The sequence below is a fragment of the Halomonas sp. 141 genome (assembly GCF_002810305.1).
Classification (GTDB): domain Bacteria; phylum Pseudomonadota; class Gammaproteobacteria; order Pseudomonadales; family Halomonadaceae; genus Vreelandella; species Vreelandella stevensii.
This window is the reverse complement of sequence record NZ_PINZ01000019.1, coordinates 1-55800: the sequence shown is the minus strand read 5'-3', so window position 1 is coordinate 55800 and position 55800 is coordinate 1. Positions and strand designations below refer to the sequence as shown.

52 protein-coding genes, 1 pseudogene and 1 riboswitch (1 of these 54 only partly in view) are annotated in these 55800 nt (G+C 61.1%); of the genes and pseudogenes, 30 read left to right on the top strand and 23 right to left on the bottom strand.

Annotated elements, in window-relative coordinates; translation table 11 throughout:
• Positions 1-96: the 3' end of a DUF3581 family protein gene (locus tag CWI66_RS10380; RefSeq protein WP_039175785.1), read on the top strand. It extends 612 nt beyond the left edge of the window; only the last 96 of its 708 coding nucleotides appear in the window; its start codon lies off the left edge, out of view; it ends in the stop codon at positions 94-96.
• Positions 97-147: 51 nt separating this feature from the next.
• On the opposite strand, the gene CWI66_RS10375 is transcribed toward CWI66_RS10380, so the two are convergent.
• Both CWI66_RS10375 and CWI66_RS10370 read right to left on the bottom strand, forming a co-directional pair.
• Positions 148-1872, bottom strand: coding sequence for a potassium/proton antiporter (locus CWI66_RS10375; protein WP_100731615.1), 1725 nt, complete (start codon positions 1870-1872; stop codon positions 148-150).
• 88 nt (positions 1873-1960) lie between these two features.
• On the bottom strand, positions 1961-2383 hold the full coding sequence (locus CWI66_RS10370) for a hypothetical protein (protein ID WP_096921295.1): 423 nt from the start codon (positions 2381-2383) through the stop codon (positions 1961-1963).
• Between the two features lie 167 nt (positions 2384-2550).
• Between CWI66_RS10370 and CWI66_RS10365 the strand changes: the two genes are divergently transcribed.
• From CWI66_RS10365 to CWI66_RS10355, 3 genes are read left to right on the top strand one after another with little or no spacing between them, the layout of a single operon-like run.
• On the top strand, positions 2551-3537 hold the full coding sequence (locus CWI66_RS10365; protein ID WP_081192342.1) for a TRAP transporter substrate-binding protein: 987 nt from the start codon (positions 2551-2553) through the stop codon (positions 3535-3537).
• A gap of 20 nt (positions 3538-3557) precedes the next feature.
• Positions 3558-4100 carry a TRAP transporter small permease gene (locus CWI66_RS10360; RefSeq protein WP_227407730.1) on the top strand — a complete coding sequence of 181 codons (543 nt, stop codon included), beginning with the start codon at positions 3558-3560 and terminating at the stop codon, positions 4098-4100.
• A complete protein-coding gene (locus tag CWI66_RS10355) occupies positions 4097-5362 on the top strand; it encodes a TRAP transporter large permease (protein WP_100731614.1) in 1266 nt (421 codons plus the stop codon). Before CWI66_RS10360 ends, CWI66_RS10355 begins: the two co-directional genes overlap by 4 nt.
• 74 nt (positions 5363-5436) lie before the next feature.
• Here the strand turns inward: CWI66_RS10355 and CWI66_RS10350 are convergent, their stop codons facing one another.
• The 3 genes from CWI66_RS10350 to CWI66_RS10340 all read right to left on the bottom strand — a co-directional run bounded on the left by CWI66_RS10350 (position 5437) and on the right by CWI66_RS10340 (position 12146).
• Positions 5437-6315, bottom strand: a complete 879-nt coding sequence (locus CWI66_RS10350; RefSeq protein ID WP_100731613.1) for a transglutaminase family protein — start codon at positions 6313-6315, stop codon at positions 5437-5439.
• Positions 6312-8720 (bottom strand): circularly permuted type 2 ATP-grasp protein, encoded by a 2409-nt coding sequence (locus tag CWI66_RS10345; protein ID WP_100731612.1) that lies wholly within the window; start codon positions 8718-8720, stop codon positions 6312-6314. Before CWI66_RS10345 ends, CWI66_RS10350 begins: the two co-directional genes overlap by 4 nt.
• Before the next feature lie 72 nt (positions 8721-8792).
• Positions 8793-12146, bottom strand: a complete 3354-nt coding sequence (locus CWI66_RS10340) for a transglutaminase family protein (RefSeq protein ID WP_100731611.1) — start codon at positions 12144-12146, stop codon at positions 8793-8795.
• Positions 12147-12575: 429 nt separating this feature from the next.
• On the opposite strand from CWI66_RS10340, the gene CWI66_RS10335 reads away from it, so the two are divergent.
• Positions 12576-14060, top strand: a complete 1485-nt coding sequence (locus CWI66_RS10335) for a circularly permuted type 2 ATP-grasp protein (protein ID WP_081135171.1) — start codon at positions 12576-12578, stop codon at positions 14058-14060.
• A gap of 4 nt (positions 14061-14064) precedes the next feature.
• The gene (locus CWI66_RS10330; protein WP_016916450.1) at positions 14065-15063 is read left to right on the top strand and encodes an alpha-E domain-containing protein; all 999 of its coding nucleotides are present in this window, start codon (positions 14065-14067) and stop codon (positions 15061-15063) included.
• Here the strand turns inward: CWI66_RS10330 and CWI66_RS10325 are convergent, their stop codons facing one another.
• On the bottom strand, positions 15064-16125 hold the full coding sequence (locus tag CWI66_RS10325) for a zinc-binding metallopeptidase family protein (RefSeq protein ID WP_081135172.1): 1062 nt from the start codon (positions 16123-16125) through the stop codon (positions 15064-15066).
• Positions 16126-16348: 223 nt separating this feature from the next.
• Between CWI66_RS10325 and CWI66_RS10320 the strand changes: the two genes are divergently transcribed.
• A complete protein-coding gene (locus tag CWI66_RS10320) occupies positions 16349-17845 on the top strand; it encodes a CoA-acylating methylmalonate-semialdehyde dehydrogenase (RefSeq protein WP_081135174.1) in 1497 nt (498 codons plus the stop codon).
• Positions 17846-17905: 60 nt separating this feature from the next.
• Here the strand turns inward: CWI66_RS10320 and CWI66_RS10315 are convergent, their stop codons facing one another.
• A complete protein-coding gene (locus CWI66_RS10315) occupies positions 17906-18595 on the bottom strand; it encodes a hypothetical protein (RefSeq protein WP_016916454.1) in 690 nt (229 codons plus the stop codon).
• A 174-nt stretch (positions 18596-18769) separates the two neighbouring features.
• Between CWI66_RS10315 and CWI66_RS10310 the strand changes: the two genes are divergently transcribed.
• The 4 genes from CWI66_RS10310 (at position 18770) to CWI66_RS10295 (ending at position 23411) form a co-directional block, all read left to right on the top strand.
• The gene (locus CWI66_RS10310; protein ID WP_081135175.1) at positions 18770-19357 is read left to right on the top strand and encodes a peroxidase-related enzyme; all 588 of its coding nucleotides are present in this window, start codon (positions 18770-18772) and stop codon (positions 19355-19357) included.
• 68 nt (positions 19358-19425) lie between these two features.
• Positions 19426-19529, top strand: a riboswitch (TPP riboswitch).
• Complete coding sequence (locus CWI66_RS10305) at positions 19519-20910, top strand: sodium:solute symporter (protein WP_016916456.1); 1392 nt, start codon at positions 19519-19521, stop codon at positions 20908-20910. (Overlaps the previous riboswitch by 11 nt.)
• An 84-nt stretch (positions 20911-20994) precedes the next feature.
• A complete protein-coding gene (locus tag CWI66_RS10300) occupies positions 20995-22446 on the top strand; it encodes a diguanylate cyclase domain-containing protein (RefSeq protein WP_081192332.1) in 1452 nt (483 codons plus the stop codon).
• Positions 22443-23411 carry a magnesium transporter CorA family protein gene (locus CWI66_RS10295; RefSeq protein WP_081135181.1) on the top strand — a complete coding sequence of 323 codons (969 nt, stop codon included), beginning with the start codon at positions 22443-22445 and terminating at the stop codon, positions 23409-23411. Before CWI66_RS10300 ends, CWI66_RS10295 begins: the two co-directional genes overlap by 4 nt.
• A gap of 37 nt (positions 23412-23448) precedes the next feature.
• Here CWI66_RS10295 and CWI66_RS10290 read toward each other — a convergent pair whose 3' ends face one another.
• A complete protein-coding gene (locus CWI66_RS10290; RefSeq protein WP_100731610.1) occupies positions 23449-24633 on the bottom strand; it encodes an MFS transporter in 1185 nt (394 codons plus the stop codon).
• A 305-nt stretch (positions 24634-24938) separates the two neighbouring features.
• Here CWI66_RS10290 and CWI66_RS10285 point away from each other — a divergent pair, with 305 nt between their 5' ends.
• Both CWI66_RS10285 and CWI66_RS10280 read left to right on the top strand, forming a co-directional pair.
• Positions 24939-26117, top strand: a complete 1179-nt coding sequence (locus CWI66_RS10285; protein WP_040461366.1) for an alcohol dehydrogenase catalytic domain-containing protein — start codon at positions 24939-24941, stop codon at positions 26115-26117.
• Entirely contained in the window at positions 26114-27175 is a 1062-nt protein-coding gene (locus CWI66_RS10280; RefSeq protein WP_016916461.1) for a proline racemase family protein, read from the top strand. Before CWI66_RS10285 ends, CWI66_RS10280 begins: the two co-directional genes overlap by 4 nt.
• On the opposite strand, the gene CWI66_RS10275 is transcribed toward CWI66_RS10280, so the two are convergent.
• Together CWI66_RS10275 and arfB are read right to left on the bottom strand one after the other, a co-directional pair.
• Positions 27165-27365, bottom strand: coding sequence for a DUF1289 domain-containing protein (locus CWI66_RS10275; protein WP_016916462.1), 201 nt, complete (start codon positions 27363-27365; stop codon positions 27165-27167). The two genes, CWI66_RS10280 and CWI66_RS10275, sit on opposite strands and share 11 nt — an antisense overlap.
• Before the next feature lie 48 nt (positions 27366-27413).
• Complete coding sequence (gene arfB, locus CWI66_RS10270) at positions 27414-27827, bottom strand: alternative ribosome rescue aminoacyl-tRNA hydrolase ArfB (protein ID WP_016916463.1); 414 nt, start codon at positions 27825-27827, stop codon at positions 27414-27416.
• A gap of 186 nt (positions 27828-28013) precedes the next feature.
• Between arfB and CWI66_RS10265 the strand changes: the two genes are divergently transcribed.
• From CWI66_RS10265 to CWI66_RS10250, 4 genes are all read left to right on the top strand, one after another.
• A complete protein-coding gene (locus CWI66_RS10265) occupies positions 28014-28625 on the top strand; it encodes a flavin reductase family protein (protein ID WP_100731609.1) in 612 nt (203 codons plus the stop codon).
• A gap of 78 nt (positions 28626-28703) precedes the next feature.
• On the top strand, positions 28704-29870 hold the full coding sequence (locus CWI66_RS10260) for an ABC transporter substrate-binding protein (RefSeq protein ID WP_081135189.1): 1167 nt from the start codon (positions 28704-28706) through the stop codon (positions 29868-29870).
• A gap of 56 nt (positions 29871-29926) precedes the next feature.
• On the top strand, positions 29927-32038 hold the full coding sequence (locus CWI66_RS10255) for a methyl-accepting chemotaxis protein (RefSeq protein ID WP_100731608.1): 2112 nt from the start codon (positions 29927-29929) through the stop codon (positions 32036-32038).
• A 461-nt stretch (positions 32039-32499) separates the two neighbouring features.
• Positions 32500-33126, top strand: coding sequence for an SDR family oxidoreductase (locus CWI66_RS10250; RefSeq protein ID WP_016916467.1), 627 nt, complete (start codon positions 32500-32502; stop codon positions 33124-33126).
• Here CWI66_RS10250 and CWI66_RS10245 read toward each other — a convergent pair.
• Positions 33121-33918, bottom strand: coding sequence for a DUF1499 domain-containing protein (locus CWI66_RS10245; protein WP_100731607.1), 798 nt, complete (start codon positions 33916-33918; stop codon positions 33121-33123). The genes CWI66_RS10250 and CWI66_RS10245 overlap by 6 nt on opposite strands.
• Positions 33919-34009: 91 nt before the next feature.
• Here CWI66_RS10245 and CWI66_RS10240 point away from each other — a divergent pair, with 91 nt between their 5' ends.
• Entirely contained in the window at positions 34010-34405 is a 396-nt protein-coding gene (locus CWI66_RS10240; protein WP_232710838.1) for a hypothetical protein, read from the top strand.
• 1 nt (position 34406) lies between these two features.
• On the opposite strand, the gene CWI66_RS10235 is transcribed toward CWI66_RS10240, so the two are convergent.
• Entirely contained in the window at positions 34407-34619 is a 213-nt protein-coding gene (locus CWI66_RS10235; RefSeq protein ID WP_016916469.1) for a DUF3820 family protein, read from the bottom strand.
• A gap of 149 nt (positions 34620-34768) precedes the next feature.
• On the opposite strand from CWI66_RS10235, the gene mqo reads away from it, so the two are divergent.
• Entirely contained in the window at positions 34769-36457 is a 1689-nt protein-coding gene (gene mqo / locus CWI66_RS10230; RefSeq protein WP_026002011.1) for a malate dehydrogenase (quinone), read from the top strand.
• A 61-nt stretch (positions 36458-36518) separates the two neighbouring features.
• Here the strand turns inward: mqo and CWI66_RS10225 are convergent, their stop codons facing one another.
• Positions 36519-37391 carry a LysR substrate-binding domain-containing protein gene (locus CWI66_RS10225; protein WP_016916471.1) on the bottom strand — a complete coding sequence of 291 codons (873 nt, stop codon included), beginning with the start codon at positions 37389-37391 and terminating at the stop codon, positions 36519-36521.
• Between the two features lie 135 nt (positions 37392-37526).
• Between CWI66_RS10225 and CWI66_RS10220 the strand changes: the two genes are divergently transcribed.
• Positions 37527-37952 carry a VOC family protein gene (locus tag CWI66_RS10220; protein ID WP_039175852.1) on the top strand — a complete coding sequence of 142 codons (426 nt, stop codon included), beginning with the start codon at positions 37527-37529 and terminating at the stop codon, positions 37950-37952.
• A gap of 29 nt (positions 37953-37981) precedes the next feature.
• Here the strand turns inward: CWI66_RS10220 and CWI66_RS10215 are convergent, their stop codons facing one another.
• Entirely contained in the window at positions 37982-38875 is an 894-nt protein-coding gene (locus CWI66_RS10215) for an AraC family transcriptional regulator (protein ID WP_100731605.1), read from the bottom strand.
• A 197-nt stretch (positions 38876-39072) separates the two neighbouring features.
• Here CWI66_RS10215 and CWI66_RS10210 point away from each other — a divergent pair, with 197 nt between their 5' ends.
• The gene (locus tag CWI66_RS10210; protein ID WP_100731604.1) at positions 39073-40134 is read left to right on the top strand and encodes an NAD(P)-dependent alcohol dehydrogenase; all 1062 of its coding nucleotides are present in this window, start codon (positions 39073-39075) and stop codon (positions 40132-40134) included.
• Positions 40135-40301: 167 nt separating this feature from the next.
• The gene (locus CWI66_RS10205) at positions 40302-41963 is read left to right on the top strand and encodes a methyl-accepting chemotaxis protein (RefSeq protein WP_100731603.1); all 1662 of its coding nucleotides are present in this window, start codon (positions 40302-40304) and stop codon (positions 41961-41963) included.
• Between the two features lie 58 nt (positions 41964-42021).
• Here CWI66_RS10205 and CWI66_RS10200 read toward each other — a convergent pair whose 3' ends face one another.
• Both CWI66_RS10200 and CWI66_RS10195 read right to left on the bottom strand, forming a co-directional pair.
• Positions 42022-42789, bottom strand: a complete 768-nt coding sequence (locus CWI66_RS10200; protein WP_100731602.1) for a class I SAM-dependent methyltransferase — start codon at positions 42787-42789, stop codon at positions 42022-42024.
• 138 nt (positions 42790-42927) lie between these two features.
• On the bottom strand, positions 42928-45369 hold the full coding sequence (locus tag CWI66_RS10195) for a membrane-bound PQQ-dependent dehydrogenase, glucose/quinate/shikimate family (RefSeq protein WP_100731601.1): 2442 nt from the start codon (positions 45367-45369) through the stop codon (positions 42928-42930).
• Between the two features lie 237 nt (positions 45370-45606).
• Here CWI66_RS10195 and nfsA point away from each other — a divergent pair, with 237 nt between their 5' ends.
• Together nfsA and CWI66_RS10185 are read left to right on the top strand one after the other, a co-directional pair.
• Positions 45607-46338, top strand: a complete 732-nt coding sequence (gene nfsA, locus CWI66_RS10190) for an oxygen-insensitive NADPH nitroreductase (RefSeq protein WP_016916478.1) — start codon at positions 45607-45609, stop codon at positions 46336-46338.
• 10 nt (positions 46339-46348) lie between these two features.
• Positions 46349-46993 carry a hypothetical protein gene (locus tag CWI66_RS10185; protein ID WP_100731600.1) on the top strand — a complete coding sequence of 215 codons (645 nt, stop codon included), beginning with the start codon at positions 46349-46351 and terminating at the stop codon, positions 46991-46993.
• On the opposite strand, the gene CWI66_RS18025 is transcribed toward CWI66_RS10185, so the two are convergent.
• The gene (locus CWI66_RS18025; RefSeq protein WP_157808965.1) at positions 46956-47153 is read right to left on the bottom strand and encodes a hypothetical protein; all 198 of its coding nucleotides are present in this window, start codon (positions 47151-47153) and stop codon (positions 46956-46958) included. The two genes, CWI66_RS10185 and CWI66_RS18025, sit on opposite strands and share 38 nt — an antisense overlap.
• Between CWI66_RS18025 and CWI66_RS18685 the strand changes: the two are divergent.
• A pseudogene (locus CWI66_RS18685) lies at positions 47073-47584 on the top strand (PQQ-dependent sugar dehydrogenase). The gene CWI66_RS18025 and the pseudogene CWI66_RS18685 overlap by 81 nt on opposite strands.
• A 4-nt stretch (positions 47585-47588) precedes the next feature.
• Here the strand turns inward: CWI66_RS18685 and CWI66_RS10170 are convergent.
• Complete coding sequence (locus CWI66_RS10170; protein ID WP_100731599.1) at positions 47589-48479, bottom strand: LysR family transcriptional regulator; 891 nt, start codon at positions 48477-48479, stop codon at positions 47589-47591.
• 121 nt (positions 48480-48600) lie between these two features.
• Between CWI66_RS10170 and trpB the strand changes: the two genes are divergently transcribed.
• Complete coding sequence (trpB, locus tag CWI66_RS10165) at positions 48601-49818, top strand: tryptophan synthase subunit beta (RefSeq protein WP_081192298.1); 1218 nt, start codon at positions 48601-48603, stop codon at positions 49816-49818.
• Positions 49819-49850: 32 nt separating this feature from the next.
• Positions 49851-50699, top strand: a complete 849-nt coding sequence (gene trpA / locus CWI66_RS10160) for a tryptophan synthase subunit alpha (RefSeq protein ID WP_100731617.1) — start codon at positions 49851-49853, stop codon at positions 50697-50699.
• A 79-nt stretch (positions 50700-50778) separates the two neighbouring features.
• On the opposite strand, the gene CWI66_RS10155 is transcribed toward trpA, so the two are convergent.
• Both CWI66_RS10155 and CWI66_RS10150 read right to left on the bottom strand, forming a co-directional pair.
• On the bottom strand, positions 50779-51081 hold the full coding sequence (locus tag CWI66_RS10155) for a helix-turn-helix domain-containing protein (RefSeq protein WP_100731598.1): 303 nt from the start codon (positions 51079-51081) through the stop codon (positions 50779-50781).
• Positions 51082-51091: 10 nt separating this feature from the next.
• Complete coding sequence (locus tag CWI66_RS10150) at positions 51092-51436, bottom strand: type II toxin-antitoxin system RelE/ParE family toxin (RefSeq protein WP_100731597.1); 345 nt, start codon at positions 51434-51436, stop codon at positions 51092-51094.
• Between the two features lie 192 nt (positions 51437-51628).
• On the opposite strand from CWI66_RS10150, the gene CWI66_RS10145 reads away from it, so the two are divergent.
• The gene (locus CWI66_RS10145; RefSeq protein WP_039175902.1) at positions 51629-51949 is read left to right on the top strand and encodes a hypothetical protein; all 321 of its coding nucleotides are present in this window, start codon (positions 51629-51631) and stop codon (positions 51947-51949) included.
• On the opposite strand, the gene CWI66_RS10140 is transcribed toward CWI66_RS10145, so the two are convergent.
• Both CWI66_RS10140 and CWI66_RS10135 read right to left on the bottom strand, forming a co-directional pair.
• Entirely contained in the window at positions 51933-52544 is a 612-nt protein-coding gene (locus CWI66_RS10140) for a LysE family translocator (protein ID WP_100731596.1), read from the bottom strand. The genes CWI66_RS10145 and CWI66_RS10140 overlap by 17 nt on opposite strands.
• A gap of 27 nt (positions 52545-52571) precedes the next feature.
• Positions 52572-53399 carry an AraC family transcriptional regulator gene (locus tag CWI66_RS10135; RefSeq protein ID WP_100731595.1) on the bottom strand — a complete coding sequence of 276 codons (828 nt, stop codon included), beginning with the start codon at positions 53397-53399 and terminating at the stop codon, positions 52572-52574.
• A gap of 175 nt (positions 53400-53574) precedes the next feature.
• Between CWI66_RS10135 and CWI66_RS10130 the strand changes: the two genes are divergently transcribed.
• A complete protein-coding gene (locus CWI66_RS10130; protein ID WP_081135232.1) occupies positions 53575-54327 on the top strand; it encodes an SDR family oxidoreductase in 753 nt (250 codons plus the stop codon).
• Positions 54328-54383: 56 nt separating this feature from the next.
• On the top strand, positions 54384-55277 hold the full coding sequence (locus CWI66_RS10125) for a dihydrodipicolinate synthase family protein (RefSeq protein WP_100731594.1): 894 nt from the start codon (positions 54384-54386) through the stop codon (positions 55275-55277).
• Between the two features lie 298 nt (positions 55278-55575).
• On the opposite strand, the gene CWI66_RS18340 is transcribed toward CWI66_RS10125, so the two are convergent.
• Positions 55576-55800, bottom strand: a 225-nt coding sequence (locus CWI66_RS18340) for a hypothetical protein (RefSeq protein WP_232710834.1), incomplete at its 5' end; no start/stop codon positions are given.

The following is a 55800-nucleotide window of genomic DNA, read 5'->3' as shown; positions in this document are numbered from 1 at the left end:
CTGGTGGTCAGCGGCCTGTGCAACTACGACGACAGCGAGATGGCGGCCATCGTGGCTGAGTTCTATCGTCTCAAGGCCGCTTACGAAGCCGCCTGAAGCGCGACGTCAAAGCCCCCACGGCGGTGTGACGCCATGGGGGCGCTGCTCTCAAGTTTCCGGTGGCTGCGTGGCCAGCTGTAGCGCCACGGTGGTAACGCGCTCCCCCAGAATCCCTTCGACGCTCAGCGTCATGCCGTCCAGATGCAGCGTGTCGCCGACTGCCAGCGGCATGTCGAGTTGGCTGCGCAACAGCGTGTCCAGTGTCGTCTCTTCAGGCCCGTTCAAGATGAAACCGTACGAGTGGCGCAGGTCGCCCAGCGTCGTGCTGCCCTTCAGTCGTAAAGGCTGGTCGGATAAGTCGCTGCTGACCTTGTCCGGCGCGTCGGAAAAGACGCAGTCCACGAAAGGGCGCGTTTCCGGGCGCAGCACCACGAACAAGTGGTCGCCGGGGTGAAGTTCGGTGGAGCCGCGCGGCGGAATGACCTCCTTGCCACGGGTGATCATCGCCACCACGGTGGTGTCGGGCAGGGCCATCTGGGAAAGCCGCCGCCCTGCGGCGCGTGGCTGCTCGCTCAAGGTGTATTCGACGATGTCGGCATCCACCTCTTCCAGGGCGGTGATCTCCAGACTGGCGGCGGGTACAGCCGGTGGCTTCTCGGTCAGCCGCAGTTTGCGCGCGACAATCGGCAGGGTGGTGCCCTGAATCGAAGCCGAAATCAGCACCACGAAGAACACCACGTTGAAGATCAGTTCGGCCCCCTCGAGCCCGAACATCAGCGGGAAAATTGCCAGGATGATCGGCACCGAGCCGCGCAAGCCAACCCAGGACACCAGGCTGATCTCACGGGCGTTGAAGCCAAACAGTCTCAGAATCGGCGCCACGGCCAATGGGCGAGCCACCAGAATCAGCACGGCGGCAATCACCAGACCTTCGAACCATACCTCCAGTAGAGAGAGCGGGTTGATCAGCAAACCCAGTACCACGAACATGACGATCTGGCTGAGCCAGGCGAGCCCGTCGTGGAACAGAAACGTACCGCGCTGGAAGGCAATGCGTCGGTTGCCGATGAAGACCCCAGTCAGGAAGATGGCCAGAAAACCGCTGCCACCCAGGTTGGCAGAGACGCCAAACGACAGGAAACCACAGGCAGCGACCAGCACCGGGTAGAGCCCTGACGCTGCCAGGTGGATACGGTTGATCAGTTTCACCGATAGCCAGCCGACGCCCAGGCCCACCAGCGCGCCGACCCCCATCTGCACCACGAACAGCTGCAGCAGCCCGATGCCAGGCTGCATGCCGTTGACCAGCACCTCGAGCAGGCCCACGGTCAGAAAGATCGCCATCGGGTCGTTAGAGGCGCTTTCGATCTCCAGCGTCGACTTCAAGCGCTTGTTGATGTGAATGCCCGCATTACGCAGCAGGGAAAAGACCGCTGCGGCATCCGTGGAACCCACAATGGCACCCAGCAGCATCCCTTCCAGTAACGGCAGGTCAAGAATGTAGGCCGCTGCCGCGCCGGTCAGCATGGCCGTGACCAGTACGCCCACGGTGGCCAGCAGCGACGCAGGCTTCCAGACGGCCTTGATCGACGACGTAGGGGTTTGCAAACCGCCATCGAACAAAATGATGGCCAGCGCCAGCGTGCCTAGCGTATGGGCACCCAGCGGGTTGTCGAAGGCAATGCCGCCAATGCCGCTTTCTCCCGCCAGCATGCCAATGACCAGAAACAGCACCAGTACCGGCAGGCCGATACGGGCAGAGAGCTTGCTTGATAAAATACCCACCAGCAGCAGGATGGCCGCCAGCAGAATGAGCTTGTCCACAGGAAACATGCGTTGTCCTTACAAGGGTCCCAACATGATCGGCAGGCGATGAGTGGAGCGCCTGCAGAGCTGAATATTGCAAAAAGGGAGTGACTGCCTAGGCAGCTTGCAGGGCAGGTGGGGCTCGGCCAGGGGGTAAGCTGTAACGTTGTGCTTGGCAAGCGGGCGTCAGGCCTGCGCTTGCCGTGTTGGAAAGTGACAGGTAGCCGGCCGCCAGAGGAAGTGCCTGAATGGCAAGTGGGTCATCGCCTTGGCCCAGTATGGCGAGCAGCGTCGCGTCATCGGACGCGAGCGCATGCAACTGGTGGCGAATACGCGGCAGCTCGGGCAGATACGCATAGTTGCGCTGCTCACCGTGGCCGACCCACTGGTGCTCGGTCGAGGCGACCCCGCCGGTGACGTGGGGAGGCGCCAGGCCTGATGCGCCCAGACACAGCACGAACAGGCAGCACAGTCCCATCAGCCGAGTCAGGCGGCTGGTGGAAAACGGTGGCGTGCGGTGTACGGAGTGGGTCGGCATGGCATTGTCCTGATAAGAGCGCCTATCATCCTGTCTTTTGCGCCGGAGCGTCAAGCGGGATACCAAAAGCACGGGTGTTATCAACGAAGTAGCTGGGGTATTCTCAAGGCGCTAACGAAAATAACGCAAGACGCTGGTCTTGCCGCTGGGATCCCGAGAGGCTTTGCATGAAACGACTCAAAACGCTGACACTGGCCTGTGCGGCGGCTGCTTTGGCCGTCACTTCCCTGAGCGCCCAGGCGCGGGACTTTCGCTTGGGGCTGATCACGCCCGCCCAGCACCTCTGGTCGACGGAAGCCGAAGCCTTTGCGCAAACCGTGCACGAACGCTCGAACGGCGAGCACAGCATAAGCGTTTTTCCTGCCCAGCAGCTAGGCAATGAAGCGCAAATGGTGCAGCAGCTGCAGACCGGTGCCCTGGACATGGCATTTTTGACTATCGCCGAAATCTCCAACCGGATACCGGATTTTGGTGCACTGTATGCGCCCTATCTGGTGGATGACGTCAACCATGCCGCGCGCCTGCTGCGCTCCGAGGCGGCCGCCGAGCTGCTCGAGCTGATGCCGGAAGGCGTGGGCCTGGTAGGGCTGGGGTATGGCATGGTCGGTATGCGTCAAGTACTCAGCCGCAGCCCCATCGAGAGCGCCGCTGATTTTCGCGGCCAGCGCCTGCGCATCACGCCCTTCGAGCCAATCCGTGATTTCTACACGGCCACCGGCGCCGCGCCTGCGCCCATGCCGCTGCTGGAAGTCTACGATGCCCTGGCCAACGGTCAGGTCGATGCCATCGACATGGATTTCGATTCCATCCTGATCCTGAAATTTCATGAGCAGGCGCAAAACCTGCTGATCTCCAACCATATGATGTTCCCCATGGTCGGCGTGGTATCGGGGCGTGTGTGGCGTGAGCTGTCGGAACAGGATCGCGAGCTGTTCGAAACCGCCATGGCCGAGCATCTCGACAATGTGCTGAGCGGCTTCGAAGCCATGGACGCCGCCCAGGAAGAGGAAATTCGCGCCCTGGATATCAACATCGTGGAAGCGGATGCCGAGTTCTTTGCCGATGCCATCGCCCAGTGGGAGGGCATCTGGGCGCCCAAGGCTCCGATGCTGGAAACCCTGCGGGCGGAAGCTGACCGCTTGCGCGACGAGTAGCGCTGAACCAGAGGCTTTCGATGATCATGCTGCAGCGCCTCTCCCTCAGGCTTGCCCGTTACGAAGAGATGACCGCCGCTGCCTTGGCAGCGGCGGTCACGTGTCTCATCCTCGCCAACATTGCCTTTCGGGCGCTGGGCAATCCGCTTTACTGGGTCAGTGAACTGGCTATCTACGCCATGATCTGGATGACGTTCCTGATTGCCGGGGCGGTCTTGAAGCGCCGCCAGGGCATTGCCGTGACGCTGCTCAGCGATCTGTTGCCCTCCACGGGGCAGCGTGCCATTACCTTGGCGGTGGACGCCATGGTGCTGCTGTTTGCGCTGCTGTTGGCGTGGCTCTGCTGGCGCTGGTATCAACCCTGGGCGTTGGCCCAGGCCGGGTTCGATGTGCGCGCCTTCCAGGGCCAGACCTTCAATTTCATCTACGCCGAAAACACCTCCACGCTGGGCATCAAGAAATTCTGGGCGTGGCTGATCGTGCCCTGGTTTGCGCTGTCGCTCAGCCTGCACGGCGTGGCCAACCTGCTGCAATCCGTTCAGGGGCTGAGGGAACGCACATGACCGTTGTGGTATTTCTGATTCTGCTGCTGGGGGCGGTGCCGATTGCGCTGGTGCTGGCGCTCACGGCCATGTGGTATATCCAGGCATCGGGCAATGCGGTGCTGTTCGATTCGTACCCTCAGCAGCTGTTCAGCGCCATCGAGAGTTACGGACTGCTGGCCATTCCGCTGTTCATGCTGGCGGGCGAGCTGATGAACGAAGGCGGCCTGACCAAACGGCTGATCGCCCTGGCGCGGCTGCTGGTGGGCGGGTTTCGCGGTGGGCTGGCGTATATCAACCTGGTGGCCAACATGATGATGGCGGCGATCATTGGTTCTGCAGCGTCGCAAATCGCCATCATGTCGCGGGCCATGGTGCCCGCCATGGAGCAGGAGGGGTATGACAAGCCCTACAGCGCCGCGATTACCGCCGCCGGTGGTTTGCTATCGCCGATCATTCCGCCCTCGATGCTGTTCGTACTGTTTGGCGTCATGGCGCAGGTGCCGATCGCCGAAATGTTCATTGCCGGACTGCTGCCCGGGCTGCTGTTAGGGGCCAGCTTTTTCGTGGTCATTGCGCTGGTGGGGCTGGTCCAGCAGTACCCCAAGGGGGAGTGGCCCAGCCGCCAGCAGGCGCTTCACGACGCGCTCTGGGGGCTGCCCGCGCTGCTGATTCCGGTGATCATCATTGGCGGCATTCTGCTGGGCATTGCGACGCCCACGGAGTCGGCTGCCCTGGCATCGCTGGCGGCCCTGCTGATGGGGCGCTGGGTGTATGGCGACCTGCGCCTGGCGCAGCTCCCGCAGGTGTTGGCACGTACGGCCATGAATGCAGGGCTGGTGATCATGCTGATTGCCGCCGCCGGGGTATTTGGCTGGGTGGTGGTGTATGAGCGCTTGCCGCAGATGGCCGCCGCGTGGATTGCTGCGCTGACCAGTGATCCTTTCGTGTTCCTGCTGCTGGTGATTGCGGCGCTGCTGCTGGTGGGCATGATCCTCGATGGCATTGCTGCACTGATCCTGGTGGTCCCCATTCTGATGCCCATTGCGCAGAGTCAGTTTGCGATCAGCCCTTACCAGTTTGGCGTGGTGGTGTGCCTGACGCTGGTGATGGGGCTACTGACCCCGCCAGTGGGAGCGGGGCTGTTCATCGCCTCCTCCATGACCGGCGCGCCGCCGCTGAAAATTTTCCGCGCCTTGCTGCCTTTCCTGCTGGCCACGCTGTTCACACTGGTGCTGCTGGCCTGGCTGCCGTGGCTGACCAACGGACTGATTCAGCGCTGAGCGGTTCTATCCCCTTGTCAGCAGGCCTTGAGATGTGCCCTGGTGAACGGATGCCAGGGCCCAGCGCAGGCCGGTCAGGCCGCGCTATGGTCGGTGAGCGGCATGACATCCACTTCCACTTCGAGCTGGTGCTCCCCGCCGCCGTTCATGACTCCTTTGAGCGGGGCCACATCGGCGTAGTCGCGACCCCAGGCCAGCACCGGATGCTGTTCACCGGCCAGGGTGCCGTTGGTGGGGTCCAGGGCTAGCCAGCCCCAGTCGGGGATCCACACGGCCAGCCAGGCGTGGGAGGCATCGGCGCCAATCAGGCGGGGCTGGCCGGGGGGAGGCTGGGTTTCCAGATAGCCGCTGACATAGCGGGCAGGCAGGCCCACTGAACGCAGCGCGCCAATGGCCAGGTGGGCAAAGTCCTGGCAGACGCCCCGGCGGTTGGCCAGTACATCACTCAAGGGGGTGGCCAGGGTGGTGAAACTGGGGTCGTATTCGAAGGTATCGTAGATGGTCTGGTTGAGGGCCATGGCGGCTTCTACCAGCGGGCGGCCAGGCGTGAAACAGGTGCGGGCAAAGTCGGCCAGCTCATCGTTGCGGCGAATGAATGGCGAATCCAGCCGATACAGCTGCATGTCGAAACGGCTGTCCTGGCGCAGTTGCGCTGCCACGTTTTCCCAGCTGGGCGAACTGGCAGGCAGCGGCCCCAGGGGTTGAGTGTTCAAAGGCGTGACGACCGTCACGTCCAGTGTCTGGTGCACCTCTTCCATGGCGAAGTAAAGTACCCGATTGCCAAACACGTCCCGCCGCTCTGCCTGCACGTGAGGCATGGGGCTGATGGTCAGCTCGGAGGCCCCGCACTGCTGGTGCTGCGTCTTGCGAGGCAGCACGCGCGCCTCGCTGTGGCACAGGGTCACGGGCGCGCTGTAGTGGTAGCGCGTGGTGTGCCGCAGGGTGTAATTCATTCGTCGGGCTCCATGCTGACAAGTTGGCGCGGTCGCTCTACATGGCTGAAATGACTGTGGCTGATGGCGTCCGAGAGGGCGCTGAGCGGCGCAATCAGCTCATCCAGCAGCTGTTCCAACGCGGCCTGGGCATCGGGCGTGTCGGCCAGGTGGCTCAGGCGGTCGATGTCGGCCAGGTGCAGGGCGGCATTGGCCTGGATCAGCAGCCGCCGTTCGGCGTTGCGGTAGGGCGACGAGCTGCCGGGTAGGCGGTCCATCTGCCGCTCCAGGCGCTTGAGCATGTAGCCCACCGAGCGAGGGTTGGTCTCGTCGAACAGCAGCAGGTCGAGAATGGCCTCGGGGTGCAGCTCGCTGCGGTAGCGGCGACGATAGGCGGTGAAGTTGTCCGTGGTGGCCAACACGACTTCCCAGAGCGCCAGCCCCGGCGAATGGGGCGCGTTCAGGGTCAGCTTGAGCAGCGATAGCAGCCCCAGCACGCGGTCCAGAAAGCGCCCGATGTCCATGAGCCGCCAGCCGTAGTGATGGGGCATGGTTTCGTTGCACAGCCCAAAGAAAGCGGCAATTTGCGCCGATAATCCTTCACAGGCGCGCCGCGCCGCGCTGGCGCCCAGGCTGGGGCTGAACGTATCCACCCGCTGGCGTAGCTGATGCACCACCCGCCAGGAGTCGTCGCCCAGATGGTCACGCACGCTTCGAGCGTTACGTAGCAAATGAGCAAACAGCGGCTTGAGGGCCTGAGCGTCTTGCTCGTCGAACTGGGCCAGCAGCGCCGTGCGTTTTTGGGCAAAGCCCACCAGCGGGGGTTTGGCGCCTTCGCCGTCGGCGTTTAAGGTGGTGATTTCCAGCGCCAGCAGCAGTTCGTCCAGTAGCTGGTCGGCAATTTCGTCCTGGTCGTACTCCATCAGACGCATCAAGGCTTCGCGTAGCAAACGGGCACGGGCATCCAGCCGTTCGCCGTAGCGACCCAGCCAGAACAGGCTTTCCGCTACCCGGCTGGGCAGGTCGGTGCCATCGCGGGTAGCCACCACGGGACCGCGTGCCTGACGCAGTTGACTGACGTGAGGCTGGGGCGTGTTGGCGGTCACCCAGACATCCTTGACGATGGGGCTGCTGAGCGACGGCGAGCCGGGGGTGCCCACCCAGGCAAGCCCCCCCGGCATGACGTGATAATCGCTGGGCTGTTGGCTGCGGGTCGCGACGCTGCCCGGGGCTCTGGAAACGAAACAGCGCAGGTTCAGGGTGGTGGGCGACAGCCGCTGCATGTGCGGATCGAACAGGGGGGCCGTGGCAGAAGGCGTCTGGGCATTGGCGCTGGGCAGTAGCAGCGCTTCCCCCAGCAGGTGCTGGCAGAGTGCTGGCAGGTAGTCAGCCAGCTCCGGCAGCTCCAGAGCGCCTACGCCCAGCGCATTCGACATCGCCACGCCGCTGGCGCGGGCGGCTTGCAAAAGCCCTGGTACGCCCAGGTGCGAATCACCGCGCAGTTCCAACGGGTCGCAGTAGGCGTCGTCGCAATGGCGCAGCACCACGTCCACCGGCTGCAGGCCGCCCAGGGTACGTAACCAGAGCTGACTGTCGCGCACGACCATGTCCTGGCCTTCTGCCAGGTCGATGTTCAGGTAGTTGGCCAGGTAGGCATGCTCGAAATAGCGCGGGCTGCCCGGCCCTGGGGTCAACAGCACCACGGTCGGGTTGTCGCGGTGCTGGTAGGCCAGTGCGGTCAGCGTGCGGTGGTATTTATCCAGGAAACCCGCCAGGCGCTTCAGCGGCGCGTTGCGGTACATTTCAGGCAGCGCGCGGGCCATGAGAATACGGTTTTCCAGCGTGAAGCCGGTGCCGGAAGGGGCCTGCAAGCGGTCGCCAATGACGCGCCATTGGCCTTCGGCATCCTGGATGACGTCGATGCCGTGAAAGCTGATCGCAGGACGGTCGCTGGGCTGAGAGCCGTGGCAGGGCAGCAGGAAGTGGGGCGAGGCCAGCAGCGCCTGGGTGGGCAGCAGGCCCGCATCGAATAGCGTGCGCGGGCCGTACAGGTCGTCATACAGCGCATTGAATAGCCGCGTACGCTGGGTCAGGCCGATTTCCAGCGCTTGCCACTGCGCCTGGTCGATGACCCAGGGAAGCGGGTCCAGCCGCCAAGCGCGTCCTTGGGTGTCATCGTGCATATTGAAGATGACGCCGTTCTCGGCCAGCAGGCGCTGAAGCTCTTCATGCTGCTGATAGCGGCCTTCGGCACCCAGGCTTTCCAGAGCGCCAAGCAGGCCCTGCCAGCCGGGGCGCAGTTGGCCCTGACGGTCGAGCATCGCATCAAACGTGCCGGGCTGTCCCTTGCCTAGCTGATTCAAGTAGTCCTCGATGAGCCCGGCAGCGCCGAGCTCAAGCAGTGAGGGAGAGACAGGGGCAGTCATGATCCTGAGAGTCCTGAGCGAGTAAGGGGCGGATTATCCTGCAGCTAGCGCCGATAGGAAAGCATTACTACCTCATCGGCGCGGGCTCCAGCGTAGGTCAAGGGTACACGGCAGTTCCTGACTGAGGGCTTCTGGCATGGGCGCCTGGTAGCCATGGCCGTGGCCACTGTCGCTAAAGCGACCCAGGCGTCTGGCTTCGGCTTCGAAGGCATTGACCGGGAACGTCTCGAAACTGCGCCCCGTGGGATGCACGACGTGATAGGTGCAGCCCGCCACCGAACGCTGGTTCCAGGTGTCGATGACATCGAATACCAGCGGAGCGTGAACGGGAATCTGGGGGTGCAGGGCCGACGGCGGCTGCCAGGCCCGGTAGCGCACGCCTGCGACGGCTTCGCCGTTGCGTCCGGTGGGGGAGAGCGGTACCTGGCGGCCATTGCAGGTCACCACGTAGCGGTCGCCGCTCATGCCGTTGACCTTCACTTCCAGGCGTTCCACCGAGGAGTCCACATAGCGGGCGGTACCGCCTGCCGTGGCTTCTTCACCCAGCACGTGCCAGGGCTCGATGGCCTGGCGCAGCTCTATGGAGAGCATGGGAGTATGCAAGCGGCCATGCACCGGGAAGCGGAACTCCCGGAATGGCGCAAACCACTCCAACTCGAAATCGAACCCATGGTGACGCAGATCGTGCAGCACATCGTTCAGGTCTTCCCACAGGTAGTGGGGCAGCATCCAGCGGTCCTGCAGGGCACTGCCCCAGCGTACCGGGCGCGCACGGTAGGGCGTCTTCCAGCAGCGCGCCACCAGGGCGCGAATGAGCAGCGTCTGCATCAGGCCCATACGCGCGTGGGGAGGCATTTCAAAGCCGCGCAGCTCCAGCAGCCCCAACCGGCCGCCGTCGCTGTCCGGTGAGTAGAGCTTGTCGATACAGAACTCGGCGCGGTGGGTGTTGCCGGTCAGGTCGGTGAGCAGGTGGCGCAGCAGTCGGTCCACCAGCCAGGGCTGAACGACCTCGCCTTCGGGCATCTGTTGCAGGGCGATTTCCAGCTCGTAGAGAGCTTCATGGCGGGCTTCATCCACCCGCGGGGCTTGGCTGGTCGGGCCAATGAACAGCCCGGAAAACAGATACGACAGGCTCGGGTGGTGCTGCCAGTAGGTTACCAGACTGGCCAGCAGGTCCGGCCGACGTAGAAACGGGGAGTCCTCCGGTGTCAGGCCGCCCAGCGTGACATGGTTGCCGCCGCCGGTGCCGGTATGGCGGCCATCGACCATGAATTTTTCGGTGCCCAGCCGCGCCTGGCGGGCTTCATCGTAGAGCCGTTCGGTCTGGGCGACCAGCGCTGGCCAGCTGTCGGCCGGCATGATGTTGACCTCGATGACGCCGGGGTCCGGGGTGATCTGGAAACTGGACAGACGCGGGTCCCGGGGCGGCGCGTAGCCTTCGATCATGACTGGGCAAGCCAGCGCCTGGGCGGTTTCCTCGATGCTGCTCAACAGGTCGAGGTAGTGCTCCAGGTGAGTCAGCGGTGGCAGGAAGACATGCAGGCGGCCCTCACGAGGCTCGACGCACAGGCTGGTATGGATCACCTTGTGTTCGCGGTCGTCGGCGGCGCTTGGCTGCTGCTGAACGGCTTCGCCTTCCGGGTGGCTATGGCTGGGATGCAGGCTCTGGCCATGGCGCTCGGCGCTGGTGAAGCGATGCTGTTCGGCATTGCGGCGCGCCACTTCCCCGTGAATGTCGCCCAGCGCAGGTCGCGGTGCAAACAGCGACTGGGGCTGCGGCTGCTCTTCCGGGTCGGCCCAGGGGAGCGCCGACAGCGGCAGACGCAGGCCCATGGGGGAGTCGCCTGGCACCAGGAACAGGTGATCGCGTTTGAGCGGCCAACGGCCGCTTTCCCAGCGATGAGACTGGGAAATCGAGTGACGCAACGGGAGCGCATAGCCCACGACGGCGCCCAGGTCCTGCTCCAGCAGCCGTGCCAGGCGGCGGCGTTCGGCATCGTCTTTCAGGTCGGCATTACGCGGGTCGACGCTGACCGGTAGGGTCTGCTCTTTCCAAAGGTAGTAGTAGGCATCTTCGTAGGCGGGAATCCAGTGGCGCTGCGCCACGCCCAGGCGTTCGCCCAGCGTATGGATGAAGCGCTCTACCATGGCGTTGTCGAGCTTGGCGTGGGGCGCGCCTTCGGTGCTGGCCAGCCACTTGGGGTCGCGCCACAGGGGCGCGCCATCCTTGCGCCAGTAACAGGCCAGCGCCCAGCGAGGCAGCGGTTCGCCAGGGTACCACTTGCCCTGTTGCTGCTGAATGACGCTACCGGCCGCGTAGGCTTCCTGCAGTCGGGTCAGCAGCGCCTCGGCGCGCTCACGCTTGTGCTCGCCCAGCGCTTCGGTGTTCCACTGGGGGCTCTCCATGTCGTCGATGGAAACGAAGGTCGGCTCGCCCCCCATGGTCAGGCGAACATCCTGCTGCTGGAGGACTTCATCCACCTGGTCGCCCAGCGCCAGAATGGCCTGCCACTGCTGATCGCTGTAGGGGCGGGTGACGCGCGGGTCTTCATGGATGCGCTCCACGCGCATCTCGACATCGAACTCCACTTCGCACTTGTCGGAAAAACCGGTAATGGCCGCGGCGCTGCCGGTGGTGGGGGTGGCGGCCAGCGGAATATGCCCTTCACCAGCGAACAGGCCGGAGGTGGGGTCCAGGCCCACCCAGCCTGCGCCCGGCAGGAAGACTTCGGTCCAGGCATGCAGGTCGGTAAAGTCCACCTCGGTACCGCTGGGGCCATCCAGCGCTTTGACGTCCGGGGCCAGCTGAATCAGATAGCCGGATACAAAGCGAGCCGCCAGCCCCAAATGGCGTAGGATCTGTACCAGTAACCAGGCGCTGTCGCGGCAGGAACCACTGGCCAGAGTTAGGGTTTCTTCACAGCTTTGTACGCCGGGCTCCATACGCACCAGATAGCTGATGTCCTGTTGCAGACGCTGGTTGAGCGCCACCAGAAAATCGACGCTGGTGGTGGGCTCCCGAGGTACTTCCTCAAGCCATGCTTTTAGGCGCGGCCCTGCTTCGGTGACTTCCAGATAGGGGCCTAGCTCCTTGAGAAGCTCATCGGAATAATGGAACGGAATTTTTTGCGCGGCATCGTCGAGAAAAAAGTCGAAAGGGTTGATGACCGTCATGGGGGCCACCAGCTCGACGGCAATGGTGAGTTCCTTGCGTGGCTCTGGAAACACGATACGCGCATTAAAGTTGCCAAAGGGGTCTTGCTGCCAATTCAGAAAGTGGTCATCCCCTGAAATATTCAGCGAGTAGGCATCGATATGAGTACGGCAGTGGGGGGCCGGGCGCAGGCGGACGACATGGGGTGACAGTTTGACGGGGCGGTCAAATCGATAGGTTGTGCGGTGATGCAAGGCAACGCGAATGGTCATGAGCCACCCTCAAATAAAAGCGTAAATTCTCGCAGCTACTGATGAACTGCGACGCAACAAGACATTTACCCAAGAGTATCGTTGGAGTTGAACTTTTTTGCAGCTGCAATATGCCCAAGGGCGTTTAAGAAGTGTGGAAAATTGTGATCGCATCGCTTTTAATTAAATCTTGCACCAAATTGGTGCTTTTTTTCGAGAGTTTTTTTGTCAAGGCACAAGTTTGGTTCAGTGAGGGGGTGGGAAGGTATCGCGGCATTACAAAGTGGCCGCGTTTTATCAAACGTGGATGCCATAGCGTTGAAATATCGGGAAAGGTGGTACGAGTATTGCGTGGTTATATAGCTCAATAAATACGTCGATTGCACGCGGCAGGCCTACACTATTGTTCAAGGAAGTTGCCGCTTCCACCCCAGCGCCAGGAGAGCGCCCATGAGCCAAGTCAATTGGAACAACTATGCGTGCCGTGATTTTTACGATGAGTTGCTAGAAGCGCCAGGTAAACCCAGAGCTTCTGCCGATGAGCTTTGTAATATGCTGGCTCGGTTTAGCGCCGAAGAGTTAGCGGAAAGAAAAACCGCTGCGGAAATCGCCATTCGTACCATGGGGATTACGTTTACCGTGTATTCCGAAGGGGCAATGATCGACCGCGCCTGGCCATTCGATATTGTGCCCCGGATCATACCGGCCCATGAGTGGCGCAAGACGGAAGCCGGTTTAAAACAGCGCGTCCAAGCACTCAATCTCTTTATCGACGATCTTTATCACGATCAGAAAGTGGTCAAGGACAAAGTGCTGCCTGCGGAAGTGCTTGCTCAGTCGGCTAATTTTCGCCCGCAGTGTGTGGGCATTAACCCGCCCCATGGTATCTGGGCGCATATTTGTGGCTCTGATTTGGTACGCGGCGGCGATGGCACACTCTACGTGCTGGAGGATAATCTGCGGATTCCTTCCGGGGTCTCCTACATGCTGGAAAACCGCAACGTCACCAAACGGGTGCTACCTGAGCTGTTTGCGTCGGGCAAAATCCTGCCAGTAGACGACTACGTGGCGCAGCTGTATGACATGCTGGCGGCCATGTCTCCCCGTCCCGGCGATGACCCTCAGGTCGTGGTATTGACCCCCGGCATCTACAACTCGGCCTATTTCGAACACGCCTATCTTGCCCAGCAGATGGGGGTCGAGCTGGTGCAGGGTAGCGACATGCTGGTGGACGACGATGACGTGGTCTACATGCGTACGGTGGAGGGGCTGCGACGGGTGGATGTCATTTATCGTCGTGTGGATGACGAGTTTCTGGACCCTGAAGCCTTCAATCCGCATTCGATGCTGGGCGTGCCTGGGCTGATGCGCGCCTGGCGGGCGGGCAAGGTGGCGTTGGCCAATGCGCCAGGGGCAGGCGTGGCAGACGACAAGGTGGTCTACGCCTTCGTGCCCGAGTTGATTCGCTACTATCTGGATCAGGAGCCGCTGCTGCCCAACGTGCCCAGCTACCTGTGCATGTTCGATGACGACCGCAAGTACGTACTGGATCACCTCGACGAGCTGGTGGTGAAGCCTGCCAATGAGTCCGGGGGCTACGGCATGCTGATCGGGCCTCGCTCCACCAGGGAAACCCGCGACGAGTTTGCCCGCCTGATCAAGGAGAACCCGCGCAACTACATGGCCCAGCCTACGCTGGCGCTCTCCACCACGCCCACCCTGGCCAACGGCTTGCCGCAGCCGCGTCATGTGGACCTGCGCCCGTTCATTCTCTCCGGCCCCGAAACCCATGTCACCACGGGTGGTTTGACCCGCGTGGCACTGGTGGAGGGGTCGCTGGTGGTCAACTCGTCCCAGGGGGGCGGCAGCAAGGATACCTGGATCGTCGAGGTCGATGAGAACGCGGCTGATGCCGCCGAGCAGGAAGGAGTCTAACGCCATGCTGTCACGCGTAGCTGAAAACCTGTACTGGATGGCGCGCTACATCGAGCGGGCCGAAGACACCGCGCGGCTGCTGAGCGTCAATAGCCACCTGATGCTCGACCTGCCGCGCCACCTGCCGTTGGGCTGGGCGCCACTGATCGAAATGACCGGTACTCTGGATGCGTTTAACGAGCGCCATTCCAGCTTTGACGAGCGTAGCGTAGTGCATTTTTTGTGTGCCGATGCGCAGAATGGCAGTTCGATTCTTTCGGCGCTGGCCAGTGCTCGGGAAAACCTGCGCACTACCCGAGACGTGGTGCCCAGGGAGATCTGGGAGGAGGTCAACCAGCTCTATTTGAGCGTGGCCGACCATGCGGAAAACGGTGTCAGCCCGCGCCGTCGCGATGCCTTCCTGAAGAACGTGATTCGCGGCTGCCAGACGCTGACTGGCCTGATCGAAGGCACCTTGAGCCATGGGCCGGCCCGTACCTTCATCCAGTTGGGCAGACATCTGGAGCGGGCCGACATGACCACGCGTATTGTGGACGTACGTTCCGCGAGCCTGCTGCCCCAGAACCCCGAAGAGCTATTGCCGTTCGAAAACCTTCAGTGGATGAGCGTGCTCAAGTCGCTGACGGCCTATCAAATGTACCGTCAGGAAGTGCGGCTGAGAGTGCGGGGCCCCGATGTGCTGCGCTATCTGCTGCAGGACCCGAACCTGCCGCGCTCGATTGCCTGTAGCCTGGAAACGCTGGGCCATGAGCTACAGCTACTGCCCAGGCAGGACCGGGTGGCCGCCACGGTGTCGCTGGTGCGTGCCGATGTGGTCGATGCCGATATCCAGGCGTTGGCTCACTCCCCCAGCAAGTTGCATGCGTTCGTGGATGAGCTACAGATTGGCTTTGCCGCGATCCATGACACGCTCAGGGCAACGTACTTCGTGAATAGCGACAACGTGCCCAAGGTGACCCAGCGACAAAGTCAGGGCCACCTGGGGGATCATGATAACGATTGATCAAGTAGATCGAGCGTTAGCGCTGGCGCTGTGTACTAACTCATGAAGGTACGCCAGCTTGTCACGCACCGGGGGAGGCAGTACCCCCGGTGCCAGGTCCAGTAGCCCCATATCACGGTTGAGCTCATTGACGACCATCCCCACCTGATGAAACGCTCTTAACATGCTGTCCAGCGTGCCGTCATATTCGGCCCGTGAAATCCCCATGTGTAGAGCGGTGTCCAGCACGGCCACCATGTCCAGATAAAACGCAAAGGTTTCGGCGAAGTCCTCCCACGGGTGCATGGCGGCATAGGCAGAAATGAACCGTGTTGGCCAGTCGGCCGGCGCGCCTTGCTGATAGTAGGTTTCCAGCGCATCACCGTAGGTGGGGGCGTTATGGTCGCCAAACACTCGGACGCTGGCGGCCTCATCCTGATCCTTGACCAACAAGTCCCAGTAGTAATGCCCCACCTCATGGCGAAAATGACCGATCAGGGTGCGGTGGGACTCGTTCATGTCCACCCGCAGTCGCTCACGCTCGACGTCGTCGGCTTCCTTGACGTTGATGGTGATATGGCCGTTGGCATGGCCGGTATAGACCTTCTCCTGATTCGCCGTGGAGCGCCAGAGCCCTTTGTCAGGGAGGGCGTCGGCCATGAACGAGAAGCTCAAGGGGACGCGAATATCATCGCCCTGGGTTCCGTGGGGGAGCTTGAGAATCTCCAGGGTGTGGAACAGACGACGCTTGGCAGCTTCCAGTGCGGCCCAGCGCTCGCGGTGACCCTCTACGTTCAGGTCGGGAATCACATCGTTGTAGCGGCAGCAGTCGCACAGCGTGTCGGCTTCGCCTTCGGTCATGATCACCATGCGGTTGCATACGTTCTCTACCGCGTAATTATGGCACTTCATCAAGAGGGTGCCGCAGCCTTCGTGGGTGCAGCGGTATCCGCCGCCTTCCAAAGGGGCCAAGGCAACGATATTGCTGCAGGCCGGGCACCAGCCGACTTCCGACTCACAGGCAACACAATGGGTGTTCTCGAAGAACAGCGGGTTGCCGCACTGGCAATTGAACGCTTGCATGGATACCTCCTTGTGGAAAGCCACGTTATGCATCGTCGATAGGCAGGTTGAGAAGGCGCCCTGACAGCATAGCGAGGCTCTTTCCTTGAGGGAAAGGCTATTTCCCCAGTGCGGTGAATTTAGCTTTATCGAGTGGCTAATTGACGTTTACGTCAACTTGCTGATATACCCTAGGGGCTCCTTATTCAACCCCATAACAAACACAACCACGAGGAACGTCTGTATGTCCGTTCGCCAGATACCCATGTATATCGATGGCCAGCCGGTCGAGTCGCAAAGCCAGGAGTGGCGCGATGTCGTCAATCCGGCGACCCAGCAGGTCGTGGCCCGGGTGCCTTTCTGTACCCCTGACGAGGTAGAGCGTGCCATTGCCAGTGCCAAAACCGCGTTCAAGGAGTGGCGCAAGGTGCCGCTGGGCAAGCGCATGCGCATCATGCTGAAACTTCAGGCCCTGATTCGTGAGCATACCGCGGAACTCGCCGCGCTGATCACCGAAGAGCATGGCAAGACGCTGCCTGACGCAGAAGGCGAAGTAGGCCGCGGGCTGGAAGTGGTCGAGCACGCCTGCTCGATTGCGTCTCTGCAACTGGGTGAACTCGCCGAAAACGCGGCCAATGAGGTCGATGTGTATACCATGCATCAGCCGCTGGGCGTGGGCGCCGGGATCACGGCGTTCAACTTCCCCATCATGCTGCCTTGCTTCATGTTTCCGCTGGCCATTGCCACGGGCAATACGTTCGTTCTGAAGCCTTCCGAGCAGGACCCCAGCTCGACCATGCGGCTGGTGGAACTGGCCCATGAGGCGGGTATTCCGGCGGGCGTGCTCAACGTGGTGCATGGCGGGCCCGAAGTTGCCAACCAGATTGCCGACCATCAGGACATCAAGGCGCTGTCGTTCATTGGCTCTACCCATGTGGGATCGCTGCTGTATGGCCGTGCGGCGGCGGCAGGTAAGCGTATGCAGTCCATGATGGGGGCCAAGAACCACTGTGTGGTGATGCCGGATGCCAACCGTAGTCAGGCCATCGACAGCCTGCTGGGGTCGGCCTTTGGGGCAGCGGGTCAGCGCTGTATGGCCAACTCGGTGGTGGTGCTGGTAGGCGAGGCGCAGGAGTGGCTGAGCGATATCGAAGCAGGCGCCCGTAGCATGAAGGTCGGCCCCGGTACCCAGCGGGATGCCGACCTGGGGCCGCTGGTGTCTCCTCAGGCCAAGGAGCGTGTCGAGCGCTTGATCACCGCCGGTGAAAAAGAGGGGGCCACGCTGCTGGTGGATGGCCGAGGCTACACAGTAGAAGGGTATCCGGAGGGCAACTTCGTGGGGCCGACGCTGTTTGCCAACGTCACGCCGGAGATGACCATTTACCGGGAAGAAATATTCGGTCCGGTGCTATGCGTGGTGGGGGTCGAGACGCTGGATGATGCCATCGACTTCATCAACGCCAACCCGAACGGCAACGGCACGTCGATTTTCACCAACTCGGGCTGGGTGGCGCGCCGATTCGAAACCGATATCGACGTTGGTCAGATCGGTATCAACGTGCCGATTCCGGTGCCGGTGGCCTATTTCAGCTTCACCGGCTCTCGGGCTTCCAAACTGGGGGATTTGGGCCCCAACGGCAAGCAGGCCATCGCGTTCTGGACGCAAACCAAAACGGTGACCGCACGCTGGTTCGAGCCCGAAAACGTCTCCAGCGGCATCAATAGCACCATTGCGCTCTAGATATTTGGCGAACCGCTGACGCATCAGGGGCCCTCTGCCACGGCAGAGGGCCCCTGGGGATCAGACGGGTTCGAAAAGTGGCAGGCTGTCGCGCAGGAGCTGTTCTATAGGCTCCAGTTGGCTTTCATGCAGCACCAGCAGGTAAGGAGCATCCTGTTCATCGTTGAGTGGCGCAAGGAGTGCAAACTCGCCCTCTTCAAGATGGAACTCATGGATTTCTCGCAGCCCGTGGGGAGTTTCGCACTGAGAGCAGCGATAGGTGTCGTCTTCGCCGTACACCAGGCGGTGATACATCTTGAACAGCGTGTACAGCGCTAACCCCCCTTCGAACGCTTGCCAGCGAGCGGGTGTTTCTCGAATGTCTTCGTTCAAGACCAGACCTTCGGCCTCGGCATCGGCAATGGCGTCGGCCAGCGGTTCTGCCAGAATGGCGCTGCCATCGGCGGGCAGCGGTGCATTTTGCTGATTCGCCGCCGTAAAGCGCGCAGCAGCAGCATGAAAATCTGCCAGGCTGTTGAGATGGAAGTCCGCATGTTGCAGGTCGGCTGGCTCGAAACCGCCGTTCTCCCAGCCGTGAATGACACGTAGCGTAATTTGACCCCGGGCGATGGGGCGGGCCAATAAGGCATGAAGCATGATACGGATATGCAGCTGGCGTTCATCCGTGTCGTTTTCGAACGCACGGTAAGGGTCGGCGAACAATGCATGCAAACGCCCCGGCGTGTGCTCTCTTGCTTCAGAATAAGACATGGTGGTTTCCCTGTTACAGACGCCGTTTGCTCAACGCTGCCTTTTTTATGAAATACAGTCGATAAGAGTATGGCGAGCCTCAAGGTGTAATGAAAGTCTAATCCGTTAGCATTTTGTTAACCATGACCCCGTATCGCGCAAGGCGTTTATCAACACGACAAAAAAGAGGTAAGCATGTCTGCGTCATTAAGCCGTTTTAAAATTCCCGAAACCCTGGACGACCTGCCTGACGACATTCGCACGGCCATATTGGCGGTTCAGGAAAAAGCCGGGTTCGTGCCCAATGTGTTCCTCATGTTGGCCCACCGTCCAGCGGAGTTTCGCGCCTTCTTTGCCTACCACGACGCCTTGATGGAGCGGGAGTCCGACACTCTGAGCAAGGCCGAAAAGGAAATGATTGTGGTCACTACCAGCGCGCGCAATCGCTGCCTTTACTGCGTTGTGGCACATGGCGCGCTGGTACGTATTTACACCAAAGACCCTCTGTTGGCCGATAACGTTGCCATCAACCACCAGGCGGCGGGGTTGAGCGAGCGGCATCGGCGCATGCTCGATTTTGCGCTACACAGCGCCATCGAGCTGGGCGAGCTGACGCCCGAATGGCAAACCCGGCTGGCGGAAGTGGGCTTTACGCTGGAGGATTGCTGGGACATCGGTGCCGTGGCCGCCTTCTTTGGCATGTCGAATCGTCTGGTCACCCTGGCAGGCACGCCGCCCAACCCGGAGTTCTACCTGATGGGGCGCGTGCCCAAACCTGCCTAGGCCAGAGCGCAGTACGCACGGCAGCGCTTTACCGGGGCGCTCCTTTCAGTGAAGATACCGCCTTCATTCACTGTCGCCAGGGGAGCCCTTCGTGGGCTGAGAATGCACGCCATGCAGACCCTGGAACCTGATCCGGATAGTACCGGCGGAGGAAGCGCGACATGCCGTACCTGACGTCTGCAGTGCTGGGCGCAGCGCTGTGCTGCTTTGCATTTTTAGGCCTTCGGGCGCGTTTTGGGGGAAGCTCGCTGGATGACTACGTCACGGCGCGCAACTCGCAAACGGCAACGACCCTGGGGTTCTCTTTTCTGGCCTCGGGAATGGGGGCCTGGATTCTCTTTGCGCCGCCTGAAATTGGCGCCTTCGTGGGGCCGGTGGCGCTGCTGGGCTATGCCGTGGGCTCGGCGCTGCCCTTCCTGGTGCTGGGGCTTTATGGCCCCAGAATACGTCGTGCGCTACCCGCCGGGCGCAGTATCGCCGAGTTTGCCGAAGCGTGTTATGGCAAGGGGGTCCGTCACTATGTCACGCTTGCCTCCGTGGCGTATATGGGGTGCTTTCTGGCAGCTGAGCTGACGGCCATCGGCGCCATTACCGCGCTACTGTCAGACGTTCCGCCTGCCTGGGTCATCATTGGTGTGGCGCTGACGACCCTCATCTATACCGTGCTCGGTGGCCTGCGCGCCAGTTTGGCCACCGACCGCTGGCAGGCCTGGCTGCTCTTGATACTGTTATGCGCCGTGGCGGGCGTCACGTTATGGCGCCTGCCTTCCATGCCCAGCGATGCGGCGCTACCGGACGTCCCCCTCGGGGCGTCGCTGAGCGTGGCGCTGACGCTGATCATTGCCGTGACCGCGGCCAATTTGTTTCACCAGGGCTACTGGCAGCGGCTCTGGGCGGCTCAGGATAGCGCCAGTCTTGGCCGTGGCGCGTGGCTGGGGGCCGTCATGACGGTGCTGGTGGTCATGGTGATTGGTGGTGTCGGCATGATGGCGGCACTCAGTGGGGTGAGCCTGGGCGAGCCACCGATGCCCTTTTTTGCCCTGTTGGCAGAGGCTCCTGTCTGGATCACACTCCCGGCTCTGGTGCTGGCCGTCACGCTGGTGACTTCCAGCGTGGATACGTTGCAAAACGGCATTGCCTCGCTGTGGGCAACGGGAGATCAACCAAAAGCGTTGCATGCAGCGCGCTGGATCACGGTGCTGCTGATGGTGCCGGTGATCCTCATCGCCTTGCAAGGGCTATCGGTACTGAGGCTGTTTTTGATAGCCGACTTGCTGTGTGCGGCCATCGTGGTGCCAGTGCTGCTGGGCCTGTGGCAACGCATGTCGCCGCTGGCGGCCATCAGCGGTGGCGTGGCGGGGCTGGTGGGGGCGGTATTGCCGGGCTGGCTGGGGCAAGGCTCCTTGATGGCGGGCATCATGGCCGCCACGTTTCCTGGCAGTATTCCTACTCTTGGTCCCTTCGTGGGGGCGCTGATGCTCTCGAGCCTGGTGAGTATCCTCGTGGCGTGGTGGCTCCCTTCGGGCAAGGTGTTAAAAAAATCAACGCGTTAGGCAGACTGTGTAGTTTCGCGCTATGATGTCGAAAGGGTTTGAAATACACAAAGGAGTGTTAACTATATATCGGGTGTAACCACCATGAGCCACCTGTTGCCATCCAATGAAGCGTCGCGCATTGCTGCTTTGCAAGAGCTGGCGTTACTGGACACCCCCAATGAGCCGGTATTCGACCGAGTGACTCGGTTGGTCACCGTGCTGTTGGGGGTACCACTTTCCACGGTGACGCTCGTGGATACCGACCGACAGTGGTTCAAGTCTCAGGTGGGGCTGGAGCTTTCGGAAACTCCTCGCGACGTGGCGTTTTGTGCCTATACCGTGCTGGCGGAAGCGCCGTTGGTCGTCAACGATGCACGCCTGGACCCCCGCTTTGCCAATAATCCTTACGTCGATAAGCCCGACGGCATCCGCTTCTACGTCGGCATCCCTCTGAAAACCACCCAGGGGCTGGTGTTGGGGTCACTGTGTGCCATGGATACCCGGCCCCGCGAACTAACCCCCCAGGAGTTCACCGCGCTACAGGACCTGGCCGATGTGGTGTCCGGTGAAATTCATTTGCGCGAGCGCTTGATTCAGCAAGAGAAGCGCAATGCCAGCTTCAAACGCGACCTTGCGGCGCTGCATCGTAGTCTGGAGCAGCAGATCGAGCGACGTACCCGCGAGCTCAACCTGGTCATCGAGTCGGCTTACGATGCCTACCTGAGTATCGATGATCGTGGTCGGGTGCTGGACTGGAATCGCGCCGCACAAGCCATGTTCGGCTGGTCGCGCAAGGAGGCGTTGGCCCGCCCCATTACCGACCTGATGTTTCCCGTAGGCGTGCCCGGGCAGGACGATCCTTCACCCATCGAATGGGAAGCCCGGCGTCGAGATGGTGGGCGCTTGCCGGTAGAGATTCGCCACCAGCGCTACGAACTCAGTGGGCGATGGCGGCGCAGCCTGTTTATCCACGACATTACCGAGCGCCAGCAGTTGGCGCGCCTGCGAGACCAGGAGGCCAGACAAGATGTCTTGACGGAGCTGCCTAACCGCCGCGCCCTCGACGAACGCTTGCCAGAGGCCATGGCGCGTACTCGGCGGAGTCTCGTACCGCTGGCGGTCATGTTTCTCGACCTGGATGGGTTCAAACGAATCAATGACCTGTATGGACATGCCATGGGCGATGAGCTGCTGCGCGACATCGCCAGACGCTTGCAAGCTGCGCTGCGTGAAACGGACTTCGTGGCCCGTTGGGCGGGGGATGAGTTTGTGCTGATACTGGAGAACATGGACAGCGACGCTATCGAACCGCTGGCGCAGAAGCTGATCCGCACCATTGAAGATCCGCTGACCATGGGCGACATAGTGCTCGAGGTCAGCACCAGTATCGGCGTGGCCGAGTATGTGCCTGGCGGAGAAGAAACCCCGCAAGAGTTGTTGAAGCGAGCCGATGTGGCGATGTATGAAGCCAAGCGGGCAGGCAAGGCGCAGGCGCGGCTAGCAAGCCCTGTGCTGCCGTCAACCAACGCCAGCGAAGTCAAGGAATGCACATGATTCGATGCCTGATGACCACCCCCGAGGGAGAAGTGCGCGAAGGCGACCTTTCGCTGATCGATGTCTGGAAACGCCTGGAGGGCGCGCATATCTGGGTGGACATGCAGGGTGAAAGCGAAGCCAGCGAGCGTGAGGTGCTCGAAGGGTTTGCGTGCCACCCCATGGCGATTCAGGATGCCCACAAGGTGCGTCATCCTCCCAAGATCGAGGAATTCGAAAACCATACGCTGATTATCTACCGAGGCATTTCCTCCTTCGATGCTCAGCTCAACTTCGTGCCTCAACCGATGTGCTTTTTCGTGGGCGAACGCTTTCTGGTCACGCTGCATCCTGGCCTTGCGCTGAGCATCGAACGGTTACTCAACGATCAGGGCGCGCGGCTGCTGTCGCGCTCTCCCGAGCAGGTTGCCTTGCGTGTCATGTATACCTCGGCGGGCTTTTATATCGACAGCCTGCTGGAGTTCGAGACCGAGCTGAGCGACCTGGAAGACGAGTTGTTGGAGAACGGCAATGACGTATTGATGCGCCGGATTACTGCGTATCGCTCGCGGTTGGTCAAGATGCGTCGGGTATTCAACTATCACAAGGGCATCACTCAAGAGCTGACGGCGTATGACTACGCACATCTCCCTCGCTGGGAGAGTGAAACGCTGCATGCCATCACCGATGTGGAAGAGCGTTTCGAGCGCCTGCATTCGCTGACCCAGATGTATTACGACATTTGTGGCGACTTGATAAATGGTTACATCTCGATTTCATCGCATCAGCTGAATATCACCATGCGTGTGTTGACCGTCATTACCGCCATTTTCGTGCCGCTGACCTTTATTGCCGGTATTTATGGCATGAACTTCGAATACATGCCCGAGCTTGCCTACCCGTATGGTTATTTCTTCGTACTGGGGTTCATGCTGGGCATTGGCGTTGTGCTGATCTGGTGGTTCAAACGTAAAGCCTGGTTCTAGACGTTGTCCGAAAATGGGCTGCGTTCGGCCTACGGCGTTAAGGATCGGCAGTAGACTGAGCCAGGATACGCAGGCGTAGCGTCAACAGACAAAGCCCAAGGCCAATCAACAGCCATAGCGAGGCTAGCAGCACGGGAAACGCGCCGGGCCCGGCGGTGTCCAGTAGTGGACCCGTCAGCGAAGGAATGATCAGTGCCCCGCAGCCCGCGGCCGTAAAGATGGCGCCGGTGGTGCGGCCCCGCATCACCATGGTGTGGTTGCACAGCGCAAACAGGGTGGGGAAAAAAGCCGAGGCGGAGAGGCCAAACAGCAGCGCGCCTGGGGCCAATGAAAGCACCCCTGCATGCCAGCCGCCAGCGGCGCTGAGCCCAATGGCCAGGCAGCCGACCAGTACTTGCCAGGGCGCGCACCTGCGCAGTAGCGGAATGGCCAGCAAGCGTCCTGCCGAGAGCGCCAGCCAGAACAGTGTCGCCAGCAGCGTGGCCTGCTCGCCGGACACTCCTGATAGCGCGCCATAGGCCGTCACCCAGCCAGCAAAGGTCACCTCGATGCCCACGTAGAGGGCGAACAGCAGCAGAAAAATCCCCAGCAGAAGAGGGTCGCGATGCTTGCGTGGGGCGGGCGTTTCGCTCACCACGCAGGTCGCCCCGGGCATGGTGGGGCTGGCAAAGCGTGATAGTGGCCACAGCATGCCCGCGACGCAAAGTCCCACTACCCAGAAGGTCCAGTGAAACTGGCCGGTCAATGACAGCGCTGCCACCATCACCAGCGGGGTCAGCATATTGCCAACGCTGAAGCAGAAGTGCAGCGCGCTCACGTTGGGGCCTGCGGCGTCTCGGTGCAGCCACAGCAATAGCGTATTGCCCCCGGCGTTCAGCGACACTTCAGAAAAGCCTAGCAGCATGAACAGCAGCGCCAGCAACACGAGTAGTGGGCTCAAGGGCGCCAGCGCCAACCCGGCCACGGTGAGTACGCCCATGATGAGCAGCACGCGATGCCCGTTGAAGCGGTCCATCAGCGCTCCGGTGACCAAAGCGCCGCTCATGTTACCTACAGCACGCGCCGTGAACAGCACGGCAATCTGGCTCATGGAAGAGCCGCTGGCGCTGGCCAGGTGGGGCAGGGCAGGCCCCAGCAGCCCGCCAGTCATACCGATAGCGATGAACAGTCCAAAATAGGTCCAGGTCAGGCGGCGATGATAGGCAGAGCTGAAATGAAGCATACCGTTCCTTGGCGGGGGCTGGGAGGTGCCCATGAGGGATGAGCTTGAACCTTTTGGGGGCTGATCACCATTGGCGAAAAGTTGACGCTGCGAGGCAAAGCAAGAGATTGGAGTGGTATGTAAGCGATCCCTCCGCACTGTTGAATCCCGTCGCAACAGGATATCTTGAACCTGGCCCGGCGTTTGTTATTGTCGTGGTATATGCACCGATCAGGAGCCAGCCCATGGCCAATACGGACCGCAGAACCTCACGTGTCACCAACGCTGCCAATGATTCCACCACTTCCTTTTCTATCCCCTCCAGCATGTCGGCCATGCTGCTGACCGGTCATGGCGATGTGGACATGTTGCACTACCGGCAGGACGTGCCCACGCCGCAGCCTGGGGCCGGTCAGGTGCTGGTGCGCGTCACGGCGACCGCGAAGAACAACACTGACCGCAAGGCCCGCGAAGGGCTTTACCCCACCAGGGGCAAGGAGGAGGTCACCTCGTTCGCCATGGGCGGTGCCCCCACCTTGAGCTTTCCGCGTATCCAGGGGGCCGATGTGGTGGGGCACATCGTGGCGGTGGGCGAGGGTGTCGATGCGCAGCGAGTGGGTGAGCGGGGGCTATTGGATTTCAATCTCTACCCGGATGATCGTCGCGACATCAATCTGGTGCCGGATTACTACGGACATGGTGCCGATGGGGGCTTCGCGGAATATATCGTGGTGCCTGCCGACCAGTTTCATCACATCGCCAACCCTGAATTACCAGATGCCCCTCTGGCGGCCATGGGAATGTGCTCCTATCAGACCGCCTACCACATGATGACGGCGGCCAACGTGCGGGCTGGCGAGCGGGTGCTGGTCAGTGGAGCCAGCGGCGGGGTAGGAACGGCGCTGATTCAGCTGTGCCGGATCATCGGCGCCATTCCTTATGCCGTCAGCCAGCCCAGCAAAGCCGATGCCCTATGCGGGCTGGGCGCGCAGGCGGTGATCGACCGAGGCGATTTGCCTACGTTCGTCGAGCGCGTGCTGCAGGCCACCGAAGGGCGGCCCATCGATGCGGTCATGGACCTGGTGGGGGGCGACATGACCGACTTGTTCATCGACACCATGATCAGTGATATGTCGCAGCGCGCCACGTACCCGCGGCTGGCCATCGCTGGTGCCAGCGGTGGCAATCTCAGCGAAGTCATGTGGACACGCATCTACCTGTATCAGGTGCAAATCGTCGGGGTCTCCCATGGCACCCGTGAAGAAGCCGAACAGCTGGTCGCCTGGATTCGCAGCGGCGAGCTGAAGCCGGTGCTGCACGGGACGTTCAAGCTGTCGCAGCTGCACGCGGCGGAGCGCTACTTCGTCAATCGCGGCAGCGACTATCTGGGCAAGATCGTGATCGTGCCCGATGCCCAGTGGGAGGCCCATGGGGAGCCGTTCGCGCTTCAGTCGGCTGATCTTCAATCTGCCGCTCTTCAATCGGAACGGGAGGCTCGCCAGTGAATACCGTGCATACCATCAAGCTGCTGGACACCCACGCGGGGGGCGACGTGAGCCGTATCGTCACCGCCGGGATCGATACGCTGCCGGGCAGCACGGTGCGTCAGCAAATGGAGTATCTGCGTGACGACGCCGATGGCCTCCGGCAGCTACTGCTGGGCGAGCCCTATGGCATTCCGGAAATGTCGGTCGACCTGCTGGTGCCTGCCACCCATCCTGAAGCGGTGGCGGGGTACATCATCATGGAAGTGATGGGCTACCCGATCTACTCAGGCTCCAACACCTTGTGCACGGCCACGGCCGTTCTGGAAATGGGTATCGTGCCCAAGCAGGAGGGGCTTCAGCGCTTCAAGCTGGAAGCCCCGGCAGGCCTGGTGCAGATCGAAGCGCGGGTGCGCAACGGGGTCGTGGAGTCGGTGACCTGTGAAGGCTTGCCCAGCTATATCGACAGCTATCGCGATACTCTTCTGGTGCCGGGCATTGGCGACGTCACCTACTCGGTTGCCTACAGCGGCGGCTTCTATGCGCTGGTCGATGCCGAGGCGCTGGGCTTCAAGCTGGTACGGGACGAAGAGGCCGCGCTGGCGGCCTGTGCCCACAAGATCATCGAGGCCATCCAGGCTCACCGAGGGTTTTCCCACTACACCCTGGGCGATGTGGGGCCGCTGCCCTTTCTACACTTCATGGGGCCTGAAGAGCCGGTGGCGCAGGGCTATGTGCGTTCGCGCTCTGCCACCTACGTGCACCCAGGGGTGATTTGCCGCAGCACCACCGGCACCGGCACCTCGGCACGCTTGGCGCTGATGCATCATGAAGGGCGGCTGGCGCCGGGCGACAAGCTGGAAACCGTCTCGTTGAGAGAAACCGGGTTTATCGGCACCTTTACAGGCACCCACCAGGAAGGTGCCTATCAGGTGGTGGAAAATACCATTACCGGGCGCAGCTATGTGCTGGCCGATTCCACCATCGTGATCAACTGCGACGACCCGATGGTCGCCTGTGGTGAGCTGCACCATATCTTGAGTGATCGGCACGCCCAGCCTGCGCCGGTCAAGGAGTAGCGTCATCGCCGATGTCCAGGTAGCCGGCCTGTTCGATACGCGCCCAAACGGGCGCTTTCTCGGCGTCGCTCATGCTTCCCCAGCAGGCAATCTCATCCAGAGTGCGCCCACAGCCGCTGCACAGGGCCGTCTCGGGGTTCATCTGGCAAATATGGCGGCAGGGTGACACAGGGCGAGGCTGGTTGGGCATGGGCGTCGTGGTATCCAGTTCGAAATGGGGGAGGGTTCGCGGCGGGCGTCACAGCGGCACTTTACCACGCAGCGACTTGATCTTGCCCTTGCGGGTCTTGTGGTCCACCCGCCGCCGCTGGGAGCCTTTGGTGGGCTTGGTGGGGCGGCGCGTTTTCGGCGTGCGGGCCACGCTTTGAATCAACGCCTGCAAGCGGTTCAAGGCGTCTTCCTTGTTCAGCTCCAGCGTGCGAAAGCTCTGCGCCTTGATGATGACCACGCCCTCCTTGCTGATCCGCTGGTCGGACAGCGCCATCAGCCGCTCCTTGTAGGTAGGGGGCAGCGTCGAGCGCGCAATGTCGAAGCGCAGATGCACGGCAGAGGCGACTTTATTGACGTTCTGGCCGCCCGCTCCCTGGGCTCGAATCTGGCTGATATCGATTTCCCAATCGGCCAGCGTGACGCTATTGGAAATAGTGAGCATTCAATTCTCTGGTAACTTATGAACTTACAAGGCTAGCACACTTGACAGCCGCAAGGCTCCACGGCCTGGTAACAGGCGTTCCCTACGACAATGAATACCTCTTATGCAAAGAGAGGTGATTTTTTCTGATGAGTGAGTGGCTTTATGGGCAGCAACGCTGGTCCCATGGCCTGATAAGGAGTTTGCATGGATACCCTGCTGGACACCTCGCCACTGAGTGCCGGAACACTGTATCGCCTGCTGTCGGGCAGCATTTGCCCAAGGCCCATTGCCTGGGTGGCCACCCAGGATGGCCAGGGCAACGCCAACCTGGCGCCGTTTTCGTTTTTCAACGTGGCCAGTATCGACCCTCCCATTCTGGCTTTTGCGCCGCTGCTGGATGGCAGCGCCCAGCCCAAGGACACCCTGCGCAACCTGGAAGACGTCGGCGAGTGCGTGGTGCATGTGGGCACCGAAGGCTTGATCGAAGCGCTCAATACCACCAGCGCCAGCCTGCCGCCCCAGGAAGACGAGTTTGCCCTGGCAGGACTGGAAAAGACGGCCATGCCCGGTGTGTGCGTGCCGCGTATTGCGGCGGCGCCCATCGCCTTTGGCTGCCAGCGAGTACAGGTGATCCGCTTCGGAGATCAGCCGCTGGCAGGCAGCCTGATTCTGGTCAAAGTGGTATCGATCCACGCCGATGAGTCCGTCTGGGATGGCCGCCACGTTCACTTGGATGTGCTGCAGCCGGTAGGCCGCCTGGCAGGCAGTGACTATGTCAGAGTCAGCGACCGGTTTGCCCTGAGCCGTCCTGATTAGAAACATCAGTATCTTTAGGCTGTGACTAAAGTCTTAGGCGTTTTGGCCGATGAAAGGCTAAACCCTGAGGATAAAAAAATGAAAATATCACGAGTATTGGTATTGCTGGCCTGGGTGCTGGTGTCGCCCGTGGCGGCAGCGGAGTTGAAAGTAGGTATCGTCGCGCCGCTGAGTGGTGCAGCCGCTCCCTTGGGGGTCGGCATGCAGCAGGGTATCGAGGCCTACTTTGCCAAGGTAAATGCCGAAGGAGGCGTCAACGGACAGTCGCTGGTACTGCAAGCCTTCGACGATCAATACTCGCCGCTACCCGCCGCCGCGCATACCCGGCAGCTGATCAGTGACAGCTCCCTGCTGGCGGCCATCGGTAACGTCGGCACGCCCACTGCTGCCGTGACCATCCCCATCCATAACCAGCACAGCACGCTGCTGTACGGCGCCTTTACCGGCGCGGGTATCTTGCGTCGTTCGCCCCCCGACCGCTATGTGATCAACTACCGAGCAAGCTATGTGCAGGAAACGGCCGCCATGGTGGCGGGGCTACTGGAAGCGGGTATCCAGCCCGAAGAGATCGCCTTTTTCACGCAGAACGACAGCTTTGGTGATGCAGGTTACAATGGCGCGCTGCGCGCCTTGCACGAAGAGGGCTTTACCGACACCTCACAGCTGGCCCACGGCCGTTTTACACGCGGTACCCGCAATGTTCACCAAGGGCTGGCAACCATTCTTCAGGCACCTGTCGTGCCTCGTGCGGTGATCATTGTCGGCACCTTTGGTCCCGCTGCCGATTTTATCCGTGAAGCGCGTCAGGACCTGCCGGATAGCGTGTTTCTGAACGTCTCTTTCGTAGGCAGCCAGGCCCTGCTGGAGGCGCTGGGGCCATTGGCCGAAGGCGTGATCGTGACCCAGGTCGTGCCACCACTGGATGCTGACCTGCCAGCGGTAGAAGAGTACCGCCAGGTGTTGGCAGCGCATGTGCCCGGCAGCGAGCCGGATTTCATCTCGCTGGAGGGATATCTAGCCGCCAAGCTGTTCGTGGAAGGGGTGAAAGCCGCCGGTGAAAACCCGGATAGGCAAGCCATCGTGGAAGGCTTGCTGGGCTTGGGTACCATCGATATTGGCGTGGGTGAGCCGCTGACCTTAGGGCAAGGAGACCATCAGGCCAGTGATGCCGTGTGGGCCACCGTCATTCGTAACGGCCAGTTCGAGCCGGTCGATTGGGCGAGCGTCGCAGCATCCTTTGAATAGCATAACCTCTGACACAGCGAATACTCCTGATGAAAAAGACGATAAGCATACGAGCCATGCTCATTAGCCTATTCGCGGCCGCCGTTTTGGGCGCGGTGGTACTGGCAGGCACTGGCTGGATGACCAATCAGCGGTTGATCAACGTCCAGCACCTCATCACCAGCGATGTACTTCCTTTGCAGGATGCCAGCCGCAGCATGGTGCTGACCATGGGCGCGTTTGGTCAGCGCCATGCCGACCTGCTGGCGGCCGACAGCGTGGAAGAGCTGGACAGCGTGACGTCGCGTAGTGCGTTGAACGAACGCTTTGCCAGCGCCCGAGATGGATTGGAGCGCAGTAGCCAATCGGCGCTATCGAGCCAGCTGAGTGCGCTGGATACCCACTATCAGAGTTTGCTGGCGGGTGATGAAACACTGGAAGGGGTACGGCGTGACGTCTTGAGCCTGTCTGCACAAATGGCGGAGCAGCTGCAGCGGATGCAGACCGCCATCACCACGGTGATGCACAGCGCTGAAGACATTGCCGGCCGCACGGCGCTGGCGCAGGTTCGTGAAGAGCGTCGTCAGCGTGAGCTGATGGAAGCCTGGCGTGAAGAGGGCACGACCACGCTACCCACGCAGCTGCTGGATACCATGTTCGCCTCTAGGGTGGACATTGGTCGCTTGAGCGGTAATGCGCGTATGGCGCTGGCCACCTTGTCAGATCTGGGGCGCCAGATGAGGCAGGTGGAGAGTGTGGATGCGCTGGTCAATTTGCGTACCAATGAAATCGCCCAGCAGGTGACGCTGGCGCGCCAGTCGCTGGCCGCCGTCGCGGAGGCGCCGAGCACTACCGTCGAACAGCGTGCGCTGATCGGTGAGCTGGACTCGGTGATTGCTGACCTGAACGCGCTGATGGTGGAAGATGCCAGCTCCGTTTACGCATTGCGTCAACAGCAGCTTGCCCAACGGGAGCAGGTACAGACGGCTCTCACGAGCGTTGCGCAGGCGTCCAGCGAGATGCGCGACGTGCTGAACGATATCGAATCCTACACCGTCGAGCGTGCCGCCAGTGCCAGCAGCGAAGCGGAAACGTTGGCCAACGCTGGCCGTACGCTGCTAGTGATGGTCACGTTGGCCGTCATCAGCGTGCTGGCCATTTTTGGTTGGCGCACGCTGGTGCGGGTACTAGGTCCGTTGGTCGCCATGCGCCGTCAAATGGAAAACATCAGTGGCGCTGCGGGTGAAAATGCCGATCTCTCCATGCGCCTGGCGCTGGCCCACAATGATGAAGCCGGGCAAACCGCCCAGGCGTTCAATCAGATGATGGACACCTTCGAAGCCATGGTGGCGCAGATTCGTGAAAGTGCCGAAGCCATTGCTGCCAGTAGCCGCCAGATTGCTGCTGGCAACGAGAACCTGTCCCAGCGTACCGACCAGCAGGCGTCCTCGTTGGCAGAAACCGCGTCCAGCCTCGAACAGATTACCGCCACGGTCAAACAGACGGCGGACTACGCCGATCAGGCCAAGGATGCCAGCACCAACGTCGATGGGCGGGCACGCTCGGCGGGGGATGTTGCCCAGCGTACCACTGCTGCCATGAGCGACATTCGCCAGGCCAGCGAGAAAATCACCTCGATCATCAAGGCCATCGACGATATCGCCTTCCAGACCAACCTGCTGGCCCTGAATGCGTCGGTCGAGGCTGCCCGCGCGGGAGAACAAGGGCGTGGGTTTGCGGTGGTCGCCCAGGAAGTTCGCAAGCTGGCGGGGCGCAGCGCTGAAGAGGCCGCCCAGATTCGCCATCTGGTCGACGACAGCGTGCAAAAAGTCAGTGAAGGCGAGCAGCTGGTGACGGCCTCCAGTCAGCACCTGCAAGAGATCATCGACAGCCTCACCGAGGTCACTCGTTATGTGACCGAGATCGCCGATGCCACCAAAGAGCAGTCAGCCGGCATCGATCAGATCAATCAGGCGATTTCGCAGCTGGATCAGGTGACTCACCAGAACGCGCGCCTGGTTCAGGAGGCCACCACGGCAAGCCACACGCTGGATGAGCGTGCGGGTGACATGCACTCCCTGGTCAGCCGCTTTCAGGTGAGCCACGATGCCGGGCGTCCGCCTGTAGCGCTGCCCTCGCAGTCTCGGTCTCAACTACAGCCACAGCCACAGCCCGCCCGCTTGAAATAGCCGGTTCTCCACGGCCCCTTCCTCGACAGCGAACGCCCCAGCGTTCGCTGTTTGCATGTCAAACGGTTGAACTTTAACGCGCTTGCCTACACTGATCAAATTGCGCGTCAAACCTCGGCCTTTTAGGCCGGGGAAGGATAGCGCGGCATCTCCTGGATGCCTTTGCTGACGTTTTGTACAGTGCTATACTACTCATGTCGACACGACCTACCGAGGGGCACTCGGAAAGTTACGTCTGTGGAGACGGCGTGAGACCTGGGGGATAGGCGTTGGTTCGTCACCGTAAAAATCCCCACCGGGACGTTACGGCGATAACCAAGCCATTCCCTCGGGCAGCTGTCCTTGAAGCAGAAACCAGGAAGGTAACAACCTGGGAATCCCCTTCCTTTCCGCCGTAGGCGGCAGCGCAAGTTGAGGGAGGGGAGGATGTCAAAAGGAGTGACCAAAGACGAGGAGGCAAGATGACGACGCTAGTGATAGGTGCCAATGGCCAAATTGGTCAACAGTTTTGTGCTCTGGCCAAACAGGCAGGCACGCCCATCAAGGCGATGATCCGTCATCAGGAGCAGGCGGCATGGTTTGAAGAGCGCGGCATTCCCACCGTTATCGCCGACCTGGAAGGTGAGCTGGAGCATGCCTTCGAAGGGTGCGACCAGGTCGTTTTCACCGCAGGATCCGGGCCGCATACCGGGCCGGACAAAACCCTGTTGATCGACCTGTTCGGCGCCATCCGCGCGGCGGATATCGCCAGCCAGCGCGGGCTGTCACGCTATATCATGGTCAGTGCGCTGCGCGCTGAAAAACCTCTGGAAGCCCCGCAGAACATGCGCCCCTATATGGCGGCCAAGTTCGCTGCCGATGCGCACCTGCGCCGTAGCAATATCTCCTACGTGATTCTCAAGCCGGGGCGGCTCACCGATGATGCCCCCAGCCACAAGTTTGCCAGTAGTGTCGAAGAAGCCGGTGATAATCGCATCTCGCGTGCCAATGTCGCCCATGCCCTGCTGAGAGTCGTGCAGACTCCCTCGATCATTGACCGCGACATCACCCTGCTGGATGGCAAGCGGCCCATCGATGCGTTGCTATAGCGTGCCACCCAAGCGTTCACGCAGGTCGGCCATGAAGGTCTCGATGCGCAGTGCGTTGGTGCCCACGTCGCTGGCGCCCAGGCGAGAGGCCGAACGCATGTCCACTTGCGTGCCCGAAGCCAGTTCGGTCAAGCGAATCACCACATCGTCCTCGAAGCCAAACCAGCGAGTAGTGGCCGTGGCCTCCAGCTGGTCTGAGGAGATGTCGGCAATCTGCCAGCCCGCAGCCTCGACTTCCGCCTGTACCGCCGCCAGCACAGTAGTGGCGTCAGCCTCCACCTGCAGCGGCTGAATCTGAGGGTAGGCGGCCTGCTGCTGCCGTGCCGTGGCTTTGCCCGGGTAGTCGACAGCATTGGGGGCAGCCTCGCGGGCTTCACGAAGGGCCACAAAAGCCGGTGGGTTCTGTGTATCGGTGGTGATGTCATGTATGACAGGTGCCTGCTGGGCACGTTGCCACTGCTGCCAAGGTAAATAAAGCAGTGCCGCCGTGGCCAGCAGGACGAGCAGTGCCGCGCTGGCGGTGCCTGCCCGTCTAGTGACGGCACTGATGAGCAGCGCCAGCACGCTCAAGGCCAGCGCGGCCATGGCCGTGAACACGCCATTGCGCAGCAACGTAAATGCCTCGCCCAGCCCTGCCCATTGCCAGCGATATGCCGGGCCAGCGACGGCCATCATGGCCACGGCCGCCAACAGCGCCACCAGGCTCAGCCAGACCAGCGCGCTGGGCCAGCGGCTTTTGTTGCGTGTACGGTTGAATGATCTGGTGGATGTTCTTGTGAATGTTCTGGTCATCCCTTTCCCCTTGGCAACATGACGTGTCTGCCCAGCATAGCCAGCGATGTGGTAGCGTGGCTACTTTTTCCGCCTGACCCAGGATGCCGCCATGAGGGACGCTGACATGCACTCACCCAGACACTCTCCATCGGAGGTGACCGCCACGCAGGCAACGGCTTTGCTCGCCTGCCGAGTGCGCGCGCTGCTCGAGCAAGCGCCTCGGCAGGCCCTGCCCATGACCTACCAGCAAGTGGCGGCTGCCCTGGGGCTCACCCCGCCGGGCACCATTGCGCAAGTGGCCAATGCGCTTGAATGGCTCATGGAGGAGGACGTGGCGGCAGGGCGGCCTCTGGTCGCGGCGTTGGTCATCAGTCGGCGTGGCGAGGATCGTCCGGCCCGTGGATTTTTCGAAAAAGCCGTGGCGCTGGGTCGCTTTCCGCAGGACCCCGCGACCCATGCACAGCACTACCTGGCCGAGCGCGAGGAGGCCATGAATCGCCGTTGACTCACGCCTTGCGCAGCGGGTCGAGCAGGCCACTCAGGCCGTTATGGTCGATTTCATGCATCAAGTGCAGCAAGTGGCCAATCTCCCCGGTGGGAAAGCCCTCCCGGGCAAACCAGTTGAGGTAGGGGCCCGGTAAATCAGCTATCAGCCATCCTTCGTACTTACCAAAGGGCATTTTGCGTGAGACCAGCTTTTCGAGGTCTTCGGGTTTCATACGTTAATTCCTTTCATTCTCATTTAAGCGTTCTTTTATGTTTCCGCGCCCGCGGTTTTTTGTTAGACTTTCGTCGACAATATACCCCCCCCTCGACGCTGGGCGCTCACTGCTCCGGCACGTCATTTCTGTATCGTCAGGGACATGACATGCAAAAACGTTTAAGTCTTTTACTCTGCTCGCCGCTGCTGGCGCTTGCAGCAATGCCCGTGTCGGCCGATGAACCGGTCGATGTCCTGCTGATTGGTGGCGGCATCATGAGCGCTACGCTGGGCACCTATCTCCAGGAGCTGGAGCCGGAGTGGAGCATACACCTCTACGAACGGCTGGACGAAGTCGCCGCTGAAAGCTCCAACGGCTGGAACAACGCCGGTACCGGGCACTCGGCTTTTTGCGAAATGAACTATACCCCCGAGCAACCTGACGGCAGCGTGGCCATCGAGCGTGCGGTCAACGTGACCGAACAGTTCGAGGTGTCTCGCCAGTTCTGGGCGCACCAGGTGGACCGTGGCATGCTGGGCGAGCCAGGCTCGTTCATCAACACCTCTCCCCATTTGAGCCTGGTATGGGGTGAAGACGACGTGGCGTTCCTGCGCGAGCGTCACGCCACCATGGTACAGAACCCGCTCTACGCCGGGATGGAATACTCCGAAGATTGGCAGGAGCTGGCCGAGTGGATGCCGCTGGTCATGGCGGGTCGCGAGAACGACGGCACCCCGGTGGCAGCAACGCGCATGCAGATGGGCACCGAGGTGAACTACGGTGCACAAACGCGCCAGATGATCGAATCTCTGGCCCAAGGCGACAACTTCACGCTGGGTCTGAACAGCGAAGTGCGCGGCTTCGAGCGCAATGACGACGATACCTGGCAAGTTCGTATCGCCGATTTGGCCAGCGGTGATGAGTTCACCGTCGATGCGCGTTTCGTCTTCATCGGTGCGGGCGGTGCGGCGCTGCCGCTGCTGCAGGAAACCGGCATTCCTGAAGTGGAAGGCTACGGCGGCTTCCCGGTGGGCGGCCAGTTCCTCTACACCACCAACCCGGACGTTGTGTCTCAGCACTTGGTGAAAGTGTATGGCAAGGCCGGTGAAGGCTCACCGCCCATGTCGGTGCCTCACCTGGACATCCGCTATCTGGACGGTGAACCCGCGCTGTTCTTTGGCCCGTTTGCCACGTTCTCCAGCAAGTTCCTGAAAGAGGGCTCCTGGACCGACCTGTTCGGCTCCATGACGCTGAACAACACCTGGCCGATGATGCAGGTCGGGGTCGATAACTTTGATCTCGTGCGCTATCTGGTCAGCCAGGTGATGATGTCGGAAGAAGATCGTTTCGAAGCCCTGCAGGACTTCTACCCGGAAGCCAACCCCGATGACTGGTCGCTGTGGACAGCGGGCCAACGCGTGCAGATCATTCGTGACGATGAAGAGCAGGGCGGTGTGCTGCAGTTTGGTACCGAAATCATCAGCTCTGCCGATGGCAGCATGTCGGCGCTGCTGGGTGCCTCGCCTGGCGCTTCCACCGCTCCGTCGATCATGCTGAACCTGCTGGGGCGTGTGTTCCCCGAACAGGTAGCTAGCGAGGAGTGGCAGTCTACCCTGACCGCTATCGTGCCGTCCTACGGCCAGAAACTGGCGGAAAATCCGGAGCTGCTGCGTGACGTGCGTGCCTATACGGCACAAACCCTGCAGCTTGACGAGCCCATGAACCTGCAGGCGGGTGATGCCGTCGAGGCCAGTGACGTCGAAGAGGCCGCTGACGAGGCGGAGCAGGAAGCCGAGCCCGCTGACGAAGCGGAAGCTCAGGACAGCGAGCAGGAAGAAGAGGTAACGCAGGCGTAAGTACAACGCCTGTCGTTGGTCGATACAACGCCAGCCTTCGGGCTGGCGTTGTGCGTTTTATTCAGCCCTGGGGTGCGTATTCCATCAGTAACACGGTCAGGGCGCGGGCGGCCTCGTGGCCTGGGCTATCGCCGCGATACACCACTCCGATGTCCCGGTGAAAGGTGTGCTCATCGAGGCTGACTGCCCTGATGCCGCTGGGCCAGTGGTCGAGGGCACGAGGCTCTGGCACCAGCGCCACGCCCACGCCGTTGGCCACCAGCCGAACGATGGCATCCAGCTCATCGACTTCACACACATCGCGCACCTGGCAGTGCTGATCGCGCAAGAAGCGCTCGACCTGCCGCCCCCCAAAGGATGTCCGGTCGTAACGCACGAACGGATGACGCTCCAGCAATGCTCGCCAATCGCTCCCTGACCAGCCCTGCGGTACCAACAGGCGAAAGGGTTCATGGGCCAGTGGCTGCCAGCGCAGGTCGCTGTGCAGCGAGAAGGGCGGCCGAATGATCACGGCCATGTCGAGCTCTCCTGCGTCCACCTGGCTCATCAGACCCAGTGACAGCCCAGGGACCACCCGGCTGCGGCAGTGGGGAAAGTGGCGGTGAAAATGTGCCAGCACGTCCGGCAGCAGCGTACGTTGATACGAGGCAATGGCGCCTAGCGTGATGAGCGTGCCGGGTGCCTGGTCGGTGCCTGCTGCTCCCAGCGTTCGGTACAGCGCCAGCAGGGCGCGGGCTTGCTGCAGGGTGGCCTGGCCTTGCGAGGTGAGGACGGCATTGCGACCGCTGCGCTCGAACAGTGTGACCCCCAGCTCCGCTTCCAGGCGCTTCATCTGGGCGCTGACGGCCGCCTGGGTCAGCCCGGTCTGCTGTCCGGCAGCGGCAAAAGTGCCGTGCTGGGCCACGGCGACAAGCGTTTTAAGCTCACGAATCATGATCGGTAACTCATCAATATTTTTTGTGAGTTTATCAAAAAACAATTGATTTTATTTTTGCATGGCGGCTTTTAGGATAGCTGAACCAACCCTAAACGCAGCACATCGCGGCATACCCGATAACAGGAGCTTCTCATGAGCCTTTCCCCTTTCCACCTGGCAATCCCCGTTTACGATGTGCCGCTGGCACGCGCTTTCTACAATGATGTTTTTGGTCTGGAAGAGGGGCGCTCCAGTGACCACTGGGTGGATTTCAACTTCTTTGGCCACCAGCTGGTGATTCACGGGCACCCCAAAACGCCTGGGCAGGAAAGCGCGCATACCAACCCGGTGGATGGCCACAATGTGCCGGTACCACATTTTGGTGTCATCCTGGAGTGGGATGAGTGGGAAACGCTGGCCGAGCGCCTGAAAGCCCGCGATACCGATTTCGTGATCGAGCCCTATATCCGCTTCAAGGGAGAAGTGGGTGAACAGGCCACCATGTTCCTGCTCGACCCCTGCGGCAATGCGCTGGAGTTCAAGGCGTTCAAGGACAAGAGCCAGATTTTTGCCAAATAAGCGCACTTGGGTCGCCGACAGGGCGCTTGTCAGGCGCCCATGTCCTGCTCCTGTCGGCGATGCTGTAGCGGTGGCTCGCCAAAGTAACGCTTATAGTCGCGGCTGAACTGAGGCACGCTGCGGTAGCCGACGGCCAGGGCGGTCTGGTTGACGTTATGGCGGTCCTGCCGCAATAGCTGCTGAGCCTTCAATAGCCGCAGCCGCTTCACGTACTGCGCTGGGGAAGCCCGGGTGATCTGCTTGAAGTGCTGATGAAAGGTCGAGACGCTCATGTTGGCCTGCTGGGCCAGCTGTTCCACCGAAAACGGATCGGCAAAATGAGCATGCAGGTGGGAAAGCACCTGCACGATTCTCGCATAGTGGCCATGGCCGCTGACCAGCGCGCGTAGCGCTTGCCCCTGCTCCCCCTTGAGCGCTTCGAACACCACATCACGTATACGCGCTGCCCCCATGATGCGGCACTCCACTTCGTCGTGCAGGGTGTGAGCAAGCCGCAGAACCGCAGCCTGCATGCCTTCGTTCATGGCCACCGAGGCCATGGGTCTGGGGGTTTTTACGAGCGGCCCTTGTTCGCCCATGGCGGTGACCAGCTCGTTGAGCAGCGCGGGGTCCAGAGAGACCGAAATACCCAGCAGCGGCGCCTCTTCGGAGCCGTGTGTTTCGCACTCGAAAGGCAGCGGCAGGGTCTGAACGAGATAGTGTCCAGGGTTGTAGTGAATCTCGCGGTCACCCAGGTAACCGATCTTTCGCCCTTGGGCAATGATCGTCAGCCCCGGTTCGTACATGAGCGGGGTGCGCGGCTGATGCCGTTTCAGGTACAGCAGGCTGACCCGTGGCAGAGCCGAGGCGTTCATTCCTTCCCGTCGAATCAAGGGAAAAAGGCACTGAGCAAGGGCGTTGCCCGCAGCGGTGGTAGTGGCCATGGGGGCTCCAGAGGCGAGACTGTCATCAGTTCGTTTAGGACAATTGTGACTTTTTTGCGCGCATTTTTGTTATTTTATTACGCCTTTATGGAGAAATAGGCAAAAAAATCGGAGCTTCGTTCATCGCTAACCGCGGCGGTACGGCCAATAATGGAAGCTTCTCTCGCATGAGCGGGATGCCTTACCAAGGAGTTTCCATGAGCCAGGCAAAATCGTACGCCGCGTTTTCCGCCGACAAACCCCTCGCGCCGTTTACCTTTGAGCGTCGTACGCCGCGTGCCGACGACGTTGCCATCGAGATTCTTTACTGTGGCGTATGCCACAGCGACCTGCACTTTGCGCGTAACGACTGGGGCATGAGCCAATACCCCGTCGTGCCCGGCCACGAGATCGTCGGCCGCGTGACCGCCGTGGGCAGCGACGTCAGCCGCTTCCAGGTAGGCGATCTGGTAGGAGTGGGCTGTATGGTCGATTCCTGCCGTACCTGTTCGGCCTGCCAGGAGGGCGTAGAGCAATACTGCCTGGAAGGCTTCACCATGACCTACGGTAGCCCCGATCGTCAGGACGGCACCCTGACCCAAGGCGGCTATTCCGATGCCATCGTGGTGAGCGAGCATTTCGTGCTCAAGATGCCTGACGGTATCGATCTGGCCTCGGCTGCGCCTATCCTGTGCGCCGGTATCACTACCTACTCACCGCTGAAGCATTTCGGGGTAGGTAAAGGGCACAAGATCGGGGTGATTGGCATGGGTGGCCTGGGCCATATGGGCGTGAAGCTGGCCAAGGCGCTGGGCGCAGAAGTCACGGTATTTACCCGTTCCGACGCCAAGGTAGAGGAAGCCAAGCGAAACGGTGCTGACCACGTGGTGGTGTCCAGCGACCCGGCGCAAATGGAGGCCGTGGCAGAAACCTACGACTTCATGCTGGATACCGTGCCGGTACAGCATGACCTCAACCCCTATCTGGCCGCGCTCAAGTACAACGGGACGCATATCATCGTCGGGCTGCTGGAGCCCATCGAGCCGACCATCGAAGCGTTCAATCTGGTCTTCAAACGCCGCGTGGTGGCTGGTTCACTGATCGGCGGGATTGCCGAAACGGAAGAGCTTTTGCAGCTGTGTGCCGACCAGAACATCACCTGTGATATCGAAATGCTGGATATCAACGACATCAACGAAGGTTTCGAGCGCATGGAAAAAGGTGACGTGCGTTACCGCTTCGTGATCGATATGGCCACGTTGAAAAACACACCCGCTTAAGTGGCCTTCGCTGGATACAGCCCGCTCCTGTTGGAGTGGGCTTTTTTGTTTATCGCATAGATGAAAATGGTTGATACATAAGTCGTAGAGGTGCCGTTTTTTCACGTGGATTGTTTTACTCTGCGCTTGAGCAGCGCCATAACAAATAAGCACAAGGGAACTCACTCATGAAGCATCTCTCGATAAAATGGAGCCTGACGGCTGCCCTCGCGGTGCTGGTGGTGATGATTGGCCTGATCAGTGGGCTGGGTTTTTACGCCAATACCAACAGCGGCCAGGCACTTGCCGAAATCAACAATACCAACGTCAGGCTGGTCAATCTGGCCAACCGAATGCAGGTCAACGCGTTACGTGCGCAGACCTTTCTCGACCGTTCGGCCAGCTTCAGCACCATGGGCAACCCTGAAAGAGGCCAGGAAAGCCTGGAGCAGGCGGCCGAAGCAACGTTGGCGGCCCAGCGCTATTTTGAAGAATTCTCTGCCGTTGCCGTGGACCCAGCAAGCGAGCTGGCCCGCCACAGTGAAGCGGTGAGCGAAGCCTACCAGGCCTTTGTAGTGGAAGGGCTGGAGCCCTTATTGAATGCGCCGCCGTTCCAAATCCAGCGCCGCCAGGTCGCACTTGGCGAGCAGAGTGCGGCGCTGGACAGCGCCATGGGTAACTTTGTGGCCTATACCGAGTCGCGTGGTCAGCAGGTGATGCAGCAGGTGGAGCGCGTAGCGACCTGGGTCGGTGCCATTGCCATTGGCCTGCTGCTGTTCTCACTGGTAGCGGCGCTGGTCATTCGTATTGCCATGGTGCGAGGGGTGGTCACTCCGTTGCGCCAGGCGCTCGACCACTTTGCGCGTATTGCCGATGGCGACCTGACCGGCCGCATCGAAGACCGCGGTCGTAACGAGATCGGTCAGCTGTTCATTGGGCTAGCCGCCATGCAGGAAAAACTCAAGACGCTGGTCCTCTCCCTGCGCAGCAGCAGTGAACACGTTTACAGCGGGGCCAGCGAGATTTCCACGGGCAGCCAGGATCTCTCCTCGCGTACCGAGCAGCAGGCCGCTGCGCTTCAGCAAACCGCGTCCAGCATGGAGCAGATGGCGACCACGGTGGGCACCAACGCAGATATCGCCCAGCAGGCCGACCAGCTCTCCGTGGCAGCCTCGCAATCGGCCGAACGCAGCGGTGAGGAGGTCGAGCGGACCGTGCAGCTGATGCGCGAGATTGCCGCCAGTGCCGACAGGGTGAACGATATCATTGGCGTGATCGACTCGATTGCCTTCCAGACCAATATCCTGGCGCTGAATGCCTCTGTGGAGGCGGCCCGAGCCGGTGAGCAGGGACGCGGCTTTGCCGTGGTGGCCAGTGAGGTGCGTTCTCTCGCCACCCGCAGTGCTGAGTCGGCCAAGGAGATTCGCGGCCTCATCGAGCAAACCACGACGCAAATCACCAGCGGTGCCAGTCAGGCCGAACGTAGCGGGCAAACCATCCATCAGACGGTGGACGCTATTCGTCGGGTCACCACGCTGGTGGGTGAAATTTCCACGGCAACCCGTGAACAGAGCGGAGGGATCGAGCAGATCAATGCGGCGTTGACTGAAATGGATTCGGTGACCCAGCAGAACGCGGCGCTCGTGCAGGAAACCAGCGCGGCGGCCACGGCCCTGGAGGGTCAGGCCAGCGGCCTGGCAGAATTGATCTCCACCTTCCGGCTGGCCGCTGGCGAGCAGCTGTCGCCTGCGCCACAGGCGCCAGCGCCCTCCCTGACTCGGCAAGCGGCAGGGCAGGCGCCTACGGCCAAATCTATCCAGTCACAGCAGGACGAGTGGGACGAGTTCTAAAAAGGAAGGTCATAGAACGCCCCCTGAGCGCACGACGTGCTCAGGGGGCGTTGTTCATTCAGGCGTGAGCCACCACGCGCAGGCGCACGTAATCGGCGGTCCAGTTGCCGTGCCCATCGCTCAGACTGTGCGACAGCAGGTTGACGGTATGATCGAACACGGCGTCTCTCAGGTCATCATCCAGACCGTGAAAGAACGGGCTGGCAAAGGTGTCCAGCCAGTTGGCCATGCCTTTGGGCAGTGGCGTAGGGCGCGGGATGAGTTCGATGTTGTCGATTCGGAACCCCACGGTTTGCAGCAGGTTGGCGTACTCCTCTGCCGTCGGGAAATACCAGGGGTGACGCCCTTTGGAGCTGATCCCACGGAACTGCAGCGAGGCAATCAGCGCGGTGCAAATGGCCGCCACGTTACCGTGTCCACCAAACTCGGCCACGAAGCGCCCCCCGGGCTTGAGGGCCCGCTTGACGCCGGCCAGCACGGCCTGAGGGTCGAGCATCCAGTGCAGGGCGGCATTGCTGAAAACCGCATCGAACTCGTGGTCGAAAGGCAGCTGGTGACCATCGACTACCCTGGCCGTTACGCCGCGCTGCTGCGCTGCTTCGACCATTTCCGCCGACGCATCGACGCCCAGCACGGTCGCGCCCAGCTGCATGATGCGCTCGCTCAATACGCCATCACCGCAGCCCAGGTCCAGAATGCGCTCACCCGGCTGAGGAGAGAGCAGTTTGAGCACCTCGTGGCCCAGCTTGGGCACGAAAGGTGCGTTTTCCGCGTACTGGCTAGCATCCCATGCTTGCCCAGGCGGTGTATGTGAGGCGTTTGTCATGGCGGCATCCTGGCTTCGTTATTCAGTGGTACGATTATTCAGAGTGAAACACTGTATTAGAATAACGCTTCTTACAGTATAGCCATCCGCTGGATAAGCCCCAGGCAGTGCGTACATTTTTCACGCTAACCCTGCCCATCATTCGGGCAGGGCGAAGGCCATGACGCTATCGCCCAGCGTGGTTTCCGATTGGAAAGAGCCGCCTGCGGCGATCACCACATACTGGCGTCCCTGGTGCACGTAGGTCATGGGGTTGGCCTGCCCGCCTGCAGGCAGGCGCTGTTCCCATATCAGCTCGCCGGTCGCGCTGTCGAAGCCGCGCAGGTAATCGTCCATGGCGGCCCCAATGAAGGTCATGCCCCCTTGGGTGGCCAACGGGCCCCCGCTAGTGGGGGCACCCACCGTCATCTTGAGGCGCGAGGGAATGCCCAGCGGCCCCTGGTCCATGCTGGTGCCCAGCGGGCGTGACCAGACGATCTCGCCGCTGTTCAGGTCGGTGGCGCTCAGAAAGCCCCAGGGTGGCGCCGTACACGGCATGTCCAGCGGAGAGAGCCAGGCACCGCGCTCCGCCGCCACCGGTGCGCCCAGCATGGGCTGGGCCTGCTGGTCGATGTAGCTGGCATCCTGAGCACCAATGGGGGCAATGTTATCCATGGTATCGGCTTCTTCACGGGGGTAGAGCACCACCTGCGAGGGCATGCGGTTGTTGTTCACGATCATTAGTTGGCGCGTGGGGTCGAATGAGGCGCTGCCCCAGTTGATGCCGCCCAGGATGCCAGGAAACTGCAGCATGCCGCCCTCCTCCAGGGTGGGAGGGGTAAACATGCCCTCGTAGCGCATGCGCTGAAACTCGATGCGGCAGTAGAGGTGGTCCAGGGGCGTCGTGCCCCAGGTATGCGCCCCGGTCAAGCGTTCGACTTCCTGCCCTGGCAGTGAGCCAAAGTTGGGCATGTCTGGTGAAAAAGGCTGTACCGGCGAGGTCCAATCTCCTTCGATGGCTCCCTGGGGCACGGCGCGCTCCTCGATGCTACGCAGGGGTTCACCGGTTTCACGGTCGAAGACGAACACCTGCCCATATTTGGTGGCTTGTACCACGGCGGCTCTGGGGCCTTCCTCGGTGGGGAAGTCGATCAGCGCTGGTTGCGCCCCCAGGTCGTAATCCCATAAATCATGTATCACGGTGGTGAATTTCCAGGCGACGTCGCCGGAGTCGGCTTCCACGGCGACCAGCGATGCAGTGAAGGCATCCTCCTCGGGCGAGCGGTCGCCGCCATATTGGTCATTGGTAGGGTTGCCGGTGGGCAGGTAGACCAGCCCCAGGGCTTCATCCGCGGTGATGGCCGCCCACACGTTGGGGGTGCCGCGCGGGTACACTTCACCGGGTTCGGGCTGTTGATCGGGAGTCGTCCAGACCGCGTCCCAGGTCCACTGCCACTCGCCCGTCAGGGCATGGTAGGACCTAACGGCGCCGGAAGGGCCGTCCCGGCGCTGATTGTCGGTCACCTGATGCCCTACGATCACACTGTCGTTGACCACGGTAGGGCCCGACGTATTGGAGAGATAGCCCGGTGCCTGCGGGTCCATGAACTCATACAGGTCCACGGTTCCCTGCTGGCCGAAATCGGTGCACTGAGAGCCATCATCGGCATTCAGGGCCATCAGGCGTCCATCCATGGTGCCCATCAGCAGACGGCGCGGGCACTGGGTCGTGGGGTCGTCGGTTTCATGGTATGCCAGCGAGCGGCAGGCGGCAGAAAAGACATGCTCCAGCGCATCGCGGTCGACCTGTGGGTCGAAATGCCACTGTTGTTCGCCGTTGCCGGGGTCCAGTGCAAACACCTGGTTGCTCTGGGTACAAACATAGACGCTGTTGCCCACTTTCAGCGGTGTATTCTGAAAGGCATAAGGTGTCGCGTCACTATGGGGAGTATCGCCGGTATTGAAGGTCCAGGCCTCGCTGAGCCGTGCCGCGTTGTCTGGCGTGATCTGGCTTGCCTCGGAAAACCGCCGAGCCGAAGCATCGCCGCCATAGGCCGGCCAGTCCATGGAGGTCTGTTCGGTCATGGCAGGCGGGGAGGCGCCTTCAGCCAGGCGTGCCTGCGCCGGGGAGTCGATATCCACATGACGATCCTGCAACAGCCACAGAAGTGCCAGGCCCGGCAGCGCCAGGGCGATCACTCCCGGCAGGCGTGCCCCCCAGCCAGGCCGGTGGCCGCGGTGTCGGTACAGCGCGGGCAACAGCAGCAGTGCTACCACCAGCAAACCCCACAGCACCCCCATGCGCGCCAGTAAGTCCACCTGCCAAATCGGCAGCCAGCCTTTCTGGTCGATTTCCCATAGCGACCAAGCCAGGGTCGCCAGCACCGTCGCGGCGTAGAGCCAAACGCCCGTGGGGGAGCGGCGCCATATCAGTACGGCGGCGCTCAGGATGGCAAGGCCCGCCAGCAGGAAATACCACGAGCCCCCGAGCAGAACCAGATATCCCCCTCCCACGATCATGGGCAGGCTCAGTAGCAGGAGTACGCCTGCCAGGGCGAGCATGGCCCAGACGGCCGGTCCTTTTCGATAGGTAGCGTCCATGTCTTTTCCTGTGGTGATGTGTCGGGTATTGCCTGTGTGGCGACGATACTGAATTAACCTTAGAAGAGTGAGCAGGGCTTGGCAAGTGGCAGAGGGTTGTTTAACCCATGTGGCCTGGTGAAGCTGCATTTGCCTGCCAGCGAGCCTCGCGGGTTGCCGCAAGCAGGCAAGAATGCGTTACGATTCAAGTCTTCCAATGAAGCACGCCCCCTACTATTTCGTGATCAGTGAGGCACCATGAACGACGTTATCAAGCTCTTGCAGTCCCACCGTTCCATTCGTAAATTCACCGATCAGGAGATCCCTCGTGGGCTGCTCCTGGAGCTGATCAAGGCCGGGCAGGCGGCGGCGACCTCCAGCCATGTGCAGGCTTACAGCGTGATTCACGTGAAAGACGCAGCCAACCGGGAGCAGCTGGCCGAACTGTCCGGTGGCCAGGGCTATGTGGCCAGCAGTGCGGTGTTTCTGGTGTTCTGCGCCGACATGAAGCGTCCTACCGAAGCCTCGGCGCGCACCGGCGCCAACGTAGAGCGCGGCATGACCGAGCAACTGCTGGTGGCCACCGTGGACACGGCCCTGATGGCCCAAAACGTGGCCGTGGCGGCCGAGTCCGAAGGGCTGGGTATCTGCTACATCGGCGGGATTCGCAACAACCCCGAAGCCGTCAGCGAGCTGCTCAAACTGCCGCCCCATGTCTACCCGGTATTTGGCATGTGCCTGGGTTACCCGGACCATCAGCCGGAGGTCAAACCCAGACTGCCCGTGGAGGCGATTCTGAAAGAGGACTACTACACTGAAGACAGTGATCAGGTCGTGGCCTTCGATGACACCATGCGGGCCTACTACCAATCACGCAGTAGCGGCAATAAAAATAGCGACTGGTCGCACAACCTCACCCCTCTGTTCGACAACAAGCTGCGCCCCCATATGCGTGACTTTCTAGTGAAGCGTGGCTTTACCATGAAATAAGGAGCCCCTCATGTCCCTACAGCGTGCCTACCTTCTGTTCGCCGGGCTTTACAGCCTGCTGCCTGTCATGGGCATCGTGGCCATTCTCTTCGGGGGTGGGACACCGCTGGCGCTGGTGCACCTCTCCTTTGGGGTGTTGGGCGTCGTGGGGCTGTGGGGGTACATGCTCAACCGAGGCGTCATGAATCAGCGCATGTGGCGTCCGCTGGCGCTGGTGTTTGCCGTGGGAAGCCTGGTGCAGATGGGGATCGTACTGAGTGTGCCGGTGGCGGGGGTAGAGTTGACCTGGATGCTCATCAGCAGCATTTTTGCCCTCATTCTGGCCGTGATGCTCTATCACTACGGCAATCGAGACCAGCCGCTGTGGGCCAGTGAAGAAGAGCGAGCCGCTGCGATGAAGCTGGCACAGCTGCTGGAGCAGCAATCCAACGTCACGGCGTATCACCGTGAGCCCGGCCATGAGAACAGTGTCCGCGTCTCCAAAGTGGGCAATGCCTATCATGCCAGCGTTACCCGCCGCACCCCTAAGGGGCAGGAGACGTTCGAGCAGCGCTTTCGCCATCCTGAAACCCTACTGTTCTTTGCCGAAAAGTTCGCCAGCGTCGCGCCGCAGGCGTTTACCGGCCAGGAGGAGCGAGGCTCACAGCTGGCGTGATCACCATCACGCTTGCAGCAGCGGGCTCTTTGCCAACTGGCTCGCCAGTTGGCCCTTGATGAACTGGTAGAGAGGCGTAATGCGCTTCGGCAAATTCGGGGTTTGCTTCGTTGAACCAGGTGCTGGTATCCAGCGCCTTCAGCTCGGCCAGCGTGTTCATTCAGCACTCTCCACGAACAAGATGGCAATTAAAGGTATGCTGGTAGGAAAATACGCTCAATGTGGAGAACATGCTGGCCAACAGCTCTACCTCAGCTACGCCTGCGGTACGGCCAGTGCCAATCATGCCTGCCTGGCTCGGGCCACCCTGGGCGATGGGCGTTTGGAGCAGGTAGAAGAGATTTTTCGGGTTCACCCCGCCAAGCGTGGCGATGCCCACTATGGGGGCGCCTGGCATGGCTGCCGGATGACACGCTGATCCTCACTCTGGGCGATGGTTTCGATAGCCGTGAAGATGCCCAGCGGGTGAGTAGCCATATCGGCAGCATCGTGCGCCTGAACGCCGATGGCAGCGTGCCCGGCGACAACCAAGGTAACTCCGCGACCCCGACGGCAACAAGCTTGCCTTCGTGGTGTATCCACACCGAGTAGGGCTTTAAGCCCCCAACTCCCTGCGCAACCAGCTCGCCAGGGCTTCGCTGCGGCGGGCGTTGGTGTGTTTGGGTAGCCACAGGCAGAGCCTGGCCGGGGTTTCGATATAGCCCCAGGGGGCGACCAGCCGACCGCTTCTCAGGTCGTCTTCCACCAGTAGCCTGGGGGCAATGGCGACCCCGAGCCCTGCCACGGCGGCTTCCATCAGGTAGTAGAGGTGTGCAAACCCTTGGCCCTGCTGCAGGGCTGCTTTCAATGCGGCGGGTTCCAGGCCTTGGGCGGCAGCCCACTGCGGCCACGCCTGTGGGCGTGATGCGGTATAGAGCAGCTTGCTGCCAAACAACGATGAGGGGTCTTCCACGTTGCAGGCCTCGGCCAGCCGGGGGCTGGCTACGGCGCAAATTTCCTCGGCTATCAGAGGAATGCGTTCGCCTTCCTCGGGCCAGGGTGGTTCGAAGAAGGCCAGCGTGGCGCTGGTCTCGGGCTTGCCCGGTTGTTCGGCATCGCTCACCACCACTTGCAGCTTCAGTTCGGGCAGCGCCTGGTTCAAGCGGTCCAGGCGGGGGATCAGCCAGCGGGCCAGCAGGCTGCCGGGGCAGGCCAGCGTAAAGGGCGCCTCTTCCACCTCATGCTTGAGCAACGTGCAACTATCCCTGAGTTTGGCGAAGGCCTCCCCGACGCCACTTTGCAACTGCTCACCGTGGTGGGTCAGCACCAGCCCGCGCCCGGCTTTCGTGAACAGCGCCACGCCAAAATGCTCATCCAGACTCTTGAGCTGTCGGCTTACCGCGCCGTGGGTCACGCTCAGCTCGTCAGCGGCCGCAGTGACACTGCCCAGCCGAGCAGTGGCTTCAAAGGCTCGCAAAGCGCTCAGCGGGGGCAGGCTGTGTTGCATGGGGTCTCCTGAAAAAGTTGCGAAAAAATCACAGGTGCTTGCCATCTTATCGATTTTTCTTCCGACCTGCCTGCGCTAACGTCGACACATTGCAAAAACGCCCCGAATCGCAGAGGTCGAGATGAACCAACCGTTAAACCTACCCGATGCCAACGGCATGTTTGGCAGCTTTGGTGGCCGCTTTGTGGCCGAAACCCTGATGCCGCTGATTCTCGAGCTTCAGGATGAGTACACCACGGCCAAAAACGACCCCGAATTCCAGCGCCAGCTCGCCTATTTTCAAGGCGACTACGTGGGGCGCCCCAATCCGCTCTACTTTGCCGAGCGCCTCACCGAGCACTTCGGCGGTGCCAGCATTTACCTCAAGCGTGAAGAGCTGAATCACACCGGCGCGCACAAGATCAACAACTGCATTGGCCAGGTACTGCTGGCCAAGCAGATGGGCAAGAAGCGCATCATCGCGGAAACCGGCGCAGGCATGCACGGCGTGGCCACCGCCACCGTGGCGGCCCGTTTTGGGTTGCCCTGCGTGATCTACATGGGCGCCACCGATATCGAGCGCCAGCAGCCCAACGTGTTCCGCATGAAGCTGCTGGGCGCGGAGATCGTGCCGGTCACTTCCGGTACCGGCACGCTCAAGGATGCCATGAACGAAGCGCTGCGCGACTGGGTCACCAACGTAGACGACACTTTCTACATCATCGGCACCGTGGCAGGCCCGCACCCGTACCCGGCCATGGTGCGCGATTTTCAGGCGGTGATTGGCCATGAAACCCGCGCCCAGATGCTCGAAAAGCAGGGCCGCCTGCCGGATTCACTGATTGCCTGTGTGGGCGGCGGCTCCAACGCCATGGGCTTGTTCTATCCGTTCATCAACGATGACAGCGTGCACATGGTCGGTGTGGAAGCGGGCGGTAAAGGCGTCAAGAGCGGCCTGCACGCTGCCAGCCTCAACGGCGGCACCCCCGGCGTATTGCACGGTAACCGTACCTACCTGCTGCAAAACGAAGATGGCCAGATTACCGACGCCCACTCCATTTCCGCAGGGCTCGACTACCCCGGCATTGGCCCCGAACACGCCTGGCTGCACGAGCAGGGGCGGGTCGAGTACGTCTCTGCCACCGATGACGAAGCGCTGGAAGCGTTCCAGATCTGCTGCCGCCAGGAGGGCATCATCCCCGCCCTGGAAACCGCCCACGCCCTGGCAGAAGTCGCCAAGCGTGCGCCGACACTGCCCCGCGAGCACCTGATGGTGGTCAACCTCAGCGGACGTGGTGACAAGGACATGAACAGCGTGGCCCAGCATCTGGGCGACCGCTTCGGCATGAAACACTCATGAGCGCGATACAGGAGACTCTCATGCAACCTACCTTGCAACGTACTTCTCGGCTCGACAGCTGCTTTGCCGCGCTCAAACAGCAAAACCGCCCAGCGCTGGTCAGCTACCTCACTGCGGGCGACCCGGACCCCGAGACCTCCCGCCGCCTGCTGCACGGGCTGCCGGATGCCGGTGTGGATATCATCGAACTCGGCATGCCGTTCAGCGACCCCATGGCCGATGGTCCCGCCATTCAAAAGGCTGCCCTGCGCGCCCTGGAAAAGGGCCAGACCCAGGCCAAAACGCTGGCAATGGTGCGCCAGTTCCGTGAGCAAAACAGCACCACGCCCATCGTGCTGATGGGCTACTACAACCCGATTTACTGCTACGGCGTCGAGCGTTTTCTCAGTGATGCCGCCCAGGCAGGGGTAGACGGGCTGATCGTGGTGGACCTGCCCCCCGAGCACGACGAAGAGCTGTGCCAGCCCGCCGCCCAGCACGGCATCGATTTCATTCGCCTGGCCACGCCCACCACCGATGCCAAGCGGCTACCCAAAGTGCTGGCCAACGCTTCCGGGTTCATCTACTACGTTTCCGTGGCGGGCGTGACCGGCGGCAGTGCCCCCACACCCGAGCGGCTGGAAGGCGCCGTGAACCAGCTGCGCGAACACACGCCGCTACCCATTGCCGTGGGCTTCGGCATTCGCACCGCCGAACAGGCCGCCACCATTGGCCGCTTCAGCGACGCCGTGGTAGTAGGCTCTGCCCTGGTAGATTGCATCGAACACGCCAGCAGCGGTGAAGAAGCCATCGCCCAGGTACATGGGCTGGTGAAAGCGCTGTCGGCCAGTGTGAGAGGGTGTCGAGAACCCCAGCAGGAGCGCGCGGGTATGCCAGCCTGAGGGTAAGCACCATCACACCACAGAGCGGGCCATGGCCCGCTCTGTTTTTATAGCGTTATGAAGGCTTGAGGAGAGAAAGTCAGACGGGGAAGCCGTGATGGCTGCCGTCGGGTAGCTCAATATCCACTCGGACACGGCCTCCCAGCGCCTCGACGTAGCGTTTTAGAGAGCTAAGGCGCATGTCCTGGCCTACTTTCTCAAGGCCTGCAATCGTGGGTTGTGTAACACCCATGGCACCGGCGATGTCTGCCTGGGTTTTTTCTGCCAGCTGGCGAATTTCGGCAAGCCTAATGTCCAGCAACATATCACCTGCTTTCGCCTTGGCCGCTGCTACTACTTCCGGTTTTTCCTGCGCCAGCAAGTCTTCTAATTTTCTTGCCATGATGCTCACCTCACTTCAGCGTTTCCAGATGCGCCGCATATTCACGGTCCGCTACTGGTATCATTTCGTCGTAAAACCGCTTGTCATTCCCGCCTTTGTCACCAGCACATAAAATGATGCCTGCGCGAGTAGGGTCAAAAGCAAAAAAAGCTCTGAGGGGGCGACCACGGCTCTGAATCCGTAACTCTTTCATGTTGGTAAATTGCGAGCCTTTGACCGTATCCGCATGAGGGCGAGATAGCATGGGGCCTCGTTCCTGAAGTAGTAGAACCGAGGCCAGTACATTCTCACGGTCAGCATCGTCGAGTGAGAAAAACCACTCTTCAAAAATTGACGTTTGTTCTATCGCCCACATAGCCCCTCCCTAGTATAGCTTTTAATCTATATAGGAAATGGCCTATTTTCAAGGGGCTCATCTAAAAAAGAGGGTACGAAACGGTGGGTACGGAAGCTCCATTCTTCACTTGTCGGTGTCTTGAGAAAACAGGCATCATCCACGTTTGAGGGTGGCGGGATAACGTCACGTGTATTCAAACAGAGGAAAACCATGGGCAAGCTCTTTTCGTTGCTGGTACTGCTGGGACTCGGCTATGCGGGTATCTATTTCTATTACGGCGTGGTGATCGAAGGGGAGGTCGAGCAGCAGCTGGCATCCCGTGGCCTGACCTCGGTCAGCGTGGATAACGTCGAGTATGGCCTGCTGGCGCCGGTCAGCAACAGCGCCAATATCGCCGTGACCGTGGGGTATCGTGGTTCCCAGGCGGCGGTCAACGTGCGCGTGCAAGGCCATCCGCTGTGGTCCGATGAGGTCACGGTACAGCTGGATGGCCTGCAAGCCCTGCGTTTGGGGATCAGCTTCGGGCAGTAACCACGAGCCAAACGTGTTCATGGCCAATCGATACCGCTACGGCTACCAGTAGCCCCGCCATGACCCAGTTGAACCCTTTGATCAGCATGGGCTGCCTGACACGCTGGCCAAGCAGGCTGCCTATCACCACATAGCTGCCGGGGGCACCTGCCGCCAGTGCGGCCAGCCCCAGTGCCCAGATAAACAGGCTCATGCCCTGAATACCCTCGGCAGGAAACTGCAGCGTCGCGATGGGCAGTGTCGCGACCATGGCTTTGGGGTTGAGTAACTGCATCATCAGGCCATCACGAAAACTGAGCATGCGTGGTGCCGGGGCGTGGGTATTCAGGGTGGCATTGGCGCGGGCCACCTTGTAGGCCAGATACAGGATATAAGCGCAGCCGAGCGCGCTGAGCAGCACCAGGGAGTCTTGAGATATCCAGGCGGCTCCCGCCCACCCCAACACCAGCAAGTACAGCAGCATGGCCAGCCCCACGCCCAGGCAAAACCCCAGCGAGGTTTTACCCTGCCCGTTGATACCGACATTCAACCCCAACAGATTCACAGGCCCAGGCGTGTACATGACGCCCAGGGCATAGGCGACGATTGCTAACATGAGAAAACCTCTAGGTGGACGTGATGCTTAACGCGTGATGTCGCGTTGGTACTGGAAAGGGGTCATGCCGTAGATGCGTTTGAAACGGCGGTTGAAGTGGCTCAAATCCGCAAAGCCGAAACGCAGCGCTATCTCGGTGAGTGGCGCGCCCTGGTCGAGCGCGGAGCGGGCGGCGTTCACGCGGCAATTGATCACGTATTGATGAGGGGGCATGCCGAACTGTTGGCGAAATAGCCTCAAAAAGTGGTACTTCGACAAATGCGCGGCCTGGCTGATGTCGTCCAGCGAGATATCTGCCTCAAGATGCTCATGAATATACGTTTTGGCGTGGCCCAACAGCGTGTCTGGGCGGCTGGTGCGTTGGCCAGTCACCATGTGCCCGCCAAGCTGAACCATGCGCTCGATCACGCGATACAGTGCGTTTTCCTGGTCGATGCAGCTGCCCGCTTGATGCGTGGTCAGGCGTGCGACTTCCTGTATCGCCTGGCGCAGCAGCGGGTCGTGAATCAGCGTACTCCGGGAGCGAAACGGTGACGTTTGTGGGCGGCCAAGCAGCTCCTCGAACAGCGGCAACGCTTGGTTGGGATGCACGTATACCATCACGTAGCCCAAAGCCTGCTCACCGCCAGCGTGGCCGTCGTGAACCTCTTCAGGGTTGAACAGAATCACGTTGCCCGGTGGGCTACGATGAAACTGCCCGCCGCTGAAGAAATCCTGTCGCCCCGCCAGCGTCACCCCAAAGGCGTACTCCTCGTGGGCATGACGGTCATAGCTAAAATCCTCGATGGCCGCTTTCAAGACGGTCAGTGACGGCACATGATGATTTTTGAAAAACTCGAACTGGCTGCTGCCCATGCCAACCTCCTTGATCGCATTCGGCCCATGGCGGGCTTACCCTGACCCGTTTCAGGATATGACGCGGGCGCCAGCGTGGCTTGTACATAATTGCTCAACGGCGGTGTCAGTGTATATTCACTAGACGGTACACAGTGGGCGGCATTCGCAAAACGCTGGCAAACGAGGAGGGCGCATGGCAAACCCCAACGTGGTGGTGATTACCGGCGGGAGTCGAGGCATTGGTGCCGAGACGGCCCGGTTGTTCGCCCGGCATGGCTACGATGTCTGCCTCAACTATGTCGAAAACGACGCAGCCGCCGAGCGTGTGCGCAGTGACATCCTCGCTCTGGGCGTGCGCTGCCTGGCCGTGAAGGCGGATGTCTCGAAAGCCGATGAGGTGGCGAACCTGTTTCGCCAGGTCGATCAGGAACTCGGCACGTTGACGGTGCTGGTCAACAACGCCGCCATTCTCAACACCCAGGCGCGGCTGGTGGATATCTCGCCGGAGCGTTTTGGCAACGTGCTGCACAAGAACGTCATGAGCTGCTTTCTCTGCTGCAAGGAGGCCGTGCAGCGCATGTCTACCCGCCAGGGCGGCGCGGGCGGCAGTATCGTCAATGTTTCCTCCATGGCCGCCAAGAGCGGCTCGCCCAACGAGTACGTGGATTACGCCGCCTCGAAAGGGGCCGTGGATACCTTGACTCGGGGGTTGGAGCTGGAAGTCGCGGCCGAAGGCATCCGCGTGAATGCAGTGCGCCCCGGCCTCATCTACACCGAGATGCACGCACTCGGCGGCGAGCCTGCCCGCGTAGACCGCTTGAAGTCTCGCATCCCCCTGCAACGGGGTGGCCAGCCTTCCGAAGTGGCAGAAGCCATTGTCTGGCTGGCCAGTGACAAGTCATCCTTTGCCACCGGCACTTTACTGGATCTGGCGGGCGGCCTGTAACGCCCTGACCAGCCCCCCCCTTGGCTGCCCAGGCAGCGCCCAAAAAAGGACACCCCATGTTTACCGGCCTGAGTGCGTTTCCGCTGACCCCCATGAACGAGCAGGGCATCAACGAGCAGGAGTTCATCCAGCTAGTGGCCCGGCTGGCCCACGCGAAGGTGGATTCCATCGGCGTGCTGGGCTCTACCGGCAGCTACGCCTACTTGAGCGTGGAGGAGCGGGCCCGAGTGGCCAGGCTGAGCGTGGAAAACGCCGCTGAGGTGCCGGTGGTGGTGGGCATTGGCGCGCTGCGCACTCGGGATGTACTGGCCAACGCCGAACATGCCCAGCAGGCCGGGGCGAGCGGCCTGTTGCTGGCGCCGGTGTCTTACCAGAAGCTCACCGACGACGACGTGTACAACCTGTTCAGTACCGTCAGCCGCGCCATCAGCGTGCCGCTGTGCGTGTACGACAACCCCGGCACCACCCACTTCACCTTCAGCGATGAGCTGCACGGGCGCATTGCCGCGCTGCCCCAGGTGCGCTCCATCAAGATTCCACCGGTGCCCAACGATCTGCACGACGCCAGTGCTCGGGTGGCGCGGCTGCGGGCGCTGATTCCCGAGGACGTGACCATCGGCATCAGCGGCGACCCTGCCGCCGCCACGGGCCTGCTGGCCGGCTGCGAGGCATGGTATTCGGTATTCGGTGGGCTCTATCCGGAACACGCGCTGGCGCTGACCCGCGCCGCTCAAGCGGGAGATGCCGAACAGACCCTGGCCCACTCCAACGCGCTGGCAGCGCTATGGGCGCTTTACCATGAACATGGCGGCAGCCTGCGGGTGGCCGCGACCATGGCCGAACTCACTGGCCGCGTGAGCGCACCCTGCCTGCCCCAGCCACTGAATACCCTGCAAGGGCAGGCACGCCAGCAGGTGAAGGCGGTGATCGAGGCGCTGGGGCTTGGCTAAGCCGAACACCAAGCGGCGGGCATGGCAGGTTATCCAACTAAGCGCGTATCTTGTTTGGGCATAAAACGGCTCAATAGAAATGCTTTTGGTGTTCCCTAAAGTAAATTATTACATAGTCGTTTTTTAGGTGGCGCGACTCGCATGAGTTAACGGTCACCCCCTATCAGTTGGTAGCGAGCTAACTAAAATGGTGTTTAGTAGGGAAGCGTTTCCAAGACGAGAGGGTCAAGTTAATTAAAATTTTTCATCTCGTTGAGGGCGTTTTTAAGCATCTGTTATTTATGGTTTTGATGATTTTTTACGTTTCTGTCGATGGTTTTTGTAAGACATCTGCCATTGGTTTTGTAAGATATTTGCTATCTGTTGCGTAAGACATCGCCCCGTAGCCTCGTAAGAAATTGCCTACTCCGGCAAGTGTCCGATGCCCCACCAATGGATAACTGAAACCTGAATCCGTGAAGCCGGCGCCGACACTTTCCCTATCACCGCCAGCGAGCACTTTTTGATCATTCGCCCCGTGCAA

Bases quoted from the DNA above. Each gene is read 5' to 3' on its own strand.
- CWI66_RS10210 (WP_100731604.1), top strand. From the start codon at position 39,073: ATGAGCCAGGCAAAATCGTACGCCGCGTTTTCCGCCGACAAACCCCTC.
- CWI66_RS10260 (WP_081135189.1), top strand. From the start codon at position 28,704: ATGAAAATATCACGAGTATTGGTATTGCTGGCCTGGGTGCTGGTGTCG.
- CWI66_RS10375 (WP_100731615.1), bottom strand. From the start codon at position 1,872: ATGTTTCCTGTGGACAAGCTCATTCTGCTGGCGGCCATCCTGCTGCTG.
- CWI66_RS10155 (WP_100731598.1), bottom strand. From the start codon at position 51,081: ATGGCAAGAAAATTAGAAGACTTGCTGGCGCAGGAAAAACCGGAAGTA.
- CWI66_RS10330 (WP_016916450.1), top strand. From the start codon at position 14,065: ATGCTGTCACGCGTAGCTGAAAACCTGTACTGGATGGCGCGCTACATC.
- trpB (WP_081192298.1), top strand. From the start codon at position 48,601: ATGAACCAACCGTTAAACCTACCCGATGCCAACGGCATGTTTGGCAGC.
- CWI66_RS10285 (WP_040461366.1), top strand. From the start codon at position 24,939: ATGTCGGCCATGCTGCTGACCGGTCATGGCGATGTGGACATGTTGCAC.
- CWI66_RS10150 (WP_100731597.1), bottom strand. From the start codon at position 51,436: ATGTGGGCGATAGAACAAACGTCAATTTTTGAAGAGTGGTTTTTCTCA.
- CWI66_RS10130 (WP_081135232.1), top strand. From the start codon at position 53,575: ATGGCAAACCCCAACGTGGTGGTGATTACCGGCGGGAGTCGAGGCATT.
- CWI66_RS10170 (WP_100731599.1), bottom strand. From the start codon at position 48,479: ATGCAACACAGCCTGCCCCCGCTGAGCGCTTTGCGAGCCTTTGAAGCC.
- CWI66_RS10335 (WP_081135171.1), top strand. From the start codon at position 12,576: ATGAGCCAAGTCAATTGGAACAACTATGCGTGCCGTGATTTTTACGAT.
- CWI66_RS18025 (WP_157808965.1), bottom strand. From the start codon at position 47,153: ATGAACACGCTGGCCGAGCTGAAGGCGCTGGATACCAGCACCTGGTTC.
- nfsA (WP_016916478.1), top strand. From the start codon at position 45,607: ATGAACGACGTTATCAAGCTCTTGCAGTCCCACCGTTCCATTCGTAAA.
- CWI66_RS10235 (WP_016916469.1), bottom strand. From the start codon at position 34,619: ATGAAACCCGAAGACCTCGAAAAGCTGGTCTCACGCAAAATGCCCTTT.
- CWI66_RS10265 (WP_100731609.1), top strand. From the start codon at position 28,014: ATGGATACCCTGCTGGACACCTCGCCACTGAGTGCCGGAACACTGTAT.
- CWI66_RS10145 (WP_039175902.1), top strand. From the start codon at position 51,629: ATGGGCAAGCTCTTTTCGTTGCTGGTACTGCTGGGACTCGGCTATGCG.
- CWI66_RS10195 (WP_100731601.1), bottom strand. From the start codon at position 45,369: ATGGACGCTACCTATCGAAAAGGACCGGCCGTCTGGGCCATGCTCGCC.
- CWI66_RS10240 (WP_232710838.1), top strand. From the start codon at position 34,010: ATGAGGGACGCTGACATGCACTCACCCAGACACTCTCCATCGGAGGTG.
- CWI66_RS10360 (WP_227407730.1), top strand. From the start codon at position 3,558: ATGATCATGCTGCAGCGCCTCTCCCTCAGGCTTGCCCGTTACGAAGAG.
- CWI66_RS10340 (WP_100731611.1), bottom strand. From the start codon at position 12,146: ATGACCATTCGCGTTGCCTTGCATCACCGCACAACCTATCGATTTGAC.
- CWI66_RS10355 (WP_100731614.1), top strand. From the start codon at position 4,097: ATGACCGTTGTGGTATTTCTGATTCTGCTGCTGGGGGCGGTGCCGATT.
- CWI66_RS10220 (WP_039175852.1), top strand. From the start codon at position 37,527: ATGAGCCTTTCCCCTTTCCACCTGGCAATCCCCGTTTACGATGTGCCG.
- CWI66_RS10290 (WP_100731610.1), bottom strand. From the start codon at position 24,633: ATGCTTCATTTCAGCTCTGCCTATCATCGCCGCCTGACCTGGACCTAT.
- CWI66_RS10365 (WP_081192342.1), top strand. From the start codon at position 2,551: ATGAAACGACTCAAAACGCTGACACTGGCCTGTGCGGCGGCTGCTTTG.
- CWI66_RS10185 (WP_100731600.1), top strand. From the start codon at position 46,349: ATGTCCCTACAGCGTGCCTACCTTCTGTTCGCCGGGCTTTACAGCCTG.
- CWI66_RS10310 (WP_081135175.1), top strand. From the start codon at position 18,770: ATGTCTGCGTCATTAAGCCGTTTTAAAATTCCCGAAACCCTGGACGAC.
- CWI66_RS10370 (WP_096921295.1), bottom strand. From the start codon at position 2,383: ATGCCGACCCACTCCGTACACCGCACGCCACCGTTTTCCACCAGCCGC.
- CWI66_RS10325 (WP_081135172.1), bottom strand. From the start codon at position 16,125: ATGCAAGCGTTCAATTGCCAGTGCGGCAACCCGCTGTTCTTCGAGAAC.
- CWI66_RS10345 (WP_100731612.1), bottom strand. From the start codon at position 8,720: ATGACTGCCCCTGTCTCTCCCTCACTGCTTGAGCTCGGCGCTGCCGGG.
- CWI66_RS10245 (WP_100731607.1), bottom strand. From the start codon at position 33,918: ATGACCAGAACATTCACAAGAACATCCACCAGATCATTCAACCGTACA.
- CWI66_RS10125 (WP_100731594.1), top strand. From the start codon at position 54,384: ATGTTTACCGGCCTGAGTGCGTTTCCGCTGACCCCCATGAACGAGCAG.
- CWI66_RS10300 (WP_081192332.1), top strand. From the start codon at position 20,995: ATGAGCCACCTGTTGCCATCCAATGAAGCGTCGCGCATTGCTGCTTTG.
- CWI66_RS10225 (WP_016916471.1), bottom strand. From the start codon at position 37,391: ATGATTCGTGAGCTTAAAACGCTTGTCGCCGTGGCCCAGCACGGCACT.
- CWI66_RS10295 (WP_081135181.1), top strand. From the start codon at position 22,443: ATGATTCGATGCCTGATGACCACCCCCGAGGGAGAAGTGCGCGAAGGC.
- CWI66_RS10255 (WP_100731608.1), top strand. From the start codon at position 29,927: ATGCTCATTAGCCTATTCGCGGCCGCCGTTTTGGGCGCGGTGGTACTG.
- CWI66_RS10275 (WP_016916462.1), bottom strand. From the start codon at position 27,365: ATGCCCAACCAGCCTCGCCCTGTGTCACCCTGCCGCCATATTTGCCAG.
- CWI66_RS10215 (WP_100731605.1), bottom strand. From the start codon at position 38,875: ATGGCCACTACCACCGCTGCGGGCAACGCCCTTGCTCAGTGCCTTTTT.
- arfB (WP_016916463.1), bottom strand. From the start codon at position 27,827: ATGCTCACTATTTCCAATAGCGTCACGCTGGCCGATTGGGAAATCGAT.
- CWI66_RS10140 (WP_100731596.1), bottom strand. From the start codon at position 52,544: ATGTTAGCAATCGTCGCCTATGCCCTGGGCGTCATGTACACGCCTGGG.
- CWI66_RS10305 (WP_016916456.1), top strand. From the start codon at position 19,519: ATGCCGTACCTGACGTCTGCAGTGCTGGGCGCAGCGCTGTGCTGCTTT.
- CWI66_RS10250 (WP_016916467.1), top strand. From the start codon at position 32,500: ATGACGACGCTAGTGATAGGTGCCAATGGCCAAATTGGTCAACAGTTT.
- CWI66_RS10205 (WP_100731603.1), top strand. From the start codon at position 40,302: ATGAAGCATCTCTCGATAAAATGGAGCCTGACGGCTGCCCTCGCGGTG.
- CWI66_RS10320 (WP_081135174.1), top strand. From the start codon at position 16,349: ATGTCCGTTCGCCAGATACCCATGTATATCGATGGCCAGCCGGTCGAG.
- mqo (WP_026002011.1), top strand. From the start codon at position 34,769: ATGCAAAAACGTTTAAGTCTTTTACTCTGCTCGCCGCTGCTGGCGCTT.
- CWI66_RS10315 (WP_016916454.1), bottom strand. From the start codon at position 18,595: ATGTCTTATTCTGAAGCAAGAGAGCACACGCCGGGGCGTTTGCATGCA.
- CWI66_RS10200 (WP_100731602.1), bottom strand. From the start codon at position 42,789: ATGACAAACGCCTCACATACACCGCCTGGGCAAGCATGGGATGCTAGC.
- CWI66_RS10135 (WP_100731595.1), bottom strand. From the start codon at position 53,399: ATGGGCAGCAGCCAGTTCGAGTTTTTCAAAAATCATCATGTGCCGTCA.
- CWI66_RS10350 (WP_100731613.1), bottom strand. From the start codon at position 6,315: ATGAATTACACCCTGCGGCACACCACGCGCTACCACTACAGCGCGCCC.